The following is a 56,641-nucleotide window of genomic DNA, read 5'->3' on the forward strand; positions in this document are numbered from 1 at the left end:
GCCAATTCGATCTGGTGGGTCTGCCCTCGGCGCCGCGCGGAATTCCGCAGATCGAGGTGACCTTTGACATCGACGCCAACGGCATCGTCCATGTGACCGCCAAGGACAAAGCCACCGGCAAGGAACAACAGATCCGTATTCAAGCCTCCGGCGGCCTGTCCGATGGCGACATCGACCAGATGGTGCGCGACGCCGAGGCCAATGCCGACGCCGACAAGAAGCGCAAGGAACTGGTTGAAGCCCGCAATCAGGCCGACGCCATGGTCCATGCCACAGAAAAGAGCCTGGCCGACTACGGCGACAAAGTGGATGCCGAGACCAAGACCGCCATCGAAGGCGATCTGGAAGCGCTGCGCGGGGTCATGGAATCCGAAGACCTGGACGACATCAAGGCCAAGACCGAGGCCTTGACCCAATCGTCCATGAAGCTGGGCGAAGCCATGTACAAGGCCCAGCAGGAAGAACAGGCGGCCGCCGAAGCGGCGGGCGGCGATGCCCCGGCCTCGGGCGAAAATGCCGGGTCCGATGACTCTACCGTGGTCGACGCCGACTTCGAGGAAGTGGATCCCGACAAGAAGAATTAATCTGAACAGGCTTGAGCGCCGGGCTTCGGCCCGGCGTTTCCGGTTTTAAGAGGGATCGTCATGTCCAAAAAAGATTATTACGAACTGCTGGGCGTGGATCGCGAGGCCAACGAGTCCGAGCTCAAAAAGGCCTATCGCAAGATGGCCATGCAGTATCACCCGGACCGCAATCCGGGCGATAAGGCCGCCGAGCAGAATTTCAAGGACGTCAACGAGGCCTATGACGTGCTGAAGGACGAACAAAAGCGCGCGGCCTATGACCGGTTCGGCCACGCCGCCTTCGAACAGGGCGGACCGGGCGGTGGCGGCGGCGGCTTCCACCCCGGCGGCGCCCAGGGTTTCGGCGGGTTCGCCGATATTTTCGAGGAAATGTTCGGCAATTTCGGTGGCGCCCAGCGCGGCGGCGGGGCCCAGAACCATGGCGCCGACCTGCGCTACAACATGGAAATCAGCCTGGAAGAGGCCTACAAGGGCGCCAAAAGCACCATCCGGGTGCCCACGGCGGTGCCCTGCGAGTCCTGTGATGGCTCCGGTGCCGAAGGTGGCAAGCCGCCGGTCACCTGCACCACTTGCCAGGGTACCGGCCGGGTGCGGGCCCAATCGGGCTTTTTCACCGTCGAACGCACCTGCCCCAGCTGTCATGGCGCCGGGCGGGTGATCAAGGATCCCTGCCACACCTGCGGCGGCACCGGACGGGTGGAAAGGGAAAAGACCCTGTCGGTGAATATTCCGGCGGGCGTTGAGGAAGGCACCCGTATCCGCCTGTCCGGCGAGGGCGAGGCAGGCATGCGCGGCGGCCCGCCGGGGGATCTCTATATTTTCCTCAGCCTCAAACCGCACCGCATCTTCCAACGCGAGGGCGCCAATATCTTCTGCCGCGTGCCCATCCCCATGACCACGGCGGCGCGCGGCGGCAGCCTCGAAGTGCCGACGGTGGACGGCGGACGGGCCCGGATTTCCATTCCCGATGGCACCCAGTCCGGCCATCAGTTCCGGCTCAAGGGCAAGGGCATGACCGTGCTGCGCTCCACGGCCCGGGGCGACATGTTCGTCCAGGCGGTGGTCGAGACCCCGGTCAACCTGTCGAAACGCCAAAAGGAACTGCTCGACGAGTTCGAACAGGAAGCCGAAACCCGAGGCGGCGACGGCAACAACCCGGAATCCACTGGCTTTTTCAAGAAGGTCAAGGAATTATGGGATGACCTGACGGAGTAGGAACGCTCATATAAGTTGTATTTTGGCAATCATTCCTCTAATCTTTCTGAGGGATTGATAGGAAAGGTTGCCAATCATGAAAATCGATATGCATTTCTATGGCACTTATGCCATGGCCCGCACCGCAGGTTTGACCCAAGAAGCGGCGCGAACAATCGCCTATGCATCGCAGTTCGTCGATGATTCCGCTGCCCACGAAGCCAACCACACCCAACTTAGTGATGGCGCACATATCGTCAGCGAAGTGACCGCGCATCATAGTGTCCAGGCGGTATTGGACTATTTCGAAAGCAAGCTGGACCATGACGACGAGGATCAACGACTGATCTGGGTGCCATTCCATTTTTTGCCAGGTGGAGCTGGAATAGATTGGACCGAGCGATTGGTTTGTACCAAAAACAGCAAGATTGCCCAACAAATGGTAGCGCATCATCTAGCCCATGCAAAATCTGATTATGCCTTGGAACTCATGGGCATCATGGCCCATGTCTACGCTGATACATTTGCCCACTATGGTTTCTCAGGTGTCAGTTCGCGACGCAACGAAGTCGATGGCGACAGTATTCGTGTTCTTAGGGGCACCGATCCCATGGAACCGACAGAAAAATCGGGATGGAAAGCAAGATTCGGCAAGCTCTTGAAGTTTCGAAATATCCGCGCGGGAATCAACGATCTGATCGAGGATGCGACGGGAGCGTTGGGCCATGGCGGGGTCATGGTCTACCCGGATATCCCCTATATTGAATGGACGTACAAAGCCGAGCAATCTGGAAATACTCAGACACGTGATAATCTCGAGGACTTTATGGAAGCGTGCCGGGAGCTCCATGGGCGCTTCAGAAGCTTTGCCGATGGTTGTGATCCATCTTTTCAAGATAGGGCAGCCCGTGCTGAGTTCGCGGGGATGGAGCCAAAGATTCGCGAGATCCTATCCTTCGAAGGAGACACGGAACAGCGGATCGTACAGTGGCGCCAGGCGCTCAGTGATGGTTCGCTGTTTGCCCCAATTCAAGATCATGTCGCACGCTACAGACCCATGAATTGGATTGGGCAAATTGAGGATCTGAAGGCGGCAAACAGCAGTGCATCGGTTTCAGAGGCCAACATCTATCGGTTCTACCAAGCTGCCCGTCTGCATCGGACGTTCGTCCTACGCGATCTTCTTCCGAGCCATGGTATTGTTGTCATCTGACAACTCACCTTTGCTCAAGAACGTCTGGTCAAGTGGCCCTGGGTTCCGTATGACTTTCCCCATGATTGGTGCATGAGTCCCAGGAGAGTGGAATGAAAATCGGAATTGTCGGCTGCGCGGGGCGCATGGGGCGGATGCTGGTGCAGACGGTGCTTTCCACCGAGGGCGCCGAGTTCGGCGGCGGCTCGGAGACGGCGTCCAGCCCGATGATCGGCAAGGACTGCTGCGAACTGGCCGGGCTGATGCCCTCGGGTCAGCTGGTCACCGACAATCCCCGGGAGTTATTCGAGCGGGTCGACGTGGTGATCGACTTCACCATTCCGGCGGCTACCGCCGAGCATGCCCGCATCGCCGCCGACCTCCATACGGCGCTGATCATCGGCACCACCGGCCTCGACTCGGCGCAACAGGGCCTGATCGAGGCGGCGGCGGCTCAAGCGCCCGTGGTCCAGGCGCCCAACTTCAGCCTCGGGGTTAACTTGTTGATGGCGCTGACCGAAAAGGTCGCGGCAACCTTGAACGAAGACTACGATATCGAAATCGTCGAGATGCACCACCGTCACAAGGTGGATGCCCCCTCGGGCACCGCCCTCGGTCTGGGCCTGGCGGCGGCGAAGGGACGCGGCGTGGATCTCGATACCGTGGCGCAGAAGGTACGCGACGGCCATACGGGCGCCCGCAAGAAGGGCGACATCGGCTTTGCCACCCTGCGGGGCGGCGATGTGGTGGGCGATCACACCGCTATGTTCGCCGGCGAGATGGAAAGCGTCATGCTGACCCACCAGGCCCGCTCAAGGGCCGTTTTCGCCCGGGGTGCCGTTCATGCGGCCCTGTGGACCGGGGGAAAGGCGGCCGGTCTGTACAGTATGCAAGATGTCCTGAACTTGGACTAAAGCCTTTCGCGCGTCTCGGCCCGTCCGGCCTCCCATCCCAACATCGCCGCGCGCCGGGTGGTGCCATAGGCATAGGGCGCGAAAGCGACGTTGCGGCGTAGCTTGGGGATCACCGCGTGGCAGGGAATGAGAAAAGCCACCGGATTGGCATTCAGCGCGCTGCCCACGGCCCGCGCGGCTTTCGGATGGCCAATGCCCTGGCTGATTTGGGCATAGGTCGCCACCCGACCCAGGGGGAGCTGTAAGATCGCCTCCCAGACCTTGATCTGAAAATTGGTCCCGGTGACATGCAAAGGCAGCGGATCCTCCATGTCGCCGTCGCCGAACACCCGGTCGCGGAAAGGGGCGGTAACCGTGGGATCCTCGATCAACCGGGCCGCCGGCCAGCGACGGGTCAGATCCGCCACCTTTTCATCATCCTTCTCGTCATCACAGAAAGACAGTCGGCAGATACCGCGATCGGTGACGCCGAGCAGCACCTGGCCAAAGGGGCTTTCATGGAAGCCATAGCAGATCTCCATGCCCGCGCCGCGTCGTTTGACATCGCCCGGGGTCACCGCATCATAGGAAACGAACAGATCATGCAGGCGTCCCGGACCCGACAGGCCGGTTTCCAGCGCCACATCCAGCACCGAGGCGCTTTCTTCCAACATGGCCCGGGCGTGATCCAGGGTCAGATAACCCATGAAGCGTTTCGGGCTGACTCCGGCCCAGCAGGTGAACAAGCGCTGGAAATGATAGGGACTGAGATGCACCACCCGGGCGAGCTCCTCCAGATCCGGCTGGTCGCGCCAATGGGTCTCGATATGGCGGATGGCGGTGGCGATGCGTTCGTAGTCCCGGCTCGGTTCGCTGTAATCCACGATCAGCTCCGCCAAAACGACTTTGCGGCTTCGCGCTCGATGGTCTGACGGGTGATGCCCATGTCCTTCAGACTGCGACTGTCCATTTCTTGTAGTTGTCGCAGCGATTGTCGGCGATGCCGCCATTGGTCATATCGCGCCACCATTTGGAATATCCACGGAATCACAGCCATGCGCGGCCTCCTCTTTCATCGTTCAGAAAAGGGTAGGACGCTTGTGGGCGGCAATCCACCCGGATCTTGCGCTTGATCAGATCGTTTGTGTCCAACGGGTCCAGCTGGACCCGACGCGCGCGAGACCTTGATCATCCGCATGGGCTGTTTCTGACGATCCGCCATTTCGGCCATCTGGCGGCGGATCGCACCGCGCCAGTCCATATGCGGATCGTAGCCCAACATCTGTTTGGCCTTGTCATTGTCGACCTTGAAATCCCTGAGCAGATGAATGATGGCGCGGGAAACCAGCGGATCCCAGGGCGTAACCCGGGACAGGGCCTCCATGGCCGCGGCAAAAGGATGGGCGACGCAGAACGGCACCGAGAACCAGGGTTTGGGCAGATCGAACTCTTCATGCAGGAAAGTGATGACTTCGCGCGCCGTGGGCACCGTGGGGCCAACGGCGTTGAATCCCTGGTATCCACTCGGTAAGGGCGTTTCCAGGGCGGCCCGCAATGCCCGACCAATATCCTCCCCGTCGATCAGCGGCAACGGGGTGCGGCCGCCCGCCACCCAGGGCACCAATCTGGTTTTCAATCGCGGGACAAGGATCGGCAGGAGACCGAGGCCGTAGTTTTCGCCGACGAAAAGACCGAGACGCATGGAAACACACCGGTCCAGGCCGTCCTGTGCCGCCTCTCGCAAGGCCTCTTCGATGGTGACCACATTATCCAGGTGTGGCCAGAATCCGGTTACGCGGCCTGCTTGGTTGGCGTCGGTACCCTGTCCGGGCCGCGCGGCGCCCGTGGAACTGACGAACACGAACCGTGAGACCCGGCCCCGACGGGCCTCTTCGATCAGGCTCAAGGAAGGTTCGCGGAATAATCTGGCCGAGCGTCGCTGATGGCCATACAGGGAGGACCAGGCCGCCGCGTGGATCAGACCGTCAGCGCGGTTGGCCAAAGCGCGGCAATAGGCGGAATCGCGCAGGTCCCCGGCCATCACCTCGCCGGAGAAACCGGGCGGCAGCCGGGCCGGATCGCGGCAGGCAGCGATCACTTCCCAAGGACCATCGGCCAAGGCTTGCAAAGTATGGCCGCCAACAAAACCCGTGGCGCCGGTGACCACAACGGTATTCAAAGCCTCCTCGCCTTGCGGATCGGCCTTGGTGACCGCCGCCCCGGTCCCGGCTGATCCATCGAATGTCCTGGTCTGTACCATTGTTTCCCTCCACGGACGCGATCAATCCCCAGATCATAAGACAGCCGTCTGACTTTTACCAGGGCAAACCCAGGCGCAGCTCTTGAAGCGAGACAGACAAAAATCATATCAATGGCTTATCGGGATTTTGGCGCAGATGGCTCAATGCCGTTGAAAAATCCTGGCCTTTCCGTCCCTGTCAAAAAGGATGGTGGCATAGGGGTCCTTGGCACCATCGGGCATTTCCATGCCGGGGGATCCGGCGGGCATACCCGGTACCGCGAGACCGCGGGCACGGGGCCTTTCACTCAACAGCCGGTCCACATCCTCGGGCGGTACATGGCCTTCGAGCACATAGCCGTCGACCATGGCCGTATGGCAGGACTGCATTTCTTCCGGCACCCCGGCCATTTGTTTGATCAGGTCCAGATCGTCCCGATCCACCACCGAGACGCTATGGCCCTTGTCACGCATGATCTCTACCCAGGCCCCGCAGCAGCCGCAGGTGGGCGACTTAAATACCTGGATATCGGCGGCCTGGGCGGAAAGGGCAAATAACGGGAGAAGAAACAGGGCCAGTATGCGGAACATCGGGATCCCTCCTGGGAGAATCAGACCCCAAGTATAGCGCCAATTGAGGCAGTTTTGTGACCTATCGGGCCAAAATGATCCCGCGCGGCAGCCGGATCACCCCCTCAAGGATCGCCACTCCCAGCAGCACCATGGCAAAACCCAGGCCCTGAACCATGGACAGTGTCTCGCCCAGCACCGCCCAGGCCACGACCATGGTGACCGCCGGTCCGGCCAGGGAAATCAGGCTCGCCCGCCCGGCCCCCAAGCGACGAATGCCTTCGTATAGCAAGAAGATGGGCACCACGGTGGAAACGATGACAATGGCCGCCAACCAGCCGCCAGAGGTCCAATCCAGGCTCAGATCCGCCCACTCCAGGGTCACGGCGGCATAGATCACCACGCCGATCATGGAACTGGTATTGGCGGCAAAGGTAAAGCGGGCCGAGCCGGTGCGGCGCATGATCCGCTGTCCGGCAACCAAATACAGGGCGTAGCTCAAGGCCGACAGAAACGACCAGCCAATCCCGCTCCACAACAGGCTATCCGCATCCAGCCCGCCGGGCGCCAGAACCACCAACAATCCGGCATAGGAAACCGCGAAGGCCACCAGCTGTCGGCCCGATGGCCGTTGCCGGTCCATGGCAGCATTGATCAGCACGATAAACAGCGGAAAGGTAAACAAGACAATGCGCGACAATCCGGCACCGAGCCGGTCGATGGCGGTAAAATCGGCAATGGTGGCGATCAGGAACAGGCCCCCGGCAGCGAAGCAGTCGCGCCATTCCCGCCAGCCCATGCCCAACGGATTACCCTCGCCGCGCACCGCCGCTCCGGCCCAGAACAACGGCCAGGCCCAGACCAGACGCAAGGTCACCAGGGCCCCCACCGACAGTCCGGCGGCCAGCGCCAGCTTGGCAAAGATGCCCTTGAGCGCCAAACCTAAAGTCGCCGCCAATACCATCATCAATGCCGCGTTGTCGCGTTGGCTGGGAGTCATGACTCTCGTTCCTTGTTTTACGCCAGTCAAACTGCCCCTTGCTAAGCTCTTAAACAATTCGAATTACCAACTAACGGATATAACATTTTCTGATATCATGGGCCCATGGATCTAAAACAACTGAAGGCCTTTCTGCATGTGGCGGAACTGGGCAGCCTGAGCCGGGCCGCCGAGCGGTTGCATGTGACCCAGCCCGCCCTGAGCCGTCAGATCCGGTTGTTGGAAGAGGACCTGGGCACTCGACTGCTCACCCGCACCGGGCGCGGTGCCCTGCCCACCGAGGCCGGACAGCTGCTGGAATCCCGTGCCCGCCCGCTGGTGGCGGAGCTTCAGGCCATGGCGGGTGAGGTGGCCCAATTGGAAACCCGCGTGGCCGGAGAGGTAGACCTGGCCATTCCGCCAACCCTGGCCGATACGACCATGGCGGAGCTATTGCGCGATTTCCATGTCTCCTATCCGGAAGTCAAAGTACGGGTGGTCGTTGCCCTGTCCGGTGCTATTCATGAGGCTCTGCTCAGGGGGCGGGTTGACCTGGGGGTGCTGTACCATCCGTTGCGCAGCGCCAACCTGGGGGCCGAGGATCTTTGGGCCGAGGATCTGGATCTGGTGGCTCCGGCGCAGTTGAATTTTCATCCCGACAGACCGGTAACGCTGGCGGAAATCGCCGCTCATCCGCTGGTGCTGCCCGGCGCCCGCCACGGGTTGCGCGTGATCATCGAGGCGGCGGCGGTGCGTCGCGGTTTAACCCTGCAAGTGGCCATGGAAGTGGAAAGTCTGCGCATGCAGTTGGAGATGGTCCGCTTGGGCCTGGGCTGTTCATTTCTACCCCGCCGAGCCTTTGCCGATGACCTGGCCGCCGGACGGGTTTCCGGCGCGCCGGTGATCGATCCGCCACTGCGCCGCACCGCCGTGCTCGCCTGGCCCGCCGACCGCCGACGCAGCCATGCCGCCCAAGCCCTGACCGACATGATCCGCGACGGTCGTGATCGTTGGATGGAGCCGGAAAGGAAAGCCTGAACAACGGATTCCCTCCTCGTCGCGACCGGCCCCCAGGGCGGCGAGCCCGGCGGCGGAGTTGAACTGGATGATCTTGCGCAGGGCCGGATTACCGTTGACCGCCGCCCGGATGGCCCTGGCGGTGTTAGGCGCACGGTTTTCAGATAAGCCGGGTCGGCCATATAGGCGCGGATGGCCTCGGTCAGCAGTTCCCGGGGCGGATCGTCACCGTCGTAGCCGTGCCGTTCCGGGGTGAAGCGGGGCTGGCCAGGAGCCAGGAGTTCCCCCGCCCGCTGGGGCGCGTTGAGGGTGTGATACAGCCCCTCCAATTCGTCCTCCAGGCCGGTGACGGGGATCTCCCCCGCCGCCTGGTCGATCACATGGCCCACTTCGTGGGCGTAGACCTTGGGGAGGTCTTCGGGGAGAAGCTCCTTGGCTATTTTGACTTGGGTGGGTTGCTTGGTGAACCGGTTGTACGATGTCTCACCCCAAGCCCCTTCGATCTCGGATGACGGGACGCCCACAGCGTCTCTGCCAGTTCCTTCCTTTGCGATGGGGTTAAGTTCCTCTGGCGGGAGGGCTTGGTCCATTCCGCCAACCACTTTTCGGCCCACAGTTCGTCCTCCGACTTGGAGGGGCCGTCCGTCGATGTCTCGGGTGAGTCGTCCTTGCTCATCGGTCTTGGCTCCATTGGGGTAGTCGGCCTCGAAGGGACGCGTTGTCCCACTGGGGGGATTATAGATGTTCGGGCGGTTTTGTGCAAGGGAGTTACTCTGCTTGGTACGACCTTGAGGCGCATTGGCGAGGGCATTCCTGAGGCCCTTGTTGGCCTGTTTGGCCGCCGCGCCGAGGCCGGGGATCGTCGCGACGGCGGTCACGCCTCCCTGGATCCAGTCGCCCTTCTTGAAATCATGCAGGGCCTCGTTGACCGCCGTGGCGACTCCTGCGGGGGTGAAGTCGACTAGGGGTAAAGGATTTTTACCGCTGCCATCCGATCGACCGACGATCCGGTCGGCCAGATCCCGGGCCTGATGCTTGTCCAACCCGGCCTTCATGGACAGATCCATGAGCCCGGCATGCCATTTCTCGCGCAGGTTCGGATTGCCGCCGCGCCGTTCGGCCTGCATGGCCGCATCGGCCTCCCAAAACCCTTGCACCTGGCTCGGCAATGCCGGACAATAAACCCATGCGCGCATTTATGTTGATCATCGCCGTTGTCATGCTGGCCGCTGGTCCGCTCGCCCCGGCCTGGGCCTACAGTGCCGAAGAGGCCCACCGGATCTATTTGGAGGCGCGGGACGCCCGCCGGGCCGGCGATTTCAACAAGGCGCTAAGACTTATAAAACCGCTCGCCGAGGCGGGGTATGCCGAGGCGCAGCACTTGATGGGATATTTGTATGAGCAAGGGGAAGGTGTCCCACGGGACACAGTAGTCGCCCATTCCTGGTACGAGAAGGCAGCGCGCAAGGGTTCGCTCAAATCACTCCATAATCTGGGACTGAATTTTTTATATGGGGATGGAGTTAATACTGATTTCGTCAAAGCTGAAAAATACTTAAAGAAATCTGCGGAGGGCGGAAACACGAGTTCGTATGTTTATTTGGGGCAGGCGCTTTATCATCTTGAAGATAGACAATACAGGGTTTGGCTTCATAAAGCGGCGGATTCTGGTAGCAAATCTGCGATCTTTTTATTGGCATTATACGGTGACAGGGAACAAATCACCCGGCTGACATTGGGTGAGACATTTTGTTTTGCGGTTCGAAATATGCTGCCTGATTTTATGAGCCCCAAATGTGAGTGAGTGTGGAGAAAGGGCGTGCCTTCCTCCACACATGTTAATTAGTCGAGTGGGCCTGTAGGCGGCGCACCGGATGCTTGTTCCACGATCAGTCCCTGGGCAAGCTGTTCCGAGAGAGCCACCAAACCCTCCTGCAAGGCCTTTGAACCCAGCTGGTCGGGGAAAGTGCGACCGGCCCACTGGGCCAGTTCCTTGGCGGTGTCCTTGCCCACCGTGCCGGTCAGGGAGGCGGTGAGGGACGCCAGGACCGCCGCCCGCTTCTGATCCATCGGGTTGCCGCCGCGCCGTTCGGCCTGCATGGCCGCATCGGCCTCCCAAAACCCTTGCGCCTGGCTCGGCAATGCCGGACAATAAACCCATGCGCGCATTTATGTTGATCATCGCCGTTGTCATGCTGGCCGCTGGTCCGCTCGCCCCGGCCTGGGCCTACAGTGCCGAAGATGCCCACCGGATCTATTTGGAGGCGGTCGCTTTGTCTGAACTTGGAAGGTACGAAGACGCTCACGCCCTGATCAAACCGGTAGCCGAAGATGGGCATGCCGAGGCGCAGCATCTAATGGGGTATATGTATCGGTATGGCGAGGGCGTCCCACAGAATCATGGGATAGCGAGGAAATGGTACGAAAAATCAGCTGAACAAGGGCTTGTAAAGTCCCATTATTCACTAGGATTGCAATATTTTCATGGTATGGGTGGTGATGTTGATTTTAATAAGGCAGAATCATATTTTATGCATTCTGCTAAAGAAGGGTATGCTGATTCTTTTTTGCCTCTTGGTCTAATATTGCAAAATAATGGAAATATTGAATACAGGTATTGGTTACATAAATCCGCAGATAGTGGGAGGCGTTCAGCATATTTTTATTTGGCAGTTTTTGGGGATAGAGAGGAGATTTATAACCTAGATCTCTCTGAAACTTTCTGTTTCACGTTGCAGCTGATTCTTCCAACATTTATCGAGCCCGATTGTGAAGACTGACCGAAGAGGTAAGAACCCCTCCGGTCAAATATATTATCGCGGATCATGACTCGGTGGTTGACGTGAGGCGCCGTCCACGATCAGTCCCTGGGCAAGCTGTTCCGAGAGAGCCACCAAACCCTCCTGCAAGGCCTTTGAACCCAGCTGGTCGGGGAAAGTGCGACCGGCCCACTGGGCCAGTTCCTTGGCGGTGTCCTTGCCCACCGTGCCGGTCAGGGAGGCGGTGAGGGACGCCAGGACCGCCGCCCGCTTCTGATCCATCGGGTTGCCGCCGCGCCGTTCGGCCTGCTTGGCCGCATCGGCACCGACCTTGGCCGCGCCGGTGGCCGCCAGCCCTCCGGTTACAGTCCGGGCCACACTCTTGAGACCCTGCTTGCCCAAAGTTGCCGCTCCCTTGGTCAGTGCCAGATCCACACCCACCTCGCCGATCTTGCGACCCGCGTTTACCGTGGCGGTGTCATGCAGATCCATGGGAATCGGTGCCATGTTCTGGGCCGTATCGCGCAGGCTCTGGGCGGTATCCTTGCCCAACTTGCCGTCACTCATCAAGGAAGCCAGGTCACCCACCTTGGCGACGCCCTCCAGGGGGCCTTGGACCAGGGCCTCGGGAATGTAGCGTTTGGCCATGGCTTCGCGGCCTTGTTGGTGACGCGCGGCTCCGCGGGCCAGAGCCTCGGTGTGGTTTTTGGGTGGCTGTTGGGGGACCAGATGGTTATAGGCCCTTGCCGGGCCCTGCACCGTCTTGTTGTAGTAGTCGCGCAGTTCCGGGTCGAGAGCTTGCAGGGACTCTGAGCTTTTGGCGTGGAGGCTCGAAAGCATGTCCCGCGCCTGGGCGGCCCGGTCAGGATCCTTGCCCCGTGCGGCCTCGAGTAGGTCCTTCTGTGCCTGAAGCGGGACCTGTCCGTTCCGAGTCAGCATTTCGGCCATGGAATCGTAGGCCCGACGGCGCTCACGCGCCCCTTCGGGCGACCCCCGGGCTGGTGAAGGTGGCAGAATGTCCAGCAAGGAAGGTCCTGTTTCGGGTCCCTGGTCGGGATCGGTCGGCGCACTTCGATGCCCGTCGGTTGCCCCTTCACCCAAGGATGAACCGGCCTCGTCGAAGACATCCGGCCCCTCGGGAATACCAAGGTCAGTCTCTCTGCCCCCTGACAGATCATCCGCGCCCGAGCCGCCAATCAGGTCGCCTTGGACGCTGCCTTGGATGGTGTCGCCCGCGGCCCCCGTTGCCGCCGGGCGCAACCCCTTGCCGGCATTGATATGGTCATCGACCTTGCGCCGCGAGTCCGGGTCGGAATCGGCGACGGCCTTGGCCGACTGGCCGCCGGACAGGTCCACGGTGCCCGGAAAGGTGTTCTTGAACCATTGATCCACCTTGGGCCGGACGATGTCGTTTTTCGGATGGCCGTCCTTGAAGTAGCCCGGCGCGGTCATCACTTTCTGGTTCTCGGTGCAGGACCAGTCCAGGGGATCCTTGCAGGCGACAATCTCGTCGGCGACCGCCTGCGCGTCACCGGGGATTTCCGGAAGTCCGTCTTATAGTCCTCTTGCGAGCCCACCGGCTGGACGGTGGCTTGGATTTCTCCTTGGCCATTTTCTCCAGTTGTTGGGTGGCCCAGCGATTGTTCTCCGATTGGGAAGGATCACCGGTGGCGGGTTGCGGAGTCTTGGGTTTGGCCAGGGCGAGGGACTCCGCGATATCCGGGCTGACGGATGCCTGATTGGAGGACGGCGCCACGAATCGTTGCCGCCGCCCAGGCCGGCGACTGGTTGCCCAGGGGCCCGTCGTCCGGGGAGTATGCCGTGAAGGGGGGGCCGGTGCCAAGGCCGGTGACGACGGCGGGGACAGGTCCGGAGCGGTGGGGGACTTGTCTTGCGGCATGGCAGATTGTACGGTGCAACCCATGCCGTGTCTCCTTTCATAAAAAAACAGCACTAACGCGAGCGCAGTAGGTTGATCATGAAATGTTCAAACGACGACACCCCCGGCGGGCCTCGGCCTACCTGGCTGCAATGCCTTGTTATGGCAGCGACTATGGATTGAGAGCGGACGACAGGGGATGGTCGCTGAGAGAGATCCTATCCGTCTGAAATAGGTATGTCAACAGTTTTTAAAATATATTTTCCTAGCAGGTGATTCCACCGCTGGGCTTTTACCATCCGCCCACCCATGTATTATGGGCCGCGCGTTTCACCCTCCCCCAATGATCGCCTGGATCTCCGCCTCATGTTGCGTATCGATAATCCCAGGGACGTCATTCACCGCAAGGCCCTGGTGGCCGACTTGGATGCCATTGTTGCCGAGGGCTATGCAACGCCCAAGCGGCGGGATGCGCTGGCGCGACTGAAGGCCGAGTATTCGGAAGGCCAGGCGACCCTGCGCCAGCGCTTCGAGGCCGCCGAGATCGACGGCCTGGAATTGATCCGCGCCAATGCCTATCAGATGGACCAGTTGGTCCGCACCATTTTCGATTTTGCCGTCCGCCATGTGTACCCCAAAGCCAATCCGACCAAGGGCGAGCAGTTGGCGGTGGCCGCGGTGGGCGGTTACGGGCGCGGCGAACTGGCCCCCCAGTCGGATGTGGATCTGCTATTCTTGCTGCCTTACAAACAAACGCCCCACGGCGAGCAGATCGTCGAGTACATGCTCTACATGCTGTGGGACTTGGGGTTGAAGGTCGGCCATGCGACTCGCTCCATTGATGACTGTATCCGTCTGGCCAAGACCGATCTGACCATCCGCACAGCCATGCTCGACGCCCGTGACCTCTGGGGCGACAAGGGGCTGTTCAACAAATTCATGGAGCGCTTCCAGTCCGAAATCATTGACGGCACCGGCACCGATTTCGTTGAATCCAAGCTGTCCGAGCGCGATGCCCGCCACGAGCGCATGGGCGATACCCGCTTCGTGGTTGAGCCCAACGTCAAGGACGGCAAGGGAGGCCTGCGCGATCTTCAAACTCTCATGTGGCTGGTGAAGTATCTCTACGATATCGAAGATTTCGAGGCCCTGCACAAACATCAGATCCTGACAAAGGCCGACGTCAAGATGTTCGGCAAGGCGTTCCGCTATCTCTGGACCGTGCGCTGCCATTTGCATTACCTGGTCAACCGTCCGGAGGAACGTTTGACCTTCGACGTGCAGACGGCACTCGGCCAGCGCATGGGCTATCGCGCCCATGCCGGGGCCAGCGGCGTCGAGCGCTTTATGAAGCACTATTTGCTGACCACCAAGGAAGTGGGTGATCTGACCCGCATCATCTGCGCCGTATTGGAAGAAAAACAGCGCAAAAAACGCCAGATGTTCAAGCTGCCGCGCATGAACCTGTTCAAGAAGGTGCCCGAGGGCTTCAAGCTCAATGGCGCGCGCCTGTCCATCGAGCGCGACAGCCTGTTCCGCGAGGACCCGGTGAACATGCTCCGGCTGTTCCACCATGCCCAGGAGTTGGAGACCGACATCCATCCGCGGGCCTTGCGCAAGGTAACCTTGAACCTCAAGCGCATCACCCCGGAGGTCCGCAACGATCCAGAGGCCAATCGCATCTTCTTGGAGATGGTCACGTCGCTGAAGGATCCGGAAAATACTCTACGGCGTATGAACGAGTCCGGGTTGTTCGGCAAGTTCGTGCCCGATTTCGGCCGTGTTGTCGCCCAGATGCAGTACGACATGTACCATGTGTATACGGTCGACGAACATACCATCCGCGCCATCGGCATCCTGTGGCGCATTGAAACCGGGCAGCTGAGCGAGGAGCACCGCACCTCCTCGGCGGTGATCGACGAGATCCATTCCCGGCGGGCGCTCTACATGGCCGTCCTCTTGCACGATATCGCCAAGGGCCGGGGAGGCGACCATTCCGAACTGGGCGCTGAGGTGGCGCGCAAGCTCTGCCCGCGCTTCGGCCTGAGCGACGAGGAAACGGAATCCGTCGCCTGGCTGATCGAACAGCATCTGCTGCTCAGCCGCACCGCCTTCAAGCGCGATGTCAACGACCCCCATGCCATCGACGAATTGACCGCCGTCGTCCAATCGCCCGAACGCCTGCGCATGCTATTGGTGCTGACCGCCGCCGATATTCGGGCAGTGGGGCCGGGGGTATGGAATCACTGGAAAGCCGGTCTGCTCAGCGCGCTCTATTACAATACCTTGGAGGCCATGTCCGGCGGCATTCCCGCCAAGCAGCGGGCCGAGCGGGTGTTCATGGCGCAGCAGCAGGTGCGTCACCGGCTGGAAGACTGGCCTGAGGAAGAGGTGGAATCCTTCATCGCCCTGGGCTACGCCAATTACTGGTTGGGGGTGGACCTGGACACAAAGGTTCATCACGCCGCGTTGATCCGCAAGGCCAAGGCCGAGAACCTGAAGCTGCATATCGAGACCCGCATCGAGGCCCTACGCGGCGCCACGGAAATCATCGTCTATACCAACGATCATCCAGGCCTGTTCTCGCAGATTGCCGGGGCTATCGCTCTGGCCGGGGCCTCGGTCATGGCGGCCAAGATCTTTACTCTGACCGACGGCATGGCTCTGGATACCTTCCATATCACCAATGCCGACGGCAGCACGCTGGACGGCGAACGGGAACTGAAACGGGTCTATGAGCGGATCTATGTGGTCTTGGAAGGCCGCGTGCATCTGAAGCGCGAGCTGGAAGACCAACGGGCCCGCGCCATGCCCACCCGCACCAGCGTCTTCACCGTGACCCCGCGGGTGCTGATGGACAACAAGGCCAGCACCGACCATACGGTGATCGAGGTCAATGGCCGCGACCGTACCGGCCTCTTGTATGACGTGACCGCCACCTTGACCGCCCAGAATCTACAGATCGGCCGGGCCCATATTTCCACCTATGGCGAACGAGCCGTCGACGTGTTCTATGTGAAGGATCTGTTTGGCCTGAAGATCTGGGACGAAAGCCGCATGGAGCGCATCCGCCAGGAGCTGATGACAGCCATTACGCTTCCCGTGGATACGGACGACAAGGCGTGAGCGTCATGGCGGGGTCCGGTTCATGAACCTGCTGAAGGCCTTCACCACCATCAGCGGCTTTACCATGATGAGCCGAATTCTGGGGTTCGCCCGCGATATCTTGGTGGCGGCGATCCTCGGTGCCGGGATGGTGGCCGATGCCTTTTTCATTGCTTTTAAGCTGCCCAACCTATTCCGGCGGCTGTTCGCCGAAGGGGCTTTCAACGCCGCCTTCGTGCCGCTGTTTGCCGGAAAGCTGGAGGGCGAGGGCGAAGAAGCGGCGCGACGCTTCGGGCGCGAAACCTTTGCCTTGCTGCTGTGGAGCCTGTTGGTCCTCACCCTGATCATGGAAATCGCCATGCCCTGGGTCATGCGGGCAGTGGTACCCGGGTTCCTGGACGACCCGGAGAAGTTCGATCTGGCGGTGACCCTGACCCGCATCACCTTTCCCTATTTGCTGTTCATCTCCCTGGTGGCGCTGTTGGGCGGGGTGCTCAACTCATTGATGCGGTTCGCCGCCGCCGCCGCCACGCCGATCCTGCTCAATCTATGCCTGATCGCCGCCATCCTAGCCGCCACGCCTTTTCTGCCGACGCCGGGCCATGCCCTGGCCTGGGGCGTTGCCGGGGCCGGTCTGGTCCAATTTCTATGGCTGCTCTGGCATGCCGGACGGAGCGGGTTTTGGCCCCGGATCATGGGGCCCATCTGGAATGACGATACCAAGCTGCTGGTCAAGCGGGTGATCCCCGGCGCTATCGGGGCGGGCATCTATCAGGTCAATCTGGTGGTCGATATGATTATCGCCTCCTTGCTGCCCGAGGGCTCCATCTCGTACCTGTTTTTTGCTGATCGCATGACCCAGCTTCCCTTGGGGGTGATTGGCGTGGCGGTGGGCACGGCGCTGCTGCCCATGCTGGCGCGGCAACTGCGGGCCGGGGATGAGGCCGGGGCCCACAACAGCCAGAACCGGGCGTTGGAGTTCACGCTTTTATTGACCCTGCCCGCCGCCGTGGCCTTTGCGGTGCTGCCCGAGCCGGTGGTGGTCACATTGTTTCAGCGCGGCGAATTCGATCCGGTCGCGGCCCAGGCCACGGCCATGGCCTTGATGGCCTATGCCTTTGGACTGCCGGCCTATGTGCTCAACAAGACCCTGACGCCGGGCTTTTTCGCCCGAGGCGACACCGCCACGCCGATGAAAATCGCCGCCGTGGCCATGGTTGCCAATGTGGTGTTCAATCTGATCCTCATGGGCCCGTTCCTGCATGTGGGGTTGGCCATGGCGACGGTGATCTCCGCCTGGATCAATACCGCCCTGCTGGCCTTTTTCCTCGCCCGGCGTGGGCATCTGTCCCTGGATAGACGGTTTCTCGGTCGGCTGCCGCGCACGCTGGTCGCCTGTGCCGGGATGGGGGCGGCCTTGTGGTTCCTGCGCGAGCCCCTGGCCCCCTGGCTGGCCGGGGCCGAATGGGAACGCATCGGCGCCCTGGCGGCCCTGGTCGGGGCGGGACTGGTTTCCTTCGGCCTGCTGGCGATGATCACCGGCGCGGCCCGCCCAAGCGATCTCAAGAGCTTGACCCGCAAGGGATAAGAGGCCATAAACCGCCCGGTTCCAGGCTCCATGTCCGGAGCCGGTTTTAGTCGATGGCTCGAACCGATAGCGCGTTCAATCGCGACCCGCTCTGCAAGGAATCGATAGCATGAATCGCATTTTCTCGGGCGTGCAGCCCACCGGCAATCTTCACCTGGGCAACTACCTGGGCGCCATCCGCAACTGGGTGCGCTTGCAGGAAGATTTCGACTGCATTTTCTGTGTCGTCGACATGCATGCCATCACCGTGTTCCAAGACCCGGCCGCCCTGCGCACCTCCACCCGCGAAGTGGCGGCGGCGATGATCGCCTCGGGCATCGATCCCAAGGCCAACATCATCTTCAACCAGAGCCGCAATCCTTCGCATGCGGAATTGGCCTGGGTGTTCAACTGCGTGGCCCGGCTGGGCTGGCTCAACCGCATGACCCAGTTCAAGGAAAAGGCGGGCAAGAACAAGGAAAACGCCTCGGTGGGGCTCTATGCCTATCCCAATCTCATGGCCGCCGACATTCTCGCCTACAAGGCCACCCATGTGCCTGTCGGCGAGGATCAGAAGCAGCACCTGGAGCTGACCCGCGACATCGCCACCAAGTTCAACAACGATTTCCAGGTGGACTTGTTCCCGCTGCCCGAACCGCAGATTTTTGGCACCGCCACCCGGGTCATGTCGCTGCGCGATGGCACCAAGAAAATGAGCAAGTCCGATCCCTCGGCCCTGTCGCGTATTTCCATGACCGATGACGCCGACACCATCGCCAAGAAAATCCGTAAGGCCAAGACCGACCCGGAACCCCTGCCGGACAACAAGGACGGCTTCGAGGGCCGCCCCGAGGCAGCCAACCTGATGGGCATCTATGCCGCCCTGGACGACACCGACCTCGACGCCGTCATCGCCCAGTACGGCGGTCAGCAGTTCTCCACCTTCAAACAGGCCCTGGCCGACCTGGCGGTGGCCAAACTCGGCCCCATCGGCGACGAGATGCAGCGTCTGATGGACGACAGCGGCCATCTGGACGCCATCCTCGAAGACGGCGGCCAACGGGCCCGGGCGATCACCCAGCCGATCTTGAAGGAGGTTTATGAGGTGGTGGGGTTCCTTGGCTGACGATTCCGCATCCGGAATCAATCGATAATATTCCGAGGGCAGGCCCCTGGCGCCTCCACCCCAACAAGCCTACCTCCTACCCAGACCCTTTCTGTTAGGAGCCCCCCATGGCCGAGCGCCTGTCCAAGTTCGACATTCCCCGCCTTGAATTCAAAGGCGGGGCGAAGCGTATCGGGCTGGGGATCTTTCTGGCACTGCTGCTCTATTATCCCCTGGGCATGCTGATCATCCATTCGGTGGACGACGACCTGGAGCTAGCGGTCACCGAGACCGTGGACGGAGGCAGCCATGCGGTGGCCATTGCCGAGGTATTGATCGCCCGGGAGACCGACGAGAACCGCTGGACCGCCAACGATCCGTTCTTTCTGCCCGGCGCGGCCTTGGACAACATGCCTCATTTCCAGCGCGGAATCATTTATGCGCTGAGCCGGTTCGCCATCGAAATGAGTGACCATATCGGCCGCATGCGGGGCTCCAGCCAAGTGGATGCGGACCTGGACAAGGCCGCCGGATTGCTGAAATACCCCGGTGACGTCTGGTGGTTCGACCTGTCCACGTCCCTGGCGCCGACGGCGGCGTCGGAAGCCCAGTACCGCTCGGCGCGCCGGGCCCTGCATGCCTATAATGGACGGCTGGCCAGAGGCGAAGCGGTGTTCGAACGCCGGGCCGACAACCTGGAGGCAACCCTTGAACGCATCGCCGCCGACTTGGGGTCCGCCTCGGCGACCATCGACCAGCACCTGGACGCCAACAGCGGCTTCCTGCTCGATTTCAAGGTGGATGACATCTTCTATCGCAACAAAGGACGGCTCTATGCCTACTATATGTTGCTGCGCGAGCTGAAAAAGGACTACGCCCATATTATCCAGGAAAAGGAATTGACCGGCTCCTGGGGCGCATTGCTGGACTCTCTGAGCGACGCGGCGGTGTTGCAGCCCCTGGTCGTGGTCAATGGCAGCCCGGATTCCCAGGTGCTGCCCAGCCATTTGGCCAGCCAGGGGTTCTATCTGCTGCGCGCCCGCACCCAATTGCGCGAGATCGCCAATATCTTGTTGAAATAGACCCTGAGCGCGGTGAGCAAAAACCGCTTGCCCTGCGGCCCGTTTGAGTCATACTAGAACATTAAATGAACATATGGAGTGGCAAATCATGGAACAGCGGGTCAGTCTGATTACCCTGGGCGTGGCGGATCTGGGTCGCTCGCAACAGTTCTATGAACAGGGTCTTGGCTGGGTGCGCAGCCCATCGAGTCAGGAAGGCGTGACTTTTTATCAGATCGGCGGGCTGGTGCTGGGGCTCTATCCCCGTGCCGCCTTGGCCGAGGATTGCGGCCTTGAAGATGCCGGATCGACGGTTTTCACCGGCCTGACCCTGGCCTACAACGCCCGTTCCCGCGACGAGGCAGACGGGGTCATGGCTCGGGCCGTGGCCGCCGGTGGCCACGAGGTCAAATCGCTGCAAGAGGTGTTCTGGGGCGGCTATTCGGGCTACTTCGCCGATCCGGATGGACACCTGTGGGAGGTTTCTCACAACCCCTTCTGGCCCATTGCCGAAGACGGATCCATCCTGCTCCCTGATCAACCATAGCGCCATAAGGGTTGATTTGCCGGTCTTGATGGCCCATCTATCGGCCAGCATTCACGACGTATTTTGACCCGAGGATCCGCCATGTTTATCCAGACCGAAGCGACGCCCAACCCCGCCACCTTGAAATTCCTGCCCGGCCGATCGGTCCTGGGCAGCGGCAGCGCCAACTTCCCCAAGGCCGAAGATGCGGTCGGCAAATCGCCCCTGGCCGAGCGCCTGTTCCAACTGGACGGCGTCGCCGGGGTATTCCTGGGGGGTGATTTCATCACCGTGACCAAGGGCGCCGAGGGTGACTGGGAAACCCTCAAGCCGGTGGTGCTGGGCGCCATCATGGATCACTTCACCGCCGACCTGCCGATCATGAACGAAGACGTGGTGCAAGAGACCGCCGGGGACGAAGACGCCCTGGTGGGCAAGATCAAGGAGTTGCTCGATACCCGGGTGCGCCCCGCGGTGGCCGCCGATGGTGGCGACATTGTGTTCGAGTCCTTCGAAGACGGCATCGTCTATTTGCATATGCAGGGCTCCTGCGCGGGCTGCCCCAGTTCCACGGCCACCCTCAAGCATGGCATCGAGAACATGCTGAAATACTATGTGCCCGAAGTTCAAGAGGTGCGCGCGGTGAATTGATTCGGCGTCGCATCGGACCATTCCGAAGCCGATTCATTCAGGTATTCAAGGTCCCTCCGGTGGATAAATCCCCGGAGGGATTCTTGCGTTTGCGGGATAACCCCAGCCAAGTGGGGTTTTTCTGCAACAGGCAGCGATCGTTCCGCTTCCGACCCCCCTATTAGGGGTAGCCCCGTTGACGGGTTTTTAATAAAAAGCGCCTCAAAATAGCTTAGGCCGGGCTTGTGACCCGGCTCCGGAAACGGGATGTCAGGTGGCGGACTAGGCAGGTCGAAGACCTTCCACGGCGCCCCGAAAAGAGGCTGATTAGAGTCCATGGTTCATCATTTCTCTTGGTTCGAACGCGCGTCCATCGCTTTGGTGTTGTTGTGCCTGATGGGTGTTGGCGGCGCGATGATCCTGCATCCGTCCACCGGTGTGACCACCGCCCCCAAGGCGATCTTGGATTTATCGGCGCGTACCCATGCTGAAATTCTTGCCAGCGAATTCGATGGTCTGACCACCGCGGCCGGTCATCCCGATTTCTCCGACACCGAGCGGCGCCCGAGTGTGCGCCTGTTGGAAGGCACCTTTGCCCGCATGGGCTACAGCCTGGATGCCGTGAAGTCCGGTGGCATCGGCGTCCCGCGCCTGCTGCTGGCCAGCATCCCCGGCGACATGGATGAATTGGCCGAACCCAAGGACCGCAAAGCCTTGTTCCTAAGCAGCGTGTTGCCATTGGTGTTGGAAGTGAACGATTCCATCCGCGCTGATCGGGTCCGGCTGGAAAACATCCGCAATCTGGTCCAGGACCATCAACGGGTTCCGGCTTTGGAGCGCCTATGGCTGACCACGATCGCCGAGAGATATGGTCGTCCGGAAACCGATTTTAAGGGCTTGCTGAGCCGCATGGATGTGGTACCGCCGTCGTTGGCGCTGGCCCAAGCGGCCGTGGAAAGCGGCTGGGGCACGTCGCGCTTTGCCCGCGATGGCAACGCCTTGTTCGGCCAATGGACCATGGCCCGCTCCGACAAGGGGCTCGTCCCTCAGGGGCGGGACAAGGGCAAGACCCATCGCATCAAGGCCTTCGACCGGCTGATCGATAGCGTTGCCGGGTACATGCATAATCTGAATACCCACCGGGCCTATGGCGATTTCCGTCGTCAGCGGTCCACCCAACGCCGCACCGGCGGGGCCCTCAGCGGTCATGATTTGGCCGGGACCCTGGGCAAATACTCCGAGCGCGGTCAGCATTACATCGATACCCTGCGCAGAGTCATCGACGCCAATGATCTGCGCCGTTTGGACGATGCCCAGTTGCGCGGGCCCGTGGTCACCGCCTTGCTGACCCGCGGCTCTTAAAGCCTTTCGCGTTTAATATGACCCATTGTGACCGAATCATTTTGCCTTAGGGGCAGGCGTGGCGCGCAGGGCGTAGCCGGGCTGCGGTCAAGGGTCGCGACGCTCCCCATAGCGCGTGTCGGGTCCAATCGGACCCGCTAGACACGCGCGCCCTTATTGGAATCGATCACGTTTTTCATGTTTGATCGAATCCGATCAAACATGACGTGATCTAGGCAAAAGGATCGGCCCACAGGGTGGCCTCCGGTGGCCGCCCGCGGCGTCAAGCTCCCTCACCGATGCGCCGCATCGCTTTCGGGACCTTTCCTGGCGGTTCGACTCACCGGAGACCATCACAATGAGTCATATGAAACGCGAAAGGCTTTAGTTCGTCCTATTTAGCGAAAAACTGACGACCGACCCAATGCCACCGGCCTTCGCGGCCGGGCAGGGTGCAGTTCAGCCGCGTGCGACCGGCGGGCAGGGGGTCGGGGCTGCGGATCTCCACCCGCGAGTTCCCCAGAAGGCTGACCACCGGCTGAATGCCATGGGACATATAACAGCTCAATCGGTCCCCCTTGATCTTCGGATCCGTGAGGGTAAACCCGAAGGGCGGCGGATTGGTGTTGGTCAAGACCGGATCGGCGGGAGACCAATCGGTCACCGGAATGGGTCGGGCGCCACTCACCAATTTCACCCGCGCCACATCGCCATATTGTTCGTTGAGGGAGAAGCGCGGCAAATAGAACCGGTCCTCGGCCCCATGGGCGACCCCGGAATGCTGTCCGAACCCGGCCTTGAACCCCGCCGCCTTGGCGGCGCGCCATTCACGCACCCCCGCCTCGCCATAGGGATAGGCGATAAGGTTTGGACGATGGCCCAACTCTTCCTTGAAGCGGCGATTGGAATAGGCCAGTTCCTCGGCCAGTTTTTTATCCGACACCTGCGGCAAATGGGGATGGCTGGTGGTTTGGCTGCCGATGGTCACTCCGGCATCGCGCAATTCACGGATCTGATCCCAGGTCATATAGCCAGGTAGCTTGCGGTCCACGGCCTCGGTGGCGACGAACAAGGTAAAGCTGTATCCGGCATCGCGCCAGCGCGGCCAGGCAATCGTATAGGCGGAAAGAAAGGCATCATCGACGCTCAGGGCCACCGCTCTGTCTGGTAGCGGGATGTCCTTTTCGAAGGCCTCGACAATCTGGGCCAGGGGCAGGACCTGAGCACCGGTTTCGCGCAGGGTATTGATATGGGCGTCGAGTTGTTCCAGCCGAACACTGGTGCTTGGAAGATCATTTTCGGCAAAGCGATGGTACAACAGGATGGACGCGGAGTCCGCCGCCCGAGCCTGGACACCGATCCCGATCAAGACCCAAAGAATCAAAAAACGTAAAATCATCATAAGTTTTCATGGCAGGGATTCGCTCGCGCTTCAACCGCAAAGCACCCTTGTCCCGGAAGGCCGGAGACCCTACCTGCGAAGCAGTCGTTATTTCCCTGACCGAGGAAAATTCCATGACCCTTGATGCTCAAGCTCTCGACACCCTGTTTCTTGAAGCCCGCACCCACAATGGCTGGCAAGGCCGCCCTGTGGATCCCGCCTTGTTGCATCGTCTGTGGGAGCTGATGCGCATGGCACCCACCAGCGCCAATTGCAGCCCGGCGCGGATCTTGTTCCTGACCAGTCCCGAGGCCAAGGAAAAGCTGCGGCCCTTGTTGATGGAAGGCAATGTGGACAAGACCATGTCGGCGCCGGTGGTGGCCATTATCGGTCACGACATGCGATTCCATGACCAGCTGCCGAAGCTGTTCCCCCATGCGGATGCCAAATCCTGGTTCGAGGGCAATGATGAGCTGATCGCCACCACCGCCTTTCGCAACGGCACCTTGCAGGGCGCCTATTTGATGATGGCGGCGCGGTCCTTGGGGTTGGATTGCGGGCCCATGTCCGGCTTCGACAACGACAAAGTGGACGAAGCCTTCTTTGCCGGAACGACCGTCAAATCCAACTTTCTGTGCAATCTGGGTTACGGCAATCCCAAGGAGCTGTTTCCGCGCAGCCCGCGCTTCGATTTCGATGAGGCCTGTGAAATTCTCTAGCGCGTGTCGGGTCCAATCCGCCTCTTAGACACGCGCGACCTTATTGGAATCGATCACGACGTGATCTAGCCCGAATTATTCATGAGTCTCCCTGGCATCGCAACGGCCACGGGTCCTCGGCCGGGTTGACGGCCTAATTTTGGTTTTGATTTTTCAGGCGTTTGGGGGTTGATCATCGGGGACTGAGGGGCGGCTCGCTGCCGCGGTTTTCACGGGCCCTGGGAGGCGACTTTCCCGGCCATGGCGATCAGGGGTGTTTTGTATGGATATGCCGTCGGCAAGGCGACGGTTATGCGGGATTTGAGTTCCTCGATGCGTACGGCGATTTTGAGGAAAGACCGTCGCAGCGTCTCGAAGGTGGCGTTTTTCCAGATTGATTTCCGGGGCGCGGCGTTTCGCAGTTTAAGCAACAGCCAATAGGCTCCGGTATGGAGGAACAGTCGGAACTGGTTGGCCTCCCAGCGGTGACACGAGGTGCGGTCGGACTTGGTGTAGAGTTTGTGCTCCTTGATCATGTTCTCCATTTTGCCCCGCGCGCAGTAGACCTTTTCATAGAGGGTTTTGGCCCGGCCTGCCAGATTGGTGACGATGAAACGGATGTCGGAACCTTTTGCGGTGGCCTCGACCCGGGCGATAACGGTTCGTTCCCGCTTCCAGCTCTTGGCCGCGTAGGCCGTTTGAAAGAACCGGCGTATCTTTTCCTTGCCTGATGTTGCCCGGCGCACGGCCACGTCCTCGCCCCAGGGTTGGCCGATTTCCTTGAGCCGCCCATTGGAGGACAGGCCGAAGATATAACCGCAGCCTCGGCTTTCCAGCCAGTCCATGACCTCGGGCGTGCCGTAATGGCCGTCCCCGCGCACGGTGATATGAACCCGGGGCCAGTTGTTCAGGATGCGGGTAACGACATGGCGCAAGACCGTCGCGGCCTCCGCGCCCGAAGGCCGCTTGCCGGGCCGCAACAGGGACAGGATCGGCTTTCCGGTGGCGGCGTCATAGATATGGATCGGCTGGAAGCAGTAATCATCGTAATGGCTGTTGAACAAGGCCAACTGTTGGCCGCCGTGAACCGCATCGCCGGTGTCGTCGATGTCGAGCGTGATGTGTTCGGGAACGCGGGCGAAGCTTTCGCAAAACAGATCGATCATCGACAAACCCATGCGGGCCAGTTGCCGCCAGGTCGGCGCGTTCTCCAACCGCGACAGGGTCGGCTGGCTCATCAAGTCCCGGCCCGTCTCCGACAGCCGCCCGCAGGCCAGCTTGAAGGCCGGATCGACGCGCAGGGCGTCCAGATCGTCGCAATCCTCATAGCCGCAGGCAATGGCGAACATCCGCGCCCGGATCATATCGTCGAAACCATGGATCACACTCCCCGGATCGCGGGTGTCGGGAAGATGCGAGGCCAAAAGATCGGCCAAACCGAGGTCACGTTCGATCTCGCGCAGAACCAGAACGCCGCCGTCGGATGACAAACGGCCGCCGTCGAAACGGGCGTGGATTTCCTTGCCGCCGACGGGTGACAAACCGGGCAGATATGGGCTAAATTCCTTCATGGCGACCGTAGGTGAAAATGGTGTCGTGGTTTTGGCTTGGACACCATAAACTCTACGATAATTCAACCATTTAAGCTACGTTCGCCACCCTTTTCGGCCACGGATCGTGAATAATTCGGGCTAGCAGGCTGCTGAATAAAGTCCGATTTCGAGCCTGTGGCGACACATGCTTCGACAAGCTCAGCATGAGAGCCTTTGAACTTTCAACATGATAGCCTCACCCTGAGCTTGTCGAAGGGTGAAGCGGGCGGCAGGACAACACTTTTTCAGATGGCGGTAATCGAGCAGTCAGGGATTGCCTAGACAGTCAGCTGGTCTCCACACTCGGTCTTGATCAAGTATCCGGGTCAATTCCTGGACATGGAACAGAGGAGACCAGCCATGGAGTATTTTGTTGGAATGGACGTATCGATGGCAAGCATTTCGATCTGTGAGATTGATGCAAAGGGAACCGTCATTCGCGAAGGCAAGGTGTCAAGCACACCCGAGGCGGTCGCCACTTGGCTCGAGGAAAGCGGGCGTGGCTTTGCGCGAATTGGGTTGGAAGCTGGCCCTCTGGCGCCTTGGCTGTACGCAGGACTGTCCAGTCGGGGCCTCCCTGTGATTTGTATCGAGACCCGGCAAATGAAGGCCTTTGCCAGCGCCAGCCCAGTCAAGACGGACCGTCGCGACGCCCGCTTGATCAGCCAGGCGATGCGGACCGGTTTGTACCGCGCGACCCACGTCAAGACCGCGCGCAGTCAGGAGCTCCGGATGGTGCTGACCCATCGGGAGACCCTGGTTCATCAGGTCCGTCAGTTGTCCAATACGGTACGAGGAACATTGAAAGCTTTCGGCCTCAAGGTCGGTATGGCGCGCGGACGCCTTTTCGCGGCGCGGGTTCGGGAATTGACGGCTGATAACCCGCACCTCAGCGCAGCCGCCGAGCCGCTCTTGCTTGCGCGCCAAGCCTTGCTCGAACAACTCGACAAGCTCGACCGGCAGGTTCATGCCGCTGCGCGCGATGATAGCGTTTGCCGGCGCCTGATGACCGTTCCCGGCGTCGGCCCGGTTACCGCCCTCGCTTTCAGGACAGGACTCGACGTGCCGGAACGGTTTCAAAAGTCGGTCATGGTCGGCGCCCACTTCGGGCTTGTCCCACGCAGATACGCCTCGGGAGAGCAGGACCGAAGCGGCCCCATCAGCAAGTGCGGAGATGCCATGGTTCGTTGGCTTTTGTTCGAGGCCGCCAATGCACTTCTCACTCGAACCCGCCGTTGGTCCTGGCTCAAACACTGGGGGCTCGCGGTCGCCAAAAGGCGCGGGATGAAACGCGCCAAGGTAGCCGTTGCCCGGCGTCTCGCCGTAATCATGCATCGCATGTGGATCGACGGCACGGACTTCCAGTACCGCAAGGAGGAGACCGCCATCTAAACACAACGAAAACCGAGATCGCCTGAAGGGCGGCCAGGACGCGTGGCGACGCGCGGGGCTCGGATGACAGCGCGCAGGCTGCAGTGGCGTAAGACCACGCTTTTCAGATTGCTGCACCCGATCCCCCTTGATCCCCATCATGCGGCGACGACGTCGACCGCGGACAGAAGCAAAGGGCGCCACATACCCCAGGTTCAAACCGACGGCTTGGAAATCAGCTTGACTCAAATGACTCGATTACAGAAGCAGCCTGTTAAAGCCATTCGCCCATCATCGGCACGGGCAGGGCGCTATCGCTGAAGGTGGGCAGGCGGCGGGCGTCGAATAGCTGATAGTGCCACCATTCATTGCGATAGAAATCCCACCCCGCCGTGGTCATCAGCCCCATGAGCAAGAGCCGATTGTGCTGGGCGGCGGGGGAGATGTCGCCATTGCCGTGGTGGGATAGCGGCGAAAAGCGGTCAAAAGGCGTGCCCATCTCCAATTCCCGGCCGTGCCGATCCAGCAAGGTCAGGTCGATGGCGGCGCCCCGGGAATGGGGGGATCCGCGCCGGGGATCGGCGAGGAATTCCGGATCCGGGGTATGGTTCCACAGCCTCCATTGTGCTTCGGAAGGGCGGAAAGCATCAAAGATCTTCAGCCGCCAGCCCTGAATGGCGGCCAGATCCACCGCCTGTCGCAGCAGTGCCTCGGCTTCGGGATGCAGATAGCAGGCCGCCCGGGTGTAGACCGGCTTGCCGGTAAAATTGTCGGCGGTGGCATAGGCGATATCCAAATCCACATTGTGGGTTTGCGGGGTAATCTCGATCAGCGGCATGGAGTGATCCGGGTTGGTTGTCGGGCGGGCTTGTGGGCAGTATAACCGGGGACCATGGAAAACCCAGCCCCCCTCCTATTGGCTCTCGATACCGCCACCAGCGGCTGTTCCGTCGCCCTGTGGCGGGCCGGCGAGACCCTGGCCCGGCGCGCGGAAGTCATGCCGCGGGGCCAGTCGGAAGCCTTGCTGCCCATGGTCAAGGCGGTGATGCAGGAGACCGGTCTGACATTTGATGCGGTGGATCGGCTGGTGGTGACCGTCGGCCCGGGTGCTTTTACCGGCCTGCGTATCGGATTGGCGGCGGCACGGGGACTGGCCCTGGCCATGAACCGCCCCATCGTGCCGGTCACCACCACCGAAGCGGTGGCCCAAGGGGTCCCGCCAGCGGAACGCCGGGGCCGGTCGGTGGTGGTGATCCTGGATAGCAAAAGGGCGGACTTTTTTGTTCAGTGTTTTGACCCCGCCTTGACGCCGCTCGGCGAGCCCGCCGCCCTGGCTCCGGAAGCCCTGGCCGATGGGCTCCCGGCCGGTCCGCTGCTTCTGGTCGGCGATGGGGTGGACAAGGCCGGGGCGCATTTGCCGGGGCGGGATGTCCGGGTTTCCACCGCCGCGTCCCTTCCCGATCCGGCGCACATGGCGGCCCTGGCCGCGGACCGAGAGGCCGTGAGCCATCCCACCCCTTTGTATCTCCGTCCTCCCGATGCCAAGCTGCCCAAAGACGGCGGCCGCCTGCGGCCATGACCTTGCAGGTGGAAGCCGTGGGTCCGGCCCACGCGGCGCTGCTGTCGCATTTACACGAAACGGCATTCGGCAGCCCCTGGCGGCGCGAGGATCTGCAATCCCTATTGGCCACGCCGGGTATTTTAGCCTTGATCGGGATCGCCAGTGAGGCCCCCGTGGCCTATATCCTCTGTCGTCAGGCCGCTGACGAAGCGGAAGTCATCTCCATCGCCACCCATCCCGACCACCAACGGCAGGGCCACGCCGCCCATCTTCTACGGGTTGCCCGGACACAATTGGCCGGTGTCGGGGCTCCCCGGTTGTTGCTGGAAGTGGCGGCGGACAATGATGCGGCCCGGGCTTTGTACGAACGGCAAGGATTCACGCCCATCGGTCGACGACCGGGCTACTACAAAAGATCCGAAGAAACGGCAGTGGATGCCTTGCTATTGGTATTTGATCAAGGTCAATAGTTGAATTTGGTCTCTATTTCAGTTGATAACAGTTCTTAATTAGAGAACACTTCAAATAAAACCCACATGGGTCCTTGCAGCACTTACATGCATTTAGTATAGTCAAAAAAAACCTTACACCGGGGGGGGTATTTCCTATGTCCGATAGTAATAATGTTGCAGAACTTTTAGAGCTGACCACCGAAATAGTTGCCGCCCATGTGGGCAATAATTCATTGGCGATCTCGGAACTGCCGACTCTTATTCAAGACGTTTACCGCACCCTGGCGACCCTCGATGAACCCGAGGTCACGGTTGAAAAGCCGCGCCCGGCGGTATCGATCAAAAAATCCATTCAACCGGATTTCCTGGTATGCCTGGAAGACGGCAAGAAGCTAAAAATGTTGAAGCGGCACCTTAAAACCGCCTACAACATGACTCCGGAAGAATATCGCGAACGCTGGAGCTTGCCCGCCGATTATCCCATGGTCGCGCCGAACTATGCGGCCCATCGCAGCAGCCTGGCGAAAAAGATCGGTCTGGGGACCAAGCCCCGGAAGTAGTCTCCGCGGTGTTTCCATCGATGGACGGGTTCCGATCGTTCGGGACCCCTGAAGCGCAGGGCGGACGAAACGGATCGTGACGACGGACATGGCGGATCAAAAGACCAAAGGCAGTGGTAATGGAATCCTTGGTGGTGTTTCCAGCATCGAGGAGCGTTGCGTATCCAGTGGCATGAAAATGACGGGCCAACGCCGGATTATTGCCCGGGTGCTGTCACAGGCCGAAGATCATCCCGACGTTGAGGAACTCTATCGCCGCGCCACGGCGGTGGATCCCAAGATCAGCATCGCCACCGTCTATCGCACCGTGCGCCTGCTCGAAGAGGCACAGATCATCGAGCGCCTTGATTTCGGCGATGGTCGGGCACGCTACGAACAGGCCCCCGACGAGCACCATGATCACCTGATCAATGTCAACACGGGCAAGGTGATCGAATTCCAAAACAGCGAAATCGAGGCCCTGCAACGACGCATCGCTCAGGAGTACGGATTTCGCTTGGTGGGGCACCGGCTGGAGCTATATGGTGTTCCCCTATCGGATGACGATCTTCAGGAATAGAGCCCCCTTCCGCCCGTGAAAAAGCTCCATATCAAGACTTTCGGCTGTCAAATGAATGTCTACGATTCGGCACGCATGGCCGATCTATTGGCACCGTTGGGCTATGAGCCGACCGAGGATCCGGCAAATGCCGACATGGTCATCCTCAATACCTGCCATATTCGCGAAAAAGCCGCCGAGAAGGTCTATTCGGATCTGGGCCGTTTGCGCCTGGACAAAGAAACGCGCGCCAAACGGGGCCACCGCACGGTGATCGCCGTGGCCGGCTGCGTCGCCCAGGCCGAGGGCGAGGAGATCCTGCGCCGGGCGCCCCATGTGGACCTGGTGGTCGGACCGCAGACCTATCATCGGCTGCCTGAAATGGTTGCCCGGGCCGAGCGGGCCGGTGGCCGGCAACTGGATACCGACTTTCCCGCCGATCCGAAATTCGACCATCTGCCCAAGCCCGGCGCCGCCGGTCAACCGTCGGCCTTCCTATCGGTGCAGGAGGGCTGCGACAAGTTCTGTACCTTCTGTGTGGTGCCTTATACCCGTGGCGCGGAGTATTCGCGCCCGCAGCCGGACATCCTCGCCGATGCCAGGGAACTGCTGACTCAGGGCGTGTGCGAGATCACCCTGGTGGGCCAGAACGTTAATGCCTATCACGGCGGCAAGGGCGGATTGGGCGGCCTTTTGCGCGCCCTGGCCGATCTGGGCGTGCCCCGGCTGCGGTATACCACGTCGCACCCGGCGGATATGGATGATGACCTGATCGCTGCCCATGGGGACTTGGATCAACTGATGCCGTTTCTGCACCTGCCGGTTCAGTCCGGTTCGGATGGTGTGCTCAAGGCCATGAACCGCAATCATGACGTGGCGGACTATTACCGCGTGGTGGACCGGCTGCGCAAGGTGCGGCCCGATCTGGCCCTGTCATCGGACTTCATCGTCGGCTTTCCTGGCGAGACCGACGCGGATTTCCAAGCGACCTTGGATCTGGTCAAGGACATCGGCTTTGCCCAGGCCTATTCTTTCAAATACAGCCCGCGCCCGGGAACGCCAGCGGCCTCCATGGAGATACAGGTCCCCGAGGAGCTCAAAAGCGCCCGACTGTCCAGCCTGCAAACGCAGCTCAATAACGACCAGGAAACCTTCAACCGGGCCTGCCTGGACCGGGTGATGCCGGTATTGCTCGACCGACCCGGTCGCCATCCTGGTCAGGCCGTGGGCCGCAGTCCCTATATGCAAGCCGTCCATGTGGAAGACGGCGAGAAATGGCTCAATCAGGTGGTCGATCTGCAAATCACCGCCGCCCATCCCAACAGTCTTTCCGGTGTTCCCCTGTCCCCCAACGCAAAGGCCTGCGCCTGATGCCTCCTGTTACCCCTCAGGATCCCTTTGATCCCAATTCCGGCCATTTGGTTCTTTCTTTCGACAATAATGACTTGGCCCGTACCTTGTTCGGGGCGGAAGAACGCCATCTCAAACATATCGAGAAAACCCTGAAAATCAGCTGCCCGAGCCGTGGCAACATGGTCGCCCTGGCGGGGCCGCCGGAAAAGCAACAGGCGGCGGCGGACGTGCTCAATGGGCTGTATGACCGGCTGGAAAGGAAATTGTCGGTGGGTCTGGGCGAGGTGGAAGCCGCCCTGCGCATGGTCGCGGGCGGGGTCCCGGCGGCGGCCATGGATGTGCAGGTCAGCACCCGCAAGCGAACCCTGAGCCCCCGGTCGCCGACCCAGGCCACCTATTTGAAGGCCATCGACGATCAGGAGCTGGTTTTCGGCGTGGGTCCAGCGGGCACCGGCAAGACCTATCTGGCGGTGGCCAAGGCGGTGGAACGATTGATCGCTGGCGAGGTGGACCGCATCATCCTGTCGCGCCCGGCGGTGGAGGCCGGTGAGCAATTGGGTTTTCTGCCTGGCGACATGCGGGAAAAAGTCGATCCCTATTTGCGGCCCTTGTACGATGCTCTCAATGACATGATGCCCGCCGATCAGGTGGAAAAACGCCTGGAAAAAGGCGAGATCGAGGTCGCGCCCCTGGCCTTTATGCGCGGTCGCACCCTGTCCAATGCCTTTGTCATTTTGGACGAGGCGCAAAATACCACCGCCGTGCAGATGAAGATGTTTCTCACCCGTCTGGGTCAGGGCTCGCGCATGGTGATCACCGGGGACCTGACTCAGGTGGACCTGCCGCGCGGCATCCGTTCGGGCCTGCGGGATGCGCTGGAGGTGCTCGATGGCGTCGAAGGCGTCGCCGTGACCCGGTTTCAGGAATCCGACGTGGTGCGCCACAACCTGGTGACCCGCATTGTCCGGGCCTATAACCATGTGGAATCGCGGCGCAAGGCTTCGGCGCCCTATGAACAGGAATAGTCCCGGATCATGTCCGAAAACCCTCTCGTGGACCTGACCATCGCCGTGAATTGCGCGGACTGGACCACCGCCCTGCCCGATGCCAAGGCTTTGGGCCGCCGCGCCGCCCTGGCCGTGCTGGGCAGGCCGACCGAGCCGGTGGAAGCATCGTTGGTGCTGGCCGACGATGAGACCGTCCGCGGGCTCAACTTGGACTACCGGGGCCGCGACGCGCCCACCAATGTCTTGTCTTTTGCCGATCTGGATGCAGGGCAGGCGGGTAAGGGCCCGAAAATGCTTGGCGATGTGATCATTGCCCTGGAGACCACTGTCCGTGAGGCGAAAGAGCAACAAAAGTCTTTCGCCGACCATTTCAGTCATCTGGTGGTTCATGGTATGCTCCACCTGCTCGGCTTCGACCATGAAGACAATGAAGAGGCCGACGTAATGGAACGATTGGAAACGGAACTTCTGGCCGGGCTCGGGATCATGGATCCCTACGCCTCTTCCGGGGCACAGGACGGCAACGGCCGAATGGATCAATGAACGACGACACTTCCCCTCCCCCGCCAACCAACGGGCATGGTGCCGCCAACGGTAGCCTTGTCACGTCCCTCCGCGACTGGTGGCGGGACAGACGCCCGGTGGACGATCCGGAGAATAGCCTCAAGGCCGCGATCGGTGAGTTGATCGAGGAACACGAGGAATCCGCTGCCCCCATTGCCGAACAGGAGAAGATCCTCCTCGACAATATCCTCTCTTTGCGCGAGCGGACCATGGGTGACGTGATGGTGCCCCGGGCCGATATCATCGCTTTGGAATGCGGCACATCGTTTGTCGAAGTGGTGGAATGCATGGTGAGCGAGGGACACTCGCGGCTACCGGTTTTCCGCGAGAACCTCGATGAGGCCATCGGCATGGTTCATATCAAGGATGCGCTGGGCTGGTGGGATCGCCAGGAGGAATTCGACCTGTCCAAGGTGGTGCGCGACCTGTTGTTTGTTTCTCCGTCCATGCGGGTATTGGAATTGTTGTTGGAGATGCGGGTCAGCCGCTGCCACTTGGCCTTGGTGGTCGATGAGTACGGCGGCATCGACGGGCTGGTGACCATTGAAGACCTGGTGGAGGAAATCGTCGGCGAAATCGAAGACGAACACGACCGGGACGAGGAGCCATCGTTGCAGGAAATGCCAGACGGCTCCTTCGAGACCAATGCGAGGCTATCCATCGAGGATTTCGAAGAGGCCCATGGCCACTATTTCGCCGACGAGGAACACGAAGACGTGGATACCCTGGGCGGTCTGGTGTTCGCCCTGGTGGGCCGGGTGCCCATTCGCGGCGAGCTGGTGTCCCATGCCAGCGGGATCGAATTCGAGATCCTGGACGCCGACCCGCGCCGCATTCGCCGTCTGCGGATCCGGCTTCCCGCCGCCCCGGCCAAACCCGACTAGGAGTTTCCCATGCGTAGATGGGCAGGCCGTTTCCGCAATTTGAGCGGCTGGCATCGGGCGTTGACATCCCTGGTCCTTGGATTGTTGTCGGTGGGGGCCTTGCCGCCATTGCATATCATTCCTCTTTTGGTGGTTGCCTTTGTCGGGCTGGTCTGGCTGTTGGATGGCGTGACCGGTCGTAAAAGCGCTTTTGCCGTCGGCTGGTGGTTCGGCCTGGGACATTTCGCCGGCGGGCTGTTCTGGGTCGCCGAGGCCTTTCTGGTCTATCCGGAAAAGCATGGCTGGATGATCCCCTTTGCCATCGTCTTTTTGGCCGGGGGGATGGCCTTGTTCTTCGGACTGGCGACCTTGCTGACCCACGCGATCGGCGGCCGCGGCATGGCACGGATCGTGGCGCTGGCCGCCGTCTGGACCCTGATGGAATGGGTCCGCGGATGGGCACTGACGGGGTTCCCCTGGAACCTGATGGCCACGGTTTGGACCGTCGCGCCATCGATGCTGCAAGGCGCGTCGCTGGTTGGGGCCTATGGCCTGAGCCTGATCACCGTATTGTTGGCGGCCCTGCCCGCGACCTTGGGCGATGTCGAAGAGCGTCCCTGGCGCCGCCGCCTACCGACCTTGGCGGCCTTGGTTGCTCTGGTGATCATGGGGAGTCTCGGAAGCTGGCGCCTCGAAGCCGCCGGTGAGCCGGGGGGGCGAGTGGTCGACGGAATTCACCTGCGTCTGGTGCAGCCGAACATCGATCAGAGTCTGAAATGGCTACCCAGTCTGCGCTCCCGCCATGTGGCCGATCAGATGGCGCTGAGCACCGCCGAGGGGGAAAACCCGGGTGAGCGGGTCACCCCGACCCATATCATTTGGGCCGAGACGGCTGTGCCCTACGACCTTTCCAACAACGAAAACCTCCGCCAGGTGCTGGGCCGGGTGGTGCCTCCCGGTGGCGCTCTGATCACCGGTGCGCCGCGCTGGCGTAATCCGGACAGCGAGGATCGCAGCCTCTGGAACAGCCTGCATGTGCTCAACGGCGACGGACAGTTCGTGGCTGATTACGACAAATTCCATCTGGTCCCGTTCGGCGAATACAATCCATTGGACTGGGTGCCCGGAGTCACCAAACTCACCAAGGGTCGGACGGACTATTCCCCGGGACCCGGCCCAAGGACCCTGAAAGTCGATGGTCTGCCGCCTTTTTCGCCATTGATTTGCTACGAAGTGATCTTCCCCGGAAACGTGGCCGATCCCGAGGATCGACCCCAATGGCTGCTCAATGTGACCAATGACGCCTGGTTCGGCATGTCCGCCGGTCCCTATCAGCATTTTGCCGCCGCCCGACTGCGGGCGGTGGAAGAGGGTCTTCCCCTGGTCCGGATATCCAACAGTGGTATATCGGGCGTTGTGGAGCCTTTTGGGCGCGTCCTGGCCCATCTGCCCCTGGGCAGCCGGGGGCGGCTCGACAGCACTTTGCCGCAAGCGATTGAAAAAGCGCCCCTCTTTGCCCGCGTGGGTAACGCCATTCCGCTTGCCTTATCCATCCTGATGATCGGAATTGTTCTTGCCAACCGGGCTTTTGATCGCCTAAAAGTAGACAGGTGAGGCGGTAACTAAGACAGTTTCTCAACAGTCTTATTGACCCTATACCTAGGTGTAAAGTAGTCTGTGGTTGAATTCTCGGACCACCCATCCGATATAACACTCATAAGGGAAACCCAGAGCGAGCCATGACAGCCATGCCCCCGAACGAAGACCCCGCCGTCCGCAAACGCAAGCTCAGTGACAAGCGCCTGCCGCCGGGGGTTCCCAATCCCATTGATATCCATGTGGGCAGCCGGGTGCGGTTGCGCCGGACCCTGATGGGCATGAGCCAGGAGAAGCTGGGCGAGGCCGTGGGCCTGACCTTTCAGCAGATTCAGAAGTACGAGCGCGGTGCCAACCGGATCGGTGCCAGCCGTTTGTTTGAACTGAGCCGCATTCTCGATGTGCCGGTGGCGTTTTTCTTCGATGATATGTCGGAGGATCTGAAAACCAAGCGCGGCATGGAACTGCTCGGCTTCCAAGATCAGGCTCAGGCCGAGATCGAAGCGGATCCCATGACCCGGCGCGAGACCCTGGAACTGGTACGCGCCTACTACAAAGTGGGTGACCCGGTGGTCCGCCGCCGTCTGTTCGAGCTGGCCAAATCCCTGGCCAAGACCGATCTGGAGACGGCTCTTTCCGAAGAACCCTAAGCGTCGGGCCCTGTCCCGGCAGGTTCCTCTTGACCGATCAAACGTTCCTTGCCACAACAAGGCGCGTTTTTTCGTATGCCCCATCCGTTCTTTTCGAAAAGGAGAGTATCCGTGTCCACTTCCGCGGCCTCGTACCTGTTTACCAGTGAATCCGTTTCCGAAGGTCATCCCGACAAGGTCTGCGACCGGATCTCCGATAGCATCGTCGATTTGTTTTTGGCTTCCGGCGACCCCAACGTGCGCGTCGCGGCGGAAACCATGTGCACGACCAACTTCGTCGCCTTGGCGGGTGAAGTGCGCGGGCCGGACAATCTGGGTCACGACCAGTTCAAAGAAGCCGCTCGGCAGGCCATCAAGGACATCGGCTATGAACAGCATGGCTTCCATTGGCGCGATGCGGAAATCATCTCGCACATCCATTCCCAGTCCGCCGATATTGCCATGGGCGTGGACGCCGCGGGCAACAAAGACGAGGGCGCGGGCGACCAGGGCATTATGTTCGGGTATGCCTGCAACGAGACCGATGCGCTGATGCCGGCGCCGATCCAGTATTCCCACGAGATCCTGCGGCTGATGGCCGAGGCCCGCCATGCCGAAGCCAATTCCGGCCTGGGCCCGGATTCCAAGAGCCAGGTGACTCTGCAATATGAAAACGGCAAGCCGGTCCGCGCCACTTCGGTGGTGGTCTCCACACAACATGCCGAACACTTGGAGCAAGACGCCATCCGCGAGATCGTTCGTCCTTTCGTCGAGAAGGTTCTTCCGGCGGGCTGGATGTGCGACGACGCTCAGTTTTATGTCAATCCCACCGGCCGGTTCGTCATCGGCGGTCCTGACGGCGACGCCGGTCTGACCGGACGCAAGATCATCGTCGATACCTATGGCGGCGCGGCGCCCCATGGCGGCGGCGCTTTCTCCGGCAAGGATCCGACCAAGGTGGACCGGTCGGCGGCCTATGTGACCCGCTATCTGGCCAAGAACGTGGTGGCCGCCGGTCTCGCCGAGCGCTGCACCATTCAGCTGGCCTATGCCATCGGCGTGTCCCATCCGCTATCGGTCTATGTCAACACCCACGAGACCGGCAACGTGGATGAGGCCAAATTGGTCAAGGTGCTGCAGGAAATGGTCGATCTGCGGCCGCGCGGCATCCGCGAGCATCTGCAACTCAACCGGCCGATCTATGCCCGCACCGCCGCTTATGGCCACTTTGGGCGTACGCCGGAAGACGACGGCGGCTTCTCCTGGGAGAAGACCGACCTGGTGGCTGGTTTGAAGTCCGCCTTCGGGGCGTGACTCCGGACGACCTGAACAGGGATCCCGCACGGCGGCTGTATGGCCGCCGCCAGGGCAAGCCCCTACGGACCAACCGGCAGAAGCTCGTGGAGGAGCTTCTGCCGGCGCTGCGTCTGGACCTGGATGGTCCCCTTGATCCCGCCTCGCTGTTCGAGCGCCCGTTCGGCGAACTTTGGCTGGAGCTGGGCTTCGGCGGTGGCGAGCACCTGGCTGCCCAGGCCGCGGCGCGGCGCGATGTGGGCTTTATCGGCTGCGAGCCTTTTATCAACGGAGTCGCGCGGCTGCTCACCGAAATCCGCGACCGCGACCTGGACAATATCCGGCTGCTCGATGACGATGCCCGCAAGGTCTTTGATCGCCTGCCCGACGCCAGCCTGGACCGGGTGTTCGTGCTGTTCCCCGACCCCTGGCCCAAGAGCCGACATGCCAAGCGACGATTCATCTGCCCGCCCAATCTGGATCTGCTGGCCCGGGTGATGAAACCGGGCGCGGAACTGCGCGTCGCCTCCGACCATATGACCTACATTCGCTGGGCCCTGCGCCACCTGATGGATCATCCGAAATTCCAATGGACGGCCCGCCGTGCCGAGGACTGGCGGCACCGGCCCGCCGACGCGGAAATCACCCGCTACGAATCCAAGGCGTTGGCCAAGGGCGACCGCTGTGTCTATTTGACGTTCGTGCGGACGGAGTGATGAAAATCCTTGCCATCGGAGCCCCGCTGAGCCTATAGTCCCGGCCAATGTTCTTTGGATCGCTGATTGACAGCACTTCGAAGGTGGGCCTCCGGCCCGCTTTTTTGTTTTTAGAAGCCTGTATCGAGTGATTTGTTATCTGGTGACGGACGACCTATGGAGTTGAGCATACGCATCGCCGAGTTGATCGGCCCGACCATTGAGGACATGGGCTACGACCTGGTCCGAGTCCAAACCACCGGCAACCGGCATATGACTTTACAGATCATGGCCGAACCGTCGGACGGGCGGGACATGAACGTAGACGATTGCGCGACCGTCAGCCGGGCCGTTTCAGCCTTGCTGGATGTGGAAGACCCCATTGAACAGAACTACACCCTGGAGGTCAGTTCTCCGGGGTTGGACAGACCGCTGACCCGGCCCAAGGACTTTGTCCGCTATGCCGGTTTCGAGGCGAAAGTGGAACTGGCACGGCCGCAAAACGGCCAACGGCGGTTCAGAGGAATTCTAGGCGGCATGGAAGAAGAATCCGTGCTGCTGGATATGGAGGACGGCGCCCAAGCGGCCCTACCCTTCGATGAGATTGCCAGAGCCAAGCTGGTCCTGAATGACCATCTGATGGCCGAGGCGGGAAACAGGAACGTGACGGAAGCGAGCGGACGAGACGCTGATGAACATGGATAGCACGATCGAACAAGGCCGGCCCGAGCTGTTGCAGGTAGCCGACGCCGTGGCCCGTGAAAAGGGTATCGAACGGGACGAGGTTCTGGAGGCCATGGAGCAGGCCATTCAGAAAGCGGGCCGCAACAAATACGGCCATGAGCACGATATTCGGGCTCATATCGACCGCAAGTCGGGGGAAATCAAGCTCGCCCGCTATATCGAAGTGGTCGCGCTGGCCGAGGAAGTGGAGAACGAGGTCACTCAGCTGACCCTGGAGCAGGCCCAACGCAAGCAGGCCGATGTCGCCGTGGGCGAGTTCCTGATTGATCCGCTGCCGCCCATCGATTTCGGCCGTATCGCCGCTCAGACCGCCAAGCAGGTCATCGTGCAAAAGGTACGCGACGCCGAGCGCAAACGTCAGTTCGAGGAATACAAGGGCCGCGTCGGTGAAGTGGTCAACGGATTGGTCAAAAGGGTTGAATTCGGCAACGTGGTGGTCGATCTGGGCCGGGCCGAGGCGCTGCTTCGCCGCGACGAGAGCATCCCCCGCGAGCACTTCAACAATGGCGACCGGGTACGTGCCTATATCATGGACGTCCGCGAAGAGCCGCGCGGGCCGCAGATTTTCGTGTCCCGCGCCCATCCGGAATTCATGACCAAGCTGTTCACCCAGGAAGTACCGGAAATCTACGATGGCATCATCGAGGTCAAGTCGGTGGCCCGGGATCCGGGCTCGCGGGCCAAGATCGCCGTGTTGTCCAACGACTCGGGCATTGATCCCGTCGGTGCCTGCGTCGGCATGCGGGGCTCCCGCGTTCAGGCGGTGGTCGGCGAACTGCAAGGTGAAAAGATCGACATCATTCAGTGGTCTCAGGACCCGGCGACCTTCATCGTCAACGGCCTCGCCCCGGCGGAAGTGGCCAAGGTGGTGTTGGACGAAGAAGCCAACCGCATTGAAGTGGTGGTGCCTGACGATCAGCTGAGCCTGGCCATTGGTCGGCGCGGCCAGAATGTGCGCCTGGCGTCCAAGCTGACCGGCTGGGAAATCGATATCCTCACCGAGGAAGAAGAATCCCAGCGGCGTCAGGAAGAGTTCCACAGCCGCTCCAAGATGTTCATCGATGCCCTGGATGTGGACGACGTGATCGCCCATTTGCTGGTCACCGAAGGCTTTACCTCGGTGGAGGAAGTGGCTTTCGTACCGGTGGAGGAATTGGCATCCATCGAAGGCTTCGACGAGGAAGTGGGCGAGGAACTGCGCAATCGTGCCCGGGATTACATGGAACGGGTCGACGAAGAAGCCACCTCGCGGCGTCGCGAGTTGGGTGTCGACGAAGAACTGGCGGCGGTCGAAGGATTGTCACCGGTGATGTTGGCGCAGCTGGGCGAGAACGGGGTCAAAACCCTGGACGACCTGGCCGATCTGACCGGCGATGAACTGCGGTTTATCCTGCTGCGCGAAAAGGGCGAGGCGACCCTGGACGGGCTGTTGGAGATGGACGATGCGGCTTTGCGCAGCTTGCTGCTGTTGAGCCCCATGTCCGCCGACGAGGCCGACGTGGTGATCATGGCCGCCCGCGCCCATTGGTTCGAAGACGAAGAAGCGCCCGAATCGGGCGAGGGAGCGGCCGGTGGCGAGGGCGAAAGCGCCTGAACGACGGTCTAAAAAGCACGACGACGGGGATGAACCGCGCCGTCGTTGTGTGGTGACTGGCGATACCCTGCCTAAAACGGCGATGATCCGTTTCGTGGTGGGGCCTGCCGGAGAGGTGGTCCCCGACGTGGAAAACCGCCTACCCGGAAGGGGAATCTGGTTGAGCGCGCGGCGCAGTGTGGTAAATACAGCCTGCGCCAAACGGTCATTTGCCCGTGCCGCCCGCGCGGCGGTGACCACGCCGGATGATCTGGCCGACCGGGTCGAGGCCTTGTTGATCGGGCGATGCTTGGCCCTGGTGGGGCTGGCCCGGCGCGGCGGACAACTGGTCGCCGGGTATGAAAAGGTTCGCGCGCGGTTGCGCGAGAATTGGGGCAGACTGCTGTTGGCGGCAGCCGATGGTGCCGATGGATCCCGGTCCAAGGTGCGGGCCCTGGCGCCGGACCTGCCGGTGGCGGATCCGCTAAGCGCCGAGCAATTGGGCCAGGCGCTGGGCCGTGAGGCGGCGGTGCATGTGCTGATCGGTCCCGGGGGGCTGGCGGCGCGACTGAAGACCGAATGCGACCGTCTGGCTGGCTTCCGCGAGCCGCCGACGGACCAAGGGGAAGCCGAACTGGTCGGGGACCCGAATGAACGATTGATGTGAACGGATTGTCATGACCGAGACCGAGACCGAAAACAAGGACGAGAAAAAGCTGACGCTGTCGCGGCCGAAGAAACTCGAGCTGAAAAAGACCGTCGAGACCGGCCAAGTGCGTCAAAGCTTCTCCCACGGACGATCGAAGACGGTCACCGTCGAGGTGCGCAAGAAGCGGACCTACGAGCGCGGCGCCAGCGGACGCATGACCAAGGTCGATGGTAAATTAGTCGAGGAGGCAGCGCCCGCCCCGGCTCCCGTTGCCGCCGAATCGGTGCCGACTCCCGAGGCAATTCCTGAAGAACCGTCCCACGCCAATCTGACCGACCAGGAAAAGGCTGTCCGCGTCAAAGCCTTGCAGGAGGCCCTTAAGGCCGAAGAGGAAAACAAGCGCCTGGAAGCCGAGCGCCTGGAACGGGAAAAGAAGGAAGCCGAGGAACGCAAGCGCCGGGCCGAGGAAGAGGCCAAGAACCCGCCGCCGCCGGCACCGGAACCCAAGCAGGCGCCGCCCGCCAAGGCCACCAAACCGGCTCCAGCCCCGGCCTCCATGCCGTTGCCGCCATCGGAAAAGCCCGATGCCAAACCGGCGCCGAAGCCTGCCGCCAAGGCCGCCGAGGAAGCCAAGCTCAAGCGGGCCAAGGAAGAACAGCAGCGCAAGACCCCGACCCGTGGACGTGGTGGGGACCAGCGCCGCCGCTCTGGCAAGCTGACCATTGCCGCCGCTCTGGACGACAACGAGCGGACGCGCAGTCTGGCCTCCGTACGCCGGGCGCGGGAGAAGGAAAAACAGAAACTGCGTCAGGCCACCGGCGCCGACGCCAAGAAAATCATCCGCGAAGTCACCCTGCCGGAAATCATCACCGTGCAGGAACTGTCCAACCGCATGGCCGAGCGCGGTGCCGACGTGATCAAATCGCTGATGAAAATGGGCGAGATGGCGACCATCAACCAGACCATCGACGCCGATACCGCCGAACTGGTGATCGAGGAATTCGGCCATACGGTCAAGCGCGTGTCCGATTCCGACGTGGAAATTGGTTTGGTGGGCGAAGACGACAGCGACGAGAATATGCAACAGCGCCCGCCGGTGGTCACCGTCATGGGCCATGTGGATCACGGCAAAACCTCATTGCTTGATGCCCTGCGTGCCACGGATGTGGCGGGCGGCGAAGCGGGCGGTATCACCCAGCATATCGGTGCCTATCAGGTCACTTTGGAATCAGGGGCCAAGATCAGCTTTATCGATACTCCGGGTCACGCCGCCTTTACCCAAATGCGCGCCCGTGGCGCCCGCATCACCGACGTGGTGGTGCTGGTGGTGGCCGCCGATGACGGCATCATGCCGCAAACGGTGGAAGCCATTCATCACGCCAAGGCCGCCGAAGTACCGATCATCGTGGCCATCAACAAGATGGACAAGCCCGACGCCGACCCCACCCGGGTACGCAACGAATTGCTGCAACACGAGCTGGTACCCGAGGAAATGGGCGGTGATCTGATTACCGTCGAGGTATCCGCCAAGGCGCGCACCAACCTGGACAAGCTCGAAGAGATGATCCTGCTCCAGGCCGAAATGCTCGACCTGAAGGCCAACCCCGATCGGGCCTGCGAAGGCGTGGTCATCGAGGCCAAAATGGAACGCGGACGCGGTTCCGTTGCCACCGTGCTGGTTCAGCGCGGCACTCTGTCCATCGGTGATTTGTTTGTTTCCGGTAAGGAATGGGGCCGTGTCCGGGCCCTGGTCAACGACCATGGCGAACAGGTCAAGTCCGTGGGGCCGGCCATGCCGGTCGAGGTTCTGGGCCTCAACGGCACACCGTCCGCCGGTGATGATTTTGTCGTCGTCGAGGACGAACAGCGGGCGCGTGAGATCAGCGAATTCCGCGAGCGTCGCGAGCGTCAGGCCCGGGCCGCCGCCACCAAGCGCGGTACCTTGGAACAGATGTTCGAGAGCATCCAGGCCGGAGAGGTCAAGGAATTGCCCGTGGTCATCAAGGGTGATGTGCAGGGCTCGGTCGAGGCCATCATCGGATCTCTGGAGAAATTGGGGAACGAGGAAGTCAAGGTGACCGTCCTCCACTCGGCGGTGGGCGGCGTCAACGAATCCGACATCACCTTGGCCCAGGCCTCCGGGGCCGTGGTCATCGGCTTCAATGTCCGCGCCAACCCGCAGGCCCGCGACATGGCCCGCCGGGACAGCGTCGATATCCGCTACTACTCGATCATCTATGACGTCACCGACGACCTGAAGAAGGCGTTGACCGGCATCATGGCACCGACCCTGCGCGAGAGCTTCCTCGGCTATGCGGAGATTCGCGAGGTCTTCCGGGTGACCAAGGTGGGTGCGGTGGCCGGTTGCATGATCACCGACGGTACCGTCAAGCGCGGCGCCAAGGTGCGCCTGTTGCGCGACGACGTGGTGATCCACGAAGGTGCCCTATCGACCCTCAAGCGGTTCAAGGACGACGTGAAGGAAGTCAAGGAAGGCTTCGAATGCGGCATGTCGTTCGAGAACTATGACGACCTTAAGAAGGGCGACATGATCGAGTGCTTCGAGATCGAGGAGGTAGCAGGGGAGCTTTAAGGATGGAGAGGCCCTGGATCACCTCGCCGCGCGACAAGCTCAAGGCGAGCTTCCATGGTTAGCCTACCCTCATCCTGAGCCTGGTCGAGCCTCATCCTGAGCCTGTCGAGCCTCATCCTGAGCCTGTCGAAGGATGGTGCGCCGCACAGGCAACCCCTGGAGCAGCAAAGCAATTAACCATGAAAAGAGCCCCTAGTCGCGCGCCCAGTCAGCGCCAACTTCGCGTCGGCGAGGAAATCCGCCATGCCCTGGCCTGGGTCATGGAGCGCGGCGACCTGCGCGATCCGGCCTTTCACGGCGTGGTCCTGACCATCACCGAGGTGCGGGTCAGCCCCGACCTGCGCAATGCCACGGTGTTCGTGGTGCCCCTGGGCGGCGGCGACGCGACCCCGCAGTTGGAGGCCCTGACCCGATCCCAGGCTTTTTTACGTCACGAACTGGCCCGTCGCGTGCGGTTGCGCAGTGTCCCGCGCTTGTCGTTCAAGGCCGATGAATCCTTTGACGAAGCCTCTCATATCGATGCCCTTTTACATTCGCCGGAAGTGTCTCGTGATCTGGGTCCCCGGGACGAAGAGCCCGAGGAAGACGACAATGGGGCGTAAACGGCGCGGCATTCCCATTCATGGCTGGTTGATCATCGATAAGCCCTTGGGACTGACCTCCAATCAGGTCGTCGGACGCGTCCGGCGTTTGACCAACGCCGCCAAGGTGGGTCATGGCGGTACCCTTGATCCGCTGGCCAGTGGGATTCTGCCCCTGGCCCTGGGCGAGGCCACCAAGACCGTGTCCTATGTGATGGACGGCACCAAGGTCTATCATTTCACCGTCCGCTGGGGGATCGAACGTAGCACCGACGATGCGGAAGGCGAGATCATCGCCACCGAGGACAAACGCCCGACGAAAGACGAAATCCACCAGGCCCTGAAGCAATTCATCGGGACCATTGATCAGGTGCCGCCCAAGTATTCGGCGGTCAAGATCGACGGTCAAAGGGCCTATGCCCTGGCCCGCGCCGATCAGGAAGTGACCTTGCAATCCCGGCAGATCCGCGTCGACCGCTTCGAATTGCTTGAAATGGTCGATGACGACCATGCCACTTTCGAAGTGGAAAGCGGCAAAGGCGCCTATATGCGCAGCCTGGGCCGCGATTTGGCCCGCGCAATGGGTACGGTGGGGCATATTTCCGAACTGCGCCGCATTTCGGTCGGCGGGTTCAGCGAAAAGGACGCGATTTCACTGGATAAACTGGAAGAGCTGGGGCATAGTGCCGCGCTCGAAGACTACCTGCTTGCGGTTGAGACCGCGCTGGACGACATCCCGGCGCTGGCCCTGACCGAAGCCGAGGCCAGGCGATTACGCAACGGACAGCCGGTTTCCCTGTTGGCCGTCGCCCGCCGATCACCACAAAACGCCGTCCCTCAGGGTGCCACCGTGTGCGCCATGGAAGACGGCAAGCCGGTGGCATTGGCCCGGGTCGAAGGCGGCGAGGTGCGCCCCGTCCGCGTGTTGAACTTATAAGATTTGAAAAGGAGTATCCGATGTCGATTACCGCAGAACGCAAGACCGAGCTGATCAAGGAGTATCAGCAGGCAGAAGGCGACACCGGTTCGCCCGAGGTTCAGGTTTCCATCCTCACCGAGCGGATCCGCAACCTGACCGAACACCTCAAGGAACACAAAAAAGATCATCACTCGCGCCGCGGCTTGTTGATCATGGTCGGCCAGCGCCGCCGGTTGCTGGACTACCTCAAGCGCAAGAACCAGGGCCGTTATGAAGCCTTGATTCAGAGCCTGGGTCTGCGCCGCTAAACTCACCGAAACAGAAGGCCGGGGATCGTTCCCGGCCTTTCTCATGGGGCGCTCATGAACATCAGCGAGCTCCCACCCGGACCGCCGCCGTGGCGGGCCGGATTGTCCGTACGTATGAAGGAAGACAGATATGTTCACAGAATTTAGAAAAGAAATTGACTGGGGAGGGCGCAAGCTCGTCCTGGAAACCGGGCGCATCGCCCGTCAGGCCGACGGCTGTGTCATGGTCACCTATGGCGAGACCAAGGTGCTTTGCACCGCGGTCGCCGAAAAGAGTGTCCGCCCCGGAATCGATTTCTTTCCGCTGACCGTCCACTACCAGGAAAAGACCTTTGCCGCGGGGAAGATCCCGGGGGGCTTTTTCAAGCGCGAAGGCCGTCCGTCCGAAAAGGAGGTTCTGACCTCCCGCCTGATCGATCGTCCGATCCGTCCGTTGTTTGCCAAGGGCTTCAAGAACGAGACCCAGGTGGTCTGCACCGTGATGGCCCATGACATGGAAAACGATCCGGACATCGCTTCCCTGGTTGGCGCTTCCGCCGCCTTGACCCTGTCCGGCGTGCCGTTCCTCGGCCCCATCGGCGCGGCTCGCATTGGCCTGATCGAAGGCGCCTATGTGCTCAACCCGACCATGGAACAATTGGCTGATTCCAAGCTCGACCTGATCATGGCCGGGACCATGGAAGGCGTGCTGATGGTCGAATCCGAGGCTTCCGAGCTGAGCGAAGACGATATGCTCGGCGCCGTGACTTTCGGTCACGAGAATTGCCAGCCGGTGATCAAGGCGATCATCGAACTGGCCGAAGCCTGTGCCAAGGAGCCCATGGATCTGCCGCAGCCGCCGGAAGGCCTCGACGAGCTGACCGCCCGGGTCACCGAAATGGCCGAAAAAGACCTGCGTCTGGCCTATGGCGAGACCATCAAGCTGGCCCGTCAGGACAAGGTGCAAGCGGTCAAGGACCGGGTCACCCAGGAATTATCCGGCGACGATAGCGTCAACATGGATCTGGTCGGCGGTATTTTCAAAAAGCTCGAACAGAAAATCGTCCGTCGCGACATCCTCAAGACCGGCACCCGCATCGACGGTCGCGATACCAAGACCGTGCGTCCGATCGTCTCGCAAGTGGGCGTGCTGCCCCGGGCCCATGGCTCGGCGCTGTTCACCCGTGGCGAGACCCAGGCCCTGGTGGTCACCACCCTGGGTACTGGCCAGGACGAGCAGATCATTGATGCCCTGGAAGGCGAATTCCGCCGCAACTTCATGCTGCACTACAACTTCCCGCCCTACTCCGTGGGCGAGACCGGTCGCATGGGGTCCCCGGGCCGTCGTGAAATCGGTCACGGCAAGCTGGCCTGGCGGGCGATCAATCCGCTGATGCCGGCCAAGGAGAACTTCCCCTATACGGTCCGCGTGGTCTCCGAGATCACCGAGTCCAATGGGTCTTCCTCCATGGCGACCGTTTGCGGCACCTCTTTGGCTTTGATGGATGCCGGTGTGCCCCTGGGCCGTCCGGTGGCCGGTATTGCCATGGGCTTGATCAAGGAAGAAGACGGCGTGGCCGTGCTTTCCGACATCATCGGTGACGAAGATCACCTGGGTGACATGGACTTCAAGGTGGCCGGGACCGAGGAGGGCATCACCTCCTTGCAGATGGACATCAAGATCACCTCCATCACCGAGGACATCATGCGTACCGCCCTGGCCCAGGCCAAGGACGGTCGGTTGCATATACTTGGCGAGATGGGCCATGCCCTGAATTCGTCGCGTGATGACGTGGCCGATACCGCCCCGCGGATCACCACCATGAAGGTGAAGGCCGACAAGATCCGCGAGATCATCGGCCCGGGTGGCAAGATGATTCGCGAGATCTCGGAGACCAGCGGTGCCCGCATCGATCTGGACGACGACGGTACGGTGAAAATCGCCGCCGCCGACCAGGCCGCCACCGATAAGGCCATGGCGATGATCGAAGCCATTGCCGCCGAGCCGGAAGTCGGCCGGATCTATCGTGGCAAGGTGGTCAAGGTTGTTGATTTCGGCGCTTTCGTGAACTATCTGGGCCCGCGCGACGGTCTGGTGCATATCAGCCAGATGGCCGATCATCGCGTCGCCAAGGTGACCGATGTGGTCAGCGAAGGCGACGAGATCTGGGTCAAGCTGATCGGCATCGACGATCGCGGCAAGGTCAAGCTGTCCATGAAGCTGGTGGATCAGGAAACCGGTGAGCCGCGCGAGCCGGAAGACACGCGTAAAAAGGATGACGAGGGCTAATATCCCGTTTTCCGATTGAATGAAAAAGGGGGTGCCGATGGTACCCCCTTTTTTTTATTGCCCCAGACCCCAGATTAAGGAATACGACTGTCCCTTGTCCTTGCGGAATGGGGACAGGAAGGGTAAACCCTAAGGTCACAATTGGGAGGCGGACCGGGCAGTCCTGGACCGTCCCTGTAGGTTTTTCCGCTAAACCGAGGACGTTTCCTTGAAAGATCTCCAACCCCTGATGCTGTCCGGCCGCGAAGTCTTGCCGTTGGTCGAGGGCGGCAAGGGTATTGCCGTTTCCAATGGAATGAGCTCCGGCGCCTGGGCGGCTGCCGGGGGTGTGGGCACCTTCTCTTGTGTGAACCCCGATTCTTACGACGAAAACGGCAACATCATCCCGCAGGTATATTCGGCCGCGACCCGGAGCGAACGACAAAAGCAATTGATCGATTTCGCCATCCGGGGTGGCGTGGCGCAGGCGAAAATCGCCCACGAGACCGCTAGCGGTGCCGGGCGCCTGCATATGAACGTGCTGTGGGAAGCGGGCGGCACCGAGCCGATCCTGCGCGGCGTGCTGGATCAAGTGCGCGACCTGGTCCATGGCATCACCTGTGGCGCGGGCATGCCTTACAAGGTCGCGGAAATCGCCGCCGATTACGGTATTCACTATTACCCCATCATATCCTCGGCCCGGGCTTTCAGGGCTCTGTGGAAGCGCGCCTACCACAAGCACGGCGATCTGCTTGGCGGCGTGGTCTACGAGGATCCCTGGCGGGCGGGTGGCCACAACGGCCTGTCCAACTCCGAAGACCCCAACGAGCCGCAAGATCCGTTTCCCCGTGTCCTGGCGCTGCGCAAAACCATGCGTGAGGCGGGCCTGGACAATGTCCCCATTTTGATGGCGGGCGGGGTTTGGTACCTGCGCGACTGGGAGGAATGGATCGGCAATCCGGACCTGGGTCCCATCGCCTTCCAGTATGGCACCCGACCGCTGTTGACTCAGGAAAGTCCGATCCCCGACGATTGGAAAAAGCTTCTGGTGACCCTGTCCGAAGGCGACGTGCTGTTGCAGCGTTTCAGCCCCACCGGATTCTATTCGTCAGCGGTACGCAATACCTTCATCCGGGAACTGGAAGCTCGCAACGCCCGACAGGTGGCCTATTTGGCCAAACCCGACGGCGCGCTTGACCAACCGCTGCCGGTGGGTGCCCGGGGGCGTCCGGTCTATCTGAGTGCCGCCGACAAGGCCCGGGCCGAGGCTTGGATCGCCGAAGGCTATGGCGAGGCCCTGAAGACCCCCGATTCCACCCTTGTATTCGTGACAGCGGATAAATCAGCGGAAATCCTCAAGGATCAGACCGATTGCATGGGCTGTTTGTCGTCCTGCCTGTTCAGCAACTTCTCTGAAAACGAAGCGGGGTCCACCGGCAAGAAGGCCGATCCCCGATCCTTCTGCATTCAGAAGACCTTGCAGGATATCAGCCATGGCGGACCCATCGAGAACAACCTGATGTTTGCCGGGCATGCTGCCTGTCGGTTCTCTTCCGATCCGTTCTATACGAACGGGTTTGTTCCGACGGTCAAGCAGCTGATCGAGCGCATTTGCACCGGCGATTGAGGGGCCTTGACCCGTTTCGGAAAAGACCCTTCGATGCATAATGGAATTCTTCTAGTCTTGTTGGTCAAAATCATGTAAAAATTACAACAACACAGGCTTTTATTCCGTCAAAGAACGGTGGCAAAAATACTGGGAGTATTCTGGTGAGACCATTCAGCAACGCATTAAACAAGCTGCGCGGCGCGGAATTGCGCCCGACCCGTCAACGGTTGGCCCTGGCCAAGCTGCTGTTCGAAGGCGATGACCGGCATATCACGGCCGAGTCCCTGCATGGGGAAGCTCTGGATACCAATATCCGGGTATCCCTGGCGACGGTCTACAATGCCTTGCACCAGTTCACCGAAGCGGGGCTGTTGCGGGAAATCGTTGTGGATGCCTCGCGGTCTTATTTCGATACCAACACCTCTGACCACCACCATTTCTTTGTTGAAAATACCGGAGAATTGGCCGATATCCCCGGCGAACAGATGGTTGTCGCCAATGTGCCGGAAGCCCCGCCGGGCATGTCCGTGCAGCGGGTTGATGTGGTCGTGCGAGTGCGCGCGGAAGACTAAGGTGCGAGTACGCGCGGCGGGCGAACACTTCGTCACTCAGCTCTATCGCAGGTCTTCCGTGGGGTAAACACCCCAGAATTCCACGCGTCTGAGCCAGCCGTCGTATTCATTGATTTCCACAAGGCACCAAGACGAATCCATCGGGCATTCGGCAATGCGGCCGATGACACTGGCCTCCACCCGGGCCACCGGCTGCGAGGTCGCATCGGGCGCCCGGCGCAGGGTGCGGGTATCTCCCAACACGATCACCGTGCGGCGATTGTCGAGCATGGACTGATGCACCCAGCCCTGGGTGCCCTGCCAGTCGCGGACCTTGCGCCAGGTTCCGTACTCGGCGATCACTTCCATGGGCATGCGGCGGCGGTGATAGACCCATTCCACCGGATAGCGCAGGCCGGGGCCGGTGCGCATATTGACCTCGGCGGCGCGCAGGCTGACGAATCGGGGCAACGGCAGGCCGCTGCCTCGTTTGTTGTCTACGGTCTGTGCAACAGCAACCTCGAACGGTAGGGTCGCCAGGAACAACAGCGTGAAAGCGATTCGGAAGAAATCAGGCATGGCGGCATGATCGTGCAAGGCCGGTTGCCTGTCAACGAAGGGTCTTTCCTGTCTTATGCTGCACCGCAACTCTGGACAATTGCGCTTGGTCCTGCTACCCCGGAGGAGGCCGAAGGAGACACACCCATGACCGCGACGAAACCCCTTGTCATTGTGACCCGTAAACTGCCGGAACAAGTTGAAACCCGGCTGATGGAACTGTTTGATACCCGTCTTAATCACGACGATACGCCGATGACCCGCGAGCAATTGGTCGCGGCGGTGGGCGAAGCCGATGTGCTCGTCCCCACGGTGACGGACAAGATCGACGGACCCTTGCTGGCGCAGGCCGGCCCGAAGCTGAGGCTGGTCGCCAATTACGGCACCGGCGTCGATCACATTGATCTGGCCACCGCCCGGCAACGCAATATCACCGTGACCAACACTCCTGATGTGTTGACCGAAGACACCGCCGACATGGCCATGGCGCTGATCCTTTCCGTGCCTCGCCGTCTGGCGGAGGGCGAACGGGTCATCCGCACAGGCGACTGGGAAGGCTGGACCCCAACCTGGATGCTGGGGCACCGCATTTGGGGGAAACGCCTGGGCATCGTCGGCATGGGCCGAATCGGCCAGGCCGTGGCCCGTCGGGCGCGGGGATTCGGTTTGCAGGTTCACTACCACAACCGCCGCCGGGTCCATCCGGAAGTGGAAGAGGAATTGGGCGCCACCTATTGGGACAGCCTGGATCAGATGCTGGCCCGCATGGACGTGGTGTCGGTGCATTGCCCGCATACCCCGGCAACCTATCACCTGCTGTCGGCGCGGCGCCTGAAGCTGCTTAAGTCCCATGCCTATCTGGTCAATACCTCGCGTGGCGAGGTGGTTGATGAGCCTGCGCTGATCCGCATGTTGGCGGCGGGCGAACTGGCCGGGGCGGGTCTCGACGTGTTCGAGCACGAACCAGCGGTCAATCCCAAGCTGTTGTCCTTGGACAACGTGGTATTGCTGCCTCACCTGAGCTCGGCGACTATCGAAGGCCGCATCGAGATGGGCGATCGGGTGGTCATCAACATCAAGACCTTCGACGATGGCCATACGCCGCCCGACCGCGTCATCGAATCCATGCTTTGAGGGGATAACGGGGGAATATCCATGGCCATCCAGCCGCTGGTAGAATACGAAAATGCCTCGCCGGAAGTCCGTGCCGTCTATGACGACATCATGGAAACCCGGCAGATCCAGTGGATCAATAACTTCTGGAAAGTCCTGGCCAACAATCCCGACACCCTCAAGCGCACCTGGGAAAGCCTCAAGCAGGTCATGGCCCCCGGGGCCTTGGACCCGCTGACCAAGGAGATGGTCTATCTGGCGGTCAGCATCGCCAACAATTGCGAATACTGCATCAATTCCCACACCGCGGCGGCGCGCAAGAAAGGCATGTCCGAGGAGATGCTGTCGGAATTGGTGGCGGTGGTCGCCATGGCCGGGGAAACCAATCACCTGTCCAATGCCTTGCGTGTGGAAGTGGACAACGTGTTCGCCAATGGCGGCCGCACGGGCGGCGAGGTCTAAGCGTCGGATTTCGAGCGTGTGGCGACACATGCTTCGACAAGCTCAGCATGAGGGCCTTTGAACTTTCAACATGTTAGCCTCACCCTGAGCTTGTCGAAGGGCGCGGCGGACCGTAGGACAACACTTTTTCAGCGGCCTGCGAAAGCCTTTCGCGTTTGATCGGATTCGATCAAACATGAAAAACGTGATCGATTCCAATAAGGTCGCGCGTGTCTAGCGGGTCCGATTGGACCCGACACGCGCTAGGCGATCCCCGTGATGGTGGGTTGATCACCACATAGGGCGCAACCCGGATCACGCGGAATGCGCACTTTGCGCACAGTGGTATAAAGCGCATCCACGATCAGCAAGCGCCCGGCCAGGGTCTCGCCGATACCCAGTCGTTCCTTCAATACCTCGGTGGCCTGCAACGAACCCACCAATCCGCAGACAGCGCCGAACACCCCGGCATCGGCGCAGGTCTGTACCTGCTGTGGCGGCGCCGGCACCAGACAGCGGTAACAGGGGTAGTCCGATCCGGCGTGGGATTTATAGACCGCCACCTGACCATCGAACCGCATCACCGCGCCGGAAACCAAGGTCTTGCCGCCGAAGTGGCAGGCATCGTTGACCAGGAATCGGGTGGTGAAATTGTCACAGCAATCGACCACCAGATCATAATCCGCGACCAGGGCCGCGACATTGTCCGCCGTCAGCCGCGCATCATGGGATTGCACGGTGACTTCCGGATTGATGTCGTACAGGGTATCGGCGGCACTCACCGCCTTGGGACGACCGATGTCGCCGGTGGCATGGACGATCTGCCGTTGCAGATTGGACAGATCGACCCGATCGTGATCGACGATCCCCAGGGTGCCAATCCCGGCGGCGGCCAGATACATCAGTACCGGCGCGCCCAGACCACCTGCCCCGACCACCAATACCCGGCTGTCTAGCAACCGGGCTTGGCCATCGTGGCCGACCTCATCCATGATCATATTGCGGGCATAGCGCCGCAGTTGGTCGTCGGAAAGGTCCAATGGGGTCAGTCCAGCCCCAGATGATCAAACAGCGGCGTTGATTGATAGCGCTCGGCGAAGGAAGGCAGGATCGCGACAATGTTCTTGCCCGCCATGTCCGCACGCTGGGCCACTTCCACGGCCGCCGATAGGGCGGCTCCCGACGAGATACCCACCGGCAGACCTTCCATGCGGGCCACCTTGCGGGCCATGGCAAAGGCGGTCTCGTTGCCGATGGAAAGCACTTCGTCCACCAAGTCCATGTTCAGCACCTGCGGCATAAAACCGGCACCGATGCCTTGAATCATATGCGGGCCGGGCACACCGCCTTGCAACACCGGGCTGTCTTCCGGCTCGATGGCGATCATGCGGATGTCCGGATTGCGGGCTTTCAAGGCTTCGGCGATGCCGGTGATGGTTCCGCCGGTGCCGACCCCGGAAATCACCACGTCCACCTGGCCTTGGGTATCGGCCCAGAGTTCCTCGGCGGTGGTCCTGGCATGGGCTGCCGGGTTGGAGCCGTTATTGAACTGCTGCAACAGCACGGCATCGTCCATTTCGTTGCGCAGTTCCTCGGCTTTGGCGACCGCGCCGGTCATACCCTGATTGGCCGGGGTCAAGACGATCTCGGCACCGAGCAAGACGAGCATCTTGCGGCGCTCCACCGACATGCTTTCCGGCATGGTCAGGATCAGCCGATAGCCCTTGGCGGCGCAGACAAAGGCCAGAGCGATTCCGGTATTGCCCGAGGTGGGCTCAATAAGAACCGTGCCTTCCTTGACCTGCCCGGTGGCTTCCGCGTCCTCGACCATGGCCAGGCCGATGCGGTCTTTGACCGAGGCCAGCGGGTTGAAGAATTCGCACTTGCCGAGGATCACGCCCTGGCAGTTCTCCGATGCGGCCAGTTTATTCAAGCGGATCAGCGGTGTAACGCCGATGGTCTCGGTAATGCTGTTATAGATTCGACCGCGCACGGTGGCGTCGGCGCTGGTTTCGAAAGTGCTGGTCATGGAGCAGTGTCCCTCTATCGCAAATGTCGGCCGGATTCCCGGTCTTTTCTGATTAGATGGAAAAGTCGATGTTCTTGCGGCCTTCGCTGACGATACCGGCGCGGTTGGCCCGTTGGCAAAGCTCATCCACATTGATGGAATCAAGCTTGCTCATGACATCTTCTTGCAAGTCCTGCCACAGGGGCCGGACCACCTGCAAACCCAGGTCGGATCCCGCCGGGTCTTGAATGGGGTCGTCGCCGGTTTCCATCTTGCGGACCACCCGGACGATCTCGCCCACGGTGACTCGGCGTCGTTCCCGGGCCAGCCGATAGCCGCCGCGCGGCCCCCGAACGCCGACCAGAATCCCGGCCCGCACCAACTGTTGCAGGGCCTGTTCCAGATAACGCCGGGGAATGCCCTGACGACGGGTGATCTCACGGCTTTGCACCGGTTCGGCGCTGGCGTGATAGGCGATGTCGAGCACCGCCTCGATGGCAAACAGCATCTTCTTGGATAGCCGAAGCATGGGTTTTCTATTCTCCTCCGCTAAGACCCGTCGATCCGAATCCACCTGTACCGCGGTCCGTGTCGGGCAATTGTTCTGTTTCTTCCCACTGGACAGTCGCCACCGGGGCGACCACCAGCTGCGCGATACGCATACCGCGTGTGATGGTGAAATCCGTTGCTCCCAGATTGACCAAAATCACCGATACCTCGCCGCGATAGTCCGCGTCGATGGTTCCGGGGGCGTTGAGCACGGTGACCCCGTGTTTGGCGGCCAGCCCGGAGCGGGGGCGCACCTGCGCCTCGAAACCATGTGGAACGGCCAGCGTCAGGCCCGTGGCGATCATGGCATGACGCCCGGGCCGCAGCTGTTCCGGAGCCGGGATCGCCGCGTGCAGGTCCATGCCCGCGCTATGGGCCGTGGCATAGGTGGGCAGCGGCAGGTCGGCGGCGTGGGCCAGCTTGCGGATGGGGACGTTCACCGGAGTCATGCTTGTGCCTCCAGGGCATCGGCGATGCGTCCGGCCAGGGCCCGGGCCACGGCGGTCTTGTCCATGGTCGGCCAGTCTTCCTGCGCGTTACGGGTCATCAGATGGACTTGATTGCGGTCGCCACCAAAGGTCCCGGTAGCGGGGGAAACATCATTGGCAACCAACCAGTCACAGCCCTTGCGGGCCAGTTTGCGCCGGGCGTTCTCAAGCAGGTTCTCGGTCTCGGCGGCAAAACCGACCACCAAGGCCGGGCGGGTCGCGCCGGGGGCCGAAAGGCTGGCCAGGATGTCCGGGTTCTCGGTCAATGCCAGACTCGGCGGCGCCCCATTGGCTTGCTTCTTGATCTTGTTGCGGGCTGCATCGGCGATCTTCCAATCGGCCACGGCGGCGGCACAGACCGCCACGTCCGCGGGCAGGGCATCGGTACAGGCTTGCAGCATGTCTTCTGCCGATTCCACATGGGTGACCGCGACACCGCGCGGATCGCTCAGCCGCACCGGGCCGGAGATCAGCGTCACCCGGGCCCCCAGGTCGGCCAGGGCGGCGGCAACGGCGTGGCCCTGTTTGCCCGATGATCGGTTGGCGATATAGCGCACCGGGTCGATGGGTTCATGGGTCGGGCCGCTGGTCACGATGGCATGGCGCCCGGCCAGACGGGTGCGGTCGGCCAGGAATCCAGCGGCGGCCTCAAGGATTTCCGCCGGTTCGGCCATGCGGCCCTCGCCCCATTCGCCACAAGCCATGTCGCCGGTACCGGGGCCGACGCGATGGAAACCGCGCGCCTCGAGCACCGAAAGATTTTCCATCGTTGCCGGGTTTTCCCACATGCGTACATTCATGGCCGGCGCCAGCAATACCGGTTTGTCGGTGGCCAAAAGGACCGCGCAGGCCAAATCATCCGCCCGTCCGGATCGCAGGCGGGCCATCAGATCGGCGGTGGTCGGGGCGACGATG

Annotated in this window: 56 protein-coding genes (2 of these 56 running past the window's edge); 40 read left to right on the plus strand and 16 right to left on the minus strand. The window is 61.2% G+C overall.

The genetic code is table 11. From position 1 onward, the window contains the following. The 4 genes from dnaK to dapB all read left to right on the plus strand — a co-directional run. On the plus strand, window positions 1-584 hold the final stretch of the coding sequence (gene dnaK, locus MGMAQ_RS18595) for a molecular chaperone DnaK (RefSeq protein ID WP_046022729.1). Its footprint begins 1,348 nt before the window's first position; only the last 584 of its 1,932 coding nucleotides appear in the window; the start codon falls outside the window, past its left edge; the stop codon is at window positions 582-584. A gap of 60 nt (window positions 585-644) precedes the next feature. After that, window positions 645-1,799: a molecular chaperone DnaJ gene (gene dnaJ, locus MGMAQ_RS18600; RefSeq protein WP_046022730.1), complete on the plus strand. Its 1,155-nt coding sequence runs from the start codon at window positions 645-647 to the stop codon at window positions 1,797-1,799. Between the two features lie 76 nt (window positions 1,800-1,875). Further along, on the plus strand, window positions 1,876-2,991 hold the full coding sequence (locus MGMAQ_RS18605) for a DUF6765 family protein (RefSeq protein WP_046022731.1): 1,116 nt from the start codon (window positions 1,876-1,878) through the stop codon (window positions 2,989-2,991). A 92-nt stretch (window positions 2,992-3,083) separates the two neighbouring features. Continuing rightward, window positions 3,084-3,884: a 4-hydroxy-tetrahydrodipicolinate reductase gene (dapB, locus tag MGMAQ_RS18610; protein WP_046022732.1), complete on the plus strand. Its 801-nt coding sequence runs from the start codon at window positions 3,084-3,086 to the stop codon at window positions 3,882-3,884. Here the strand turns inward: dapB and MGMAQ_RS18615 are convergent. The 5 genes from MGMAQ_RS18615 to MGMAQ_RS18630 form a co-directional block, all read right to left on the minus strand. Continuing rightward, on the minus strand, window positions 3,881-4,762 hold the full coding sequence (locus MGMAQ_RS18615) for a methylated-DNA--[protein]-cysteine S-methyltransferase (RefSeq protein ID WP_046022733.1): 882 nt from the start codon (window positions 4,760-4,762) through the stop codon (window positions 3,881-3,883). The genes dapB and MGMAQ_RS18615 overlap by 4 nt on opposite strands. Then, entirely contained in the window at window positions 4,750-4,920 is a 171-nt protein-coding gene (locus MGMAQ_RS21495) for a DUF1127 domain-containing protein (protein ID WP_082085541.1), read from the minus strand. The genes MGMAQ_RS18615 and MGMAQ_RS21495 overlap by 13 nt, the downstream gene beginning before the upstream one ends. Window positions 4,921-4,935: 15 nt before the next feature. Then, on the minus strand, window positions 4,936-6,123 hold the full coding sequence (locus MGMAQ_RS18620) for an NAD(P)-dependent oxidoreductase (RefSeq protein WP_046022734.1): 1,188 nt from the start codon (window positions 6,121-6,123) through the stop codon (window positions 4,936-4,938). Window positions 6,124-6,264: 141 nt separating this feature from the next. Continuing rightward, the gene (locus tag MGMAQ_RS18625; protein ID WP_198409139.1) at window positions 6,265-6,693 is read right to left on the minus strand and encodes a DUF411 domain-containing protein; all 429 of its coding nucleotides are present in this window, start codon (window positions 6,691-6,693) and stop codon (window positions 6,265-6,267) included. A 61-nt stretch (window positions 6,694-6,754) separates the two neighbouring features. After that, entirely contained in the window at window positions 6,755-7,672 is a 918-nt protein-coding gene (locus MGMAQ_RS18630) for a DMT family transporter (RefSeq protein WP_046022735.1), read from the minus strand. A gap of 105 nt (window positions 7,673-7,777) precedes the next feature. On the opposite strand from MGMAQ_RS18630, the gene MGMAQ_RS18635 reads away from it, so the two are divergent. After that, window positions 7,778-8,689 carry a LysR family transcriptional regulator gene (locus MGMAQ_RS18635; RefSeq protein WP_046022736.1) on the plus strand — a complete coding sequence of 304 codons (912 nt, stop codon included), beginning with the start codon at window positions 7,778-7,780 and terminating at the stop codon, window positions 8,687-8,689. 1,165 nt (window positions 8,690-9,854) lie between these two features. Then, entirely contained in the window at window positions 9,855-10,472 is a 618-nt protein-coding gene (locus MGMAQ_RS18650; RefSeq protein ID WP_046022739.1) for a tetratricopeptide repeat protein, read from the plus strand. 38 nt (window positions 10,473-10,510) lie between these two features. On the opposite strand, the gene MGMAQ_RS18655 is transcribed toward MGMAQ_RS18650, so the two are convergent. Continuing rightward, window positions 10,511-10,837: a hypothetical protein gene (locus MGMAQ_RS18655; RefSeq protein ID WP_046022740.1), complete on the minus strand. Its 327-nt coding sequence runs from the start codon at window positions 10,835-10,837 to the stop codon at window positions 10,511-10,513. Here MGMAQ_RS18655 and MGMAQ_RS20005 point away from each other — a divergent pair. Continuing rightward, window positions 10,828-11,448 carry a tetratricopeptide repeat protein gene (locus tag MGMAQ_RS20005; protein ID WP_052716547.1) on the plus strand — a complete coding sequence of 207 codons (621 nt, stop codon included), beginning with the start codon at window positions 10,828-10,830 and terminating at the stop codon, window positions 11,446-11,448. The genes MGMAQ_RS18655 and MGMAQ_RS20005 overlap by 10 nt on opposite strands. A gap of 33 nt (window positions 11,449-11,481) precedes the next feature. Here the strand turns inward: MGMAQ_RS20005 and MGMAQ_RS18665 are convergent, their stop codons facing one another. Further along, the gene (locus MGMAQ_RS18665) at window positions 11,482-12,879 is read right to left on the minus strand and encodes a hypothetical protein (protein ID WP_046022741.1); all 1,398 of its coding nucleotides are present in this window, start codon (window positions 12,877-12,879) and stop codon (window positions 11,482-11,484) included. A 793-nt stretch (window positions 12,880-13,672) separates the two neighbouring features. Here MGMAQ_RS18665 and MGMAQ_RS18670 point away from each other — a divergent pair. From MGMAQ_RS18670 to MGMAQ_RS18700, 7 genes are all read left to right on the plus strand, one after another. Next, window positions 13,673-16,432: a [protein-PII] uridylyltransferase gene (locus tag MGMAQ_RS18670; protein ID WP_046023540.1), complete on the plus strand. Its 2,760-nt coding sequence runs from the start codon at window positions 13,673-13,675 to the stop codon at window positions 16,430-16,432. 22 nt (window positions 16,433-16,454) lie between these two features. Next, window positions 16,455-17,999 carry a murein biosynthesis integral membrane protein MurJ gene (gene murJ, locus MGMAQ_RS18675; RefSeq protein ID WP_046022742.1) on the plus strand — a complete coding sequence of 515 codons (1,545 nt, stop codon included), beginning with the start codon at window positions 16,455-16,457 and terminating at the stop codon, window positions 17,997-17,999. 109 nt (window positions 18,000-18,108) lie between these two features. After that, window positions 18,109-19,104: a tryptophan--tRNA ligase gene (gene trpS, locus MGMAQ_RS18680; RefSeq protein ID WP_046022743.1), complete on the plus strand. Its 996-nt coding sequence runs from the start codon at window positions 18,109-18,111 to the stop codon at window positions 19,102-19,104. A gap of 107 nt (window positions 19,105-19,211) precedes the next feature. Then, entirely contained in the window at window positions 19,212-20,165 is a 954-nt protein-coding gene (locus MGMAQ_RS18685; protein WP_052716548.1) for a DUF2333 family protein, read from the plus strand. A gap of 73 nt (window positions 20,166-20,238) precedes the next feature. Next, window positions 20,239-20,691, plus strand: a complete 453-nt coding sequence (locus tag MGMAQ_RS18690) for a VOC family protein (RefSeq protein WP_252508660.1) — start codon at window positions 20,239-20,241, stop codon at window positions 20,689-20,691. 81 nt (window positions 20,692-20,772) lie between these two features. After that, window positions 20,773-21,321 (plus strand): NifU family protein, encoded by a 549-nt coding sequence (locus MGMAQ_RS18695; protein ID WP_046022745.1) that lies wholly within the window; start codon window positions 20,773-20,775, stop codon window positions 21,319-21,321. 315 nt (window positions 21,322-21,636) lie between these two features. Continuing rightward, complete coding sequence (locus MGMAQ_RS18700) at window positions 21,637-22,662, plus strand: glucosaminidase domain-containing protein (protein ID WP_052716549.1); 1,026 nt, start codon at window positions 21,637-21,639, stop codon at window positions 22,660-22,662. A gap of 373 nt (window positions 22,663-23,035) precedes the next feature. Here the strand turns inward: MGMAQ_RS18700 and MGMAQ_RS18705 are convergent, their stop codons facing one another. Continuing rightward, the gene (locus MGMAQ_RS18705) at window positions 23,036-24,043 is read right to left on the minus strand and encodes a polysaccharide deacetylase family protein (protein WP_052716550.1); all 1,008 of its coding nucleotides are present in this window, start codon (window positions 24,041-24,043) and stop codon (window positions 23,036-23,038) included. A 113-nt stretch (window positions 24,044-24,156) separates the two neighbouring features. Between MGMAQ_RS18705 and MGMAQ_RS18710 the strand changes: the two genes are divergently transcribed. Beyond that, window positions 24,157-24,741, plus strand: coding sequence for a malonic semialdehyde reductase (locus MGMAQ_RS18710; protein WP_046022746.1), 585 nt, complete (start codon window positions 24,157-24,159; stop codon window positions 24,739-24,741). Between the two features lie 209 nt (window positions 24,742-24,950). Here MGMAQ_RS18710 and MGMAQ_RS18715 read toward each other — a convergent pair whose 3' ends face one another. Next, window positions 24,951-26,291 (minus strand): IS1380 family transposase, encoded by a 1,341-nt coding sequence (locus MGMAQ_RS18715; RefSeq protein ID WP_046020241.1) that lies wholly within the window; start codon window positions 26,289-26,291, stop codon window positions 24,951-24,953. Window positions 26,292-26,672: 381 nt separating this feature from the next. Between MGMAQ_RS18715 and MGMAQ_RS18720 the strand changes: the two genes are divergently transcribed. Then, entirely contained in the window at window positions 26,673-27,704 is a 1,032-nt protein-coding gene (locus MGMAQ_RS18720) for an IS110 family transposase (RefSeq protein ID WP_046020119.1), read from the plus strand. Window positions 27,705-27,957: 253 nt separating this feature from the next. Here the strand turns inward: MGMAQ_RS18720 and ddpX are convergent, their stop codons facing one another. Further along, window positions 27,958-28,521: a D-alanyl-D-alanine dipeptidase gene (gene ddpX, locus MGMAQ_RS18725; protein ID WP_046022747.1), complete on the minus strand. Its 564-nt coding sequence runs from the start codon at window positions 28,519-28,521 to the stop codon at window positions 27,958-27,960. Window positions 28,522-28,575: 54 nt separating this feature from the next. Between ddpX and tsaB the strand changes: the two genes are divergently transcribed. The 22 genes from tsaB to irrA all read left to right on the plus strand — a co-directional run bounded on the left by tsaB (window position 28,576) and on the right by irrA (window position 50,590). Beyond that, on the plus strand, window positions 28,576-29,262 hold the full coding sequence (gene tsaB, locus MGMAQ_RS18730) for a tRNA (adenosine(37)-N6)-threonylcarbamoyltransferase complex dimerization subunit type 1 TsaB (RefSeq protein WP_046022748.1): 687 nt from the start codon (window positions 28,576-28,578) through the stop codon (window positions 29,260-29,262). Next, window positions 29,259-29,714: a GNAT family N-acetyltransferase gene (locus MGMAQ_RS18735; protein WP_046022749.1), complete on the plus strand. Its 456-nt coding sequence runs from the start codon at window positions 29,259-29,261 to the stop codon at window positions 29,712-29,714. Before tsaB ends, MGMAQ_RS18735 begins: the two co-directional genes overlap by 4 nt. 137 nt (window positions 29,715-29,851) lie before the next feature. Then, window positions 29,852-30,256: a MucR family transcriptional regulator gene (locus MGMAQ_RS18740; protein ID WP_046022750.1), complete on the plus strand. Its 405-nt coding sequence runs from the start codon at window positions 29,852-29,854 to the stop codon at window positions 30,254-30,256. A gap of 88 nt (window positions 30,257-30,344) precedes the next feature. Further along, window positions 30,345-30,815, plus strand: coding sequence for a Fur family transcriptional regulator (locus MGMAQ_RS18745; RefSeq protein WP_046022751.1), 471 nt, complete (start codon window positions 30,345-30,347; stop codon window positions 30,813-30,815). Window positions 30,816-30,830: 15 nt separating this feature from the next. Continuing rightward, window positions 30,831-32,165 (plus strand): tRNA (N6-isopentenyl adenosine(37)-C2)-methylthiotransferase MiaB, encoded by a 1,335-nt coding sequence (gene miaB, locus MGMAQ_RS18750; protein ID WP_256379961.1) that lies wholly within the window; start codon window positions 30,831-30,833, stop codon window positions 32,163-32,165. Continuing rightward, window positions 32,165-33,172, plus strand: a complete 1,008-nt coding sequence (locus MGMAQ_RS18755; RefSeq protein WP_046022752.1) for a PhoH family protein — start codon at window positions 32,165-32,167, stop codon at window positions 33,170-33,172. Before miaB ends, MGMAQ_RS18755 begins: the two co-directional genes overlap by 1 nt. A 9-nt stretch (window positions 33,173-33,181) precedes the next feature. Then, window positions 33,182-33,697 carry an rRNA maturation RNase YbeY gene (gene ybeY, locus MGMAQ_RS18760; RefSeq protein WP_046022753.1) on the plus strand — a complete coding sequence of 172 codons (516 nt, stop codon included), beginning with the start codon at window positions 33,182-33,184 and terminating at the stop codon, window positions 33,695-33,697. Next, window positions 33,694-34,602, plus strand: a complete 909-nt coding sequence (locus MGMAQ_RS18765; protein ID WP_046022754.1) for a hemolysin family protein — start codon at window positions 33,694-33,696, stop codon at window positions 34,600-34,602. The genes ybeY and MGMAQ_RS18765 overlap by 4 nt, the downstream gene beginning before the upstream one ends. Window positions 34,603-34,611: 9 nt before the next feature. After that, window positions 34,612-36,195 carry an apolipoprotein N-acyltransferase gene (lnt, locus tag MGMAQ_RS18770; RefSeq protein ID WP_046022755.1) on the plus strand — a complete coding sequence of 528 codons (1,584 nt, stop codon included), beginning with the start codon at window positions 34,612-34,614 and terminating at the stop codon, window positions 36,193-36,195. A gap of 134 nt (window positions 36,196-36,329) precedes the next feature. Next, a complete protein-coding gene (locus MGMAQ_RS18775) occupies window positions 36,330-36,827 on the plus strand; it encodes a helix-turn-helix domain-containing protein (RefSeq protein WP_082085609.1) in 498 nt (165 codons plus the stop codon). Between the two features lie 111 nt (window positions 36,828-36,938). Further along, on the plus strand, window positions 36,939-38,120 hold the full coding sequence (gene metK / locus MGMAQ_RS18780) for a methionine adenosyltransferase (protein ID WP_371258372.1): 1,182 nt from the start codon (window positions 36,939-36,941) through the stop codon (window positions 38,118-38,120). Continuing rightward, window positions 38,117-38,815 (plus strand): tRNA (guanosine(46)-N7)-methyltransferase TrmB, encoded by a 699-nt coding sequence (gene trmB / locus MGMAQ_RS18785; RefSeq protein WP_046022757.1) that lies wholly within the window; start codon window positions 38,117-38,119, stop codon window positions 38,813-38,815. The genes metK and trmB overlap by 4 nt, the downstream gene beginning before the upstream one ends. 156 nt (window positions 38,816-38,971) lie before the next feature. Continuing rightward, on the plus strand, window positions 38,972-39,499 hold the full coding sequence (rimP, locus tag MGMAQ_RS18790; RefSeq protein ID WP_046022758.1) for a ribosome maturation factor RimP: 528 nt from the start codon (window positions 38,972-38,974) through the stop codon (window positions 39,497-39,499). Next, the gene (gene nusA / locus MGMAQ_RS18795) at window positions 39,492-41,132 is read left to right on the plus strand and encodes a transcription termination factor NusA (protein WP_046023546.1); all 1,641 of its coding nucleotides are present in this window, start codon (window positions 39,492-39,494) and stop codon (window positions 41,130-41,132) included. Before rimP ends, nusA begins: the two co-directional genes overlap by 8 nt. Continuing rightward, window positions 41,110-41,778: an RNA-binding protein gene (locus MGMAQ_RS18800; RefSeq protein ID WP_046022759.1), complete on the plus strand. Its 669-nt coding sequence runs from the start codon at window positions 41,110-41,112 to the stop codon at window positions 41,776-41,778. Before nusA ends, MGMAQ_RS18800 begins: the two co-directional genes overlap by 23 nt. Before the next feature lie 10 nt (window positions 41,779-41,788). After that, window positions 41,789-44,353: a translation initiation factor IF-2 gene (gene infB, locus MGMAQ_RS18805; RefSeq protein ID WP_046022760.1), complete on the plus strand. Its 2,565-nt coding sequence runs from the start codon at window positions 41,789-41,791 to the stop codon at window positions 44,351-44,353. A gap of 179 nt (window positions 44,354-44,532) precedes the next feature. After that, entirely contained in the window at window positions 44,533-44,955 is a 423-nt protein-coding gene (gene rbfA / locus MGMAQ_RS18810; RefSeq protein WP_046022761.1) for a 30S ribosome-binding factor RbfA, read from the plus strand. Next, the gene (gene truB, locus MGMAQ_RS18815; protein ID WP_046022762.1) at window positions 44,945-45,871 is read left to right on the plus strand and encodes a tRNA pseudouridine(55) synthase TruB; all 927 of its coding nucleotides are present in this window, start codon (window positions 44,945-44,947) and stop codon (window positions 45,869-45,871) included. Before rbfA ends, truB begins: the two co-directional genes overlap by 11 nt. Window positions 45,872-45,891: 20 nt before the next feature. Further along, on the plus strand, window positions 45,892-46,161 hold the full coding sequence (gene rpsO / locus MGMAQ_RS18820; protein WP_046022763.1) for a 30S ribosomal protein S15: 270 nt from the start codon (window positions 45,892-45,894) through the stop codon (window positions 46,159-46,161). 130 nt (window positions 46,162-46,291) lie between these two features. After that, a complete protein-coding gene (gene pnp, locus MGMAQ_RS18825; protein ID WP_046022764.1) occupies window positions 46,292-48,430 on the plus strand; it encodes a polyribonucleotide nucleotidyltransferase in 2,139 nt (712 codons plus the stop codon). Between the two features lie 208 nt (window positions 48,431-48,638). Beyond that, window positions 48,639-50,036 (plus strand): nitronate monooxygenase family protein, encoded by a 1,398-nt coding sequence (locus tag MGMAQ_RS18830; protein WP_046022765.1) that lies wholly within the window; start codon window positions 48,639-48,641, stop codon window positions 50,034-50,036. Between the two features lie 143 nt (window positions 50,037-50,179). Next, entirely contained in the window at window positions 50,180-50,590 is a 411-nt protein-coding gene (gene irrA, locus MGMAQ_RS18835) for an iron response transcriptional regulator IrrA (protein ID WP_371258373.1), read from the plus strand. Between the two features lie 42 nt (window positions 50,591-50,632). On the opposite strand, the gene MGMAQ_RS18840 is transcribed toward irrA, so the two are convergent. Continuing rightward, window positions 50,633-51,148, minus strand: coding sequence for an SH3 domain-containing protein (locus MGMAQ_RS18840; protein WP_082085610.1), 516 nt, complete (start codon window positions 51,146-51,148; stop codon window positions 50,633-50,635). 126 nt (window positions 51,149-51,274) lie between these two features. Between MGMAQ_RS18840 and MGMAQ_RS18845 the strand changes: the two genes are divergently transcribed. Together MGMAQ_RS18845 and MGMAQ_RS18850 are read left to right on the plus strand one after the other, a co-directional pair. Then, window positions 51,275-52,261 (plus strand): D-glycerate dehydrogenase, encoded by a 987-nt coding sequence (locus MGMAQ_RS18845; protein WP_046022767.1) that lies wholly within the window; start codon window positions 51,275-51,277, stop codon window positions 52,259-52,261. A gap of 21 nt (window positions 52,262-52,282) precedes the next feature. After that, complete coding sequence (locus MGMAQ_RS18850) at window positions 52,283-52,702, plus strand: carboxymuconolactone decarboxylase family protein (protein WP_046022768.1); 420 nt, start codon at window positions 52,283-52,285, stop codon at window positions 52,700-52,702. A 242-nt stretch (window positions 52,703-52,944) separates the two neighbouring features. On the opposite strand, the gene MGMAQ_RS18855 is transcribed toward MGMAQ_RS18850, so the two are convergent. The 5 genes in view from MGMAQ_RS18855 to coaBC are tightly spaced (at most 52 nt apart) and all read right to left on the minus strand, a layout consistent with a single transcriptional unit that may run on beyond the window. Then, window positions 52,945-53,721 carry a molybdopterin-synthase adenylyltransferase MoeB gene (locus MGMAQ_RS18855; protein ID WP_082085545.1) on the minus strand — a complete coding sequence of 259 codons (777 nt, stop codon included), beginning with the start codon at window positions 53,719-53,721 and terminating at the stop codon, window positions 52,945-52,947. A 5-nt stretch (window positions 53,722-53,726) separates the two neighbouring features. Continuing rightward, window positions 53,727-54,710: a cysteine synthase A gene (gene cysK, locus MGMAQ_RS18860; RefSeq protein WP_046022770.1), complete on the minus strand. Its 984-nt coding sequence runs from the start codon at window positions 54,708-54,710 to the stop codon at window positions 53,727-53,729. A gap of 52 nt (window positions 54,711-54,762) precedes the next feature. Next, a complete protein-coding gene (locus MGMAQ_RS18865) occupies window positions 54,763-55,218 on the minus strand; it encodes an Rrf2 family transcriptional regulator (protein ID WP_046022771.1) in 456 nt (151 codons plus the stop codon). Window positions 55,219-55,225: 7 nt separating this feature from the next. Next, on the minus strand, window positions 55,226-55,687 hold the full coding sequence (gene dut / locus MGMAQ_RS18870; protein ID WP_046022772.1) for a dUTP diphosphatase: 462 nt from the start codon (window positions 55,685-55,687) through the stop codon (window positions 55,226-55,228). Continuing rightward, window positions 55,684-56,641 carry the 3' portion of a bifunctional phosphopantothenoylcysteine decarboxylase/phosphopantothenate--cysteine ligase CoaBC gene (gene coaBC, locus MGMAQ_RS18875; RefSeq protein ID WP_046022773.1) on the minus strand. The gene runs 251 nt beyond the window's last position, so the window shows 958 of its 1,209 coding nt (coding positions 252-1,209); the start codon falls outside the window, past its right edge — the gene reads right to left on this strand; its stop codon occupies window positions 55,684-55,686. The genes dut and coaBC overlap by 4 nt, the downstream gene beginning before the upstream one ends.

It is taken from the genome of Magnetospira sp. QH-2 (assembly GCF_000968135.1).
GTDB lineage: Bacteria > Pseudomonadota > Alphaproteobacteria > Rhodospirillales > Magnetospiraceae > Magnetospira.

Bases quoted from the DNA above. Each gene is read 5' to 3' on its own strand.
- MGMAQ_RS18685 (WP_052716548.1), top strand. From the start codon at position 19,212: ATGGCCGAGCGCCTGTCCAAGTTCGACATTCCCCGCCTTGAATTCAAA.
- MGMAQ_RS20005 (WP_052716547.1), top strand. From the start codon at position 10,828: ATGCGCGCATTTATGTTGATCATCGCCGTTGTCATGCTGGCCGCTGGT.
- cysK (WP_046022770.1), bottom strand. From the start codon at position 54,710: ATGACCAGCACTTTCGAAACCAGCGCCGACGCCACCGTGCGCGGTCGA.
- MGMAQ_RS18705 (WP_052716550.1), bottom strand. From the start codon at position 24,043: ATGATGATTTTACGTTTTTTGATTCTTTGGGTCTTGATCGGGATCGGT.
- trpS (WP_046022743.1), top strand. From the start codon at position 18,109: ATGAATCGCATTTTCTCGGGCGTGCAGCCCACCGGCAATCTTCACCTG.
- MGMAQ_RS18605 (WP_046022731.1), top strand. From the start codon at position 1,876: ATGAAAATCGATATGCATTTCTATGGCACTTATGCCATGGCCCGCACC.
- pnp (WP_046022764.1), top strand. From the start codon at position 46,292: ATGTTCACAGAATTTAGAAAAGAAATTGACTGGGGAGGGCGCAAGCTC.
- MGMAQ_RS18850 (WP_046022768.1), top strand. From the start codon at position 52,283: ATGGCCATCCAGCCGCTGGTAGAATACGAAAATGCCTCGCCGGAAGTC.
- dut (WP_046022772.1), bottom strand. From the start codon at position 55,687: ATGACTCCGGTGAACGTCCCCATCCGCAAGCTGGCCCACGCCGCCGAC.
- MGMAQ_RS18715 (WP_046020241.1), bottom strand. From the start codon at position 26,291: ATGAAGGAATTTAGCCCATATCTGCCCGGTTTGTCACCCGTCGGCGGC.
- MGMAQ_RS18745 (WP_046022751.1), top strand. From the start codon at position 30,345: ATGGCGGATCAAAAGACCAAAGGCAGTGGTAATGGAATCCTTGGTGGT.
- MGMAQ_RS18655 (WP_046022740.1), bottom strand. From the start codon at position 10,837: ATGCGCGCATGGGTTTATTGTCCGGCATTGCCGAGCCAGGCGCAAGGG.
- MGMAQ_RS18865 (WP_046022771.1), bottom strand. From the start codon at position 55,218: ATGCTTCGGCTATCCAAGAAGATGCTGTTTGCCATCGAGGCGGTGCTC.
- infB (WP_046022760.1), top strand. From the start codon at position 41,789: ATGACCGAGACCGAGACCGAAAACAAGGACGAGAAAAAGCTGACGCTG.
- MGMAQ_RS18650 (WP_046022739.1), top strand. From the start codon at position 9,855: ATGCGCGCATTTATGTTGATCATCGCCGTTGTCATGCTGGCCGCTGGT.
- lnt (WP_046022755.1), top strand. From the start codon at position 34,612: ATGCGTAGATGGGCAGGCCGTTTCCGCAATTTGAGCGGCTGGCATCGG.
- murJ (WP_046022742.1), top strand. From the start codon at position 16,455: ATGAACCTGCTGAAGGCCTTCACCACCATCAGCGGCTTTACCATGATG.
- MGMAQ_RS18620 (WP_046022734.1), bottom strand. From the start codon at position 6,123: ATGGTACAGACCAGGACATTCGATGGATCAGCCGGGACCGGGGCGGCG.
- MGMAQ_RS18840 (WP_082085610.1), bottom strand. From the start codon at position 51,148: ATGCCTGATTTCTTCCGAATCGCTTTCACGCTGTTGTTCCTGGCGACC.
- nusA (WP_046023546.1), top strand. From the start codon at position 39,492: ATGGATAGCACGATCGAACAAGGCCGGCCCGAGCTGTTGCAGGTAGCC.
- MGMAQ_RS18710 (WP_046022746.1), top strand. From the start codon at position 24,157: ATGACCCTTGATGCTCAAGCTCTCGACACCCTGTTTCTTGAAGCCCGC.
- MGMAQ_RS18775 (WP_082085609.1), top strand. From the start codon at position 36,330: ATGCCCCCGAACGAAGACCCCGCCGTCCGCAAACGCAAGCTCAGTGAC.
- dapB (WP_046022732.1), top strand. From the start codon at position 3,084: ATGAAAATCGGAATTGTCGGCTGCGCGGGGCGCATGGGGCGGATGCTG.
- MGMAQ_RS18740 (WP_046022750.1), top strand. From the start codon at position 29,852: ATGTCCGATAGTAATAATGTTGCAGAACTTTTAGAGCTGACCACCGAA.
- MGMAQ_RS18755 (WP_046022752.1), top strand. From the start codon at position 32,165: ATGCCTCCTGTTACCCCTCAGGATCCCTTTGATCCCAATTCCGGCCAT.
- rbfA (WP_046022761.1), top strand. From the start codon at position 44,533: ATGAAAAGAGCCCCTAGTCGCGCGCCCAGTCAGCGCCAACTTCGCGTC.
- truB (WP_046022762.1), top strand. From the start codon at position 44,945: ATGGGGCGTAAACGGCGCGGCATTCCCATTCATGGCTGGTTGATCATC.
- MGMAQ_RS18635 (WP_046022736.1), top strand. From the start codon at position 7,778: ATGGATCTAAAACAACTGAAGGCCTTTCTGCATGTGGCGGAACTGGGC.
- rimP (WP_046022758.1), top strand. From the start codon at position 38,972: ATGGAGTTGAGCATACGCATCGCCGAGTTGATCGGCCCGACCATTGAG.
- MGMAQ_RS18735 (WP_046022749.1), top strand. From the start codon at position 29,259: ATGACCTTGCAGGTGGAAGCCGTGGGTCCGGCCCACGCGGCGCTGCTG.
- MGMAQ_RS18845 (WP_046022767.1), top strand. From the start codon at position 51,275: ATGACCGCGACGAAACCCCTTGTCATTGTGACCCGTAAACTGCCGGAA.
- MGMAQ_RS18695 (WP_046022745.1), top strand. From the start codon at position 20,773: ATGTTTATCCAGACCGAAGCGACGCCCAACCCCGCCACCTTGAAATTC.
- MGMAQ_RS18720 (WP_046020119.1), top strand. From the start codon at position 26,673: ATGGAGTATTTTGTTGGAATGGACGTATCGATGGCAAGCATTTCGATC.
- dnaJ (WP_046022730.1), top strand. From the start codon at position 645: ATGTCCAAAAAAGATTATTACGAACTGCTGGGCGTGGATCGCGAGGCC.
- MGMAQ_RS18630 (WP_046022735.1), bottom strand. From the start codon at position 7,672: ATGACTCCCAGCCAACGCGACAACGCGGCATTGATGATGGTATTGGCG.
- MGMAQ_RS18700 (WP_052716549.1), top strand. From the start codon at position 21,637: ATGGTTCATCATTTCTCTTGGTTCGAACGCGCGTCCATCGCTTTGGTG.
- ybeY (WP_046022753.1), top strand. From the start codon at position 33,182: ATGTCCGAAAACCCTCTCGTGGACCTGACCATCGCCGTGAATTGCGCG.
- rpsO (WP_046022763.1), top strand. From the start codon at position 45,892: ATGTCGATTACCGCAGAACGCAAGACCGAGCTGATCAAGGAGTATCAG.
- MGMAQ_RS18690 (WP_252508660.1), top strand. From the start codon at position 20,239: ATGGAGTGGCAAATCATGGAACAGCGGGTCAGTCTGATTACCCTGGGC.
- MGMAQ_RS21495 (WP_082085541.1), bottom strand. From the start codon at position 4,920: ATGGCTGTGATTCCGTGGATATTCCAAATGGTGGCGCGATATGACCAA.
- MGMAQ_RS18665 (WP_046022741.1), bottom strand. From the start codon at position 12,879: ATGACCGCGCCGGGCTACTTCAAGGACGGCCATCCGAAAAACGACATC.
- tsaB (WP_046022748.1), top strand. From the start codon at position 28,576: ATGGAAAACCCAGCCCCCCTCCTATTGGCTCTCGATACCGCCACCAGC.
- ddpX (WP_046022747.1), bottom strand. From the start codon at position 28,521: ATGCCGCTGATCGAGATTACCCCGCAAACCCACAATGTGGATTTGGAT.
- MGMAQ_RS18765 (WP_046022754.1), top strand. From the start codon at position 33,694: ATGAACGACGACACTTCCCCTCCCCCGCCAACCAACGGGCATGGTGCC.
- MGMAQ_RS18670 (WP_046023540.1), top strand. From the start codon at position 13,673: ATGTTGCGTATCGATAATCCCAGGGACGTCATTCACCGCAAGGCCCTG.
- MGMAQ_RS18625 (WP_198409139.1), bottom strand. From the start codon at position 6,693: ATGTTCCGCATACTGGCCCTGTTTCTTCTCCCGTTATTTGCCCTTTCC.